We start from the raw sequence: 57,671 nt of genomic DNA, 5'->3' as shown, positions 1-57,671 counted from the left end.
GCATTGCTGGCGGGCCTTTCCTTTAATTGCAAGGACGTTAAAAAGGAAGCACAAAAAGCAGGGAATGAAGTAGAACAGACAATGGAAGAATTACAGCTAGAGGTTGAAGAAAAGACCTTAGAAATTAACTTAGAACCAAAAAGTGATAGCCATGTTAAGGGAGTTGCTAGTTTTACGGAAACGAACGGCAGTGTAAGAATGGTGGCTACACTTAGCGGTCTAACACCTGGAGAGCATGCCATCCATATCCATGAAAAGGCCGATTGTTCAGCTGCCGATGGAACATCTGCAGGGGGGCATTGGAACCCTACCCATTCCCAACACGGTAAATGGGGAGCCGCCGAAGGCTATCACAGAGGGGATATTGGAAATTTTACAGCAGATGACGAAGGTAATGCCACTATAACCTTTTCTACAGATGAGTGGTGTATAGGGTGTGAAGACCCTAACAAAGATCTTATGGGAAAAAGCGTTATAGTACACCAAGGAACAGATGATTTTGTTTCCCAGCCCAGTGGAAATGCAGGGAAAAGAATAAGTTGCGCAGGTATTATTGAGTAATATACCTCAGCACACCTACTTAAAGGCTGCCATGGAGGCAGCTTTTTTTTTATTTTAAGCAGTTGTATATGAAGCGCATGGAAAACAACCAATCTAAATGGCCATAAAAGAACAAAGTATTTAATTTCCCATTGGTTTTCACCCCAAAGCAGCCATTAAATTTTCTAAAAAAAACAAAACCTATGAAATTTTAATAATAGTAAGTCACAAACATTTTAAGAACTTTGTCCACTTTAACACCCCAATATCGAGTATTATGAACAATTCCATGAATTACAAAGGGATCCTTGGATGCTTTATTATGTTATTCTGCTCATTGGCAACGGCACAGCATTCCAAGACCTACCCCGATGAAAGCTCCCAATTAGCTTCAAAAAGAATGGCATATTATGAGGAACTGCACAATATGGGCTTCAAGGACAGTGAAATTTTTCAAGATTTGGGCAATGCCAATTTTCTAGCGGGAAATTATGGTGAGGCCGTTTTTTGGTATCATAAGCTCATGGAATTACCTACAGATGAAAGTACTTCAAAAGGGTACACGGAACGTTACAACTATGCATTAAACAAAATTAAGGCTACCAACCTAGATGCTCCCTTTGAGCAAAAAGATTGGGTGGCCGAGGTTAAGGCCGATTATCAGCTAAAAAATGACCGGGAACAGCCAAGTTCCAGGCATGGAACCCAGCATAAATTCAAGGAACTGGACTTCCTACAAGAAGATAAGTCCAATACATCCCAAGCATTGACAATGGAAGACTTGGGACTGGAAGACAACTTGGGCACAGACCAACAAAAGAATTCAAAGTTTTCCTACAGTGCTCCTGTAGCAGTTACGGCAGATGGCAATACAGCCTATTTCAGTAAGGCCACCTACACTAAGCCCGTATACGGACTTTTTTCCAAAAAGCAAATAGTCCACAAAATTTTCAAGGCCAAAAAGGTAAATGGAAAATGGCATAACGTAGAAGAGGTTGCCTTGGCGCCAAACAACTCCTCCACTATTCACCCTACTATTTCGCCAGATGGTAAACGCTTATTTTTTGCTTCTGACATGCCAGGAACTTTTGGTAAATACGATATATATGTAGCAGATATAAAAAGTGACGGTTCCTTTGGAGTAGCAAAGAACTTAGGACAAAAAGTTAACACGGAGGACAATGACCTTTACCCCAAGTTTGGAGGAGGATCTTCCTTATTTTTCGCTTCCGAAGGTCGCGATGGTTTTGGTGGCTTGGACGTATATATGGTACAGGTAGACAAGAAAAAAGTAAGTCCATCTGTAAACCTGGGTAGCCCTATAAATAGCCATAAAGATGATTTCTCCATTTCCTTAATGGCAAATAGTGGTATAGCATATGTAATGTCTAACCGCGGAGACGGTACAAATAAACCCCAACAGCTAGCTTTTTCCTATTCCAATGACAGAAATAAGCGCAACTTGGACAAAAAGGACTTTAACAGCTTAGAGGCAATTCAGGAAAACTCCAATATAGACTATTCCACCTCGGTTTTTGAGGAGTAAAAAATAAGAACACTTAGGTATAAATCCACATATTTTTTAATAAAGCAAAAAACTATGATAAAATAACAGTAAGAATACACCTACATATCATTAATTTAGTGCCCTCAAAAATAATGGTCTATTTTAAGACACTTTCCTAAAGTTCTTAGGAGGTAGCTATTCAGTACATCATAGTACGACCCTACACTGTACACCTTGTATGTGTAGACATACAACCATTGCTTTATGAGATAATACTAAATCCGTTGGATGAACTGCAGTGTTGCCATATTAAAAAAGGTATTCTTCCTATCCTTGTTTTGCTGTTTATTTGGCAAAGGAGCTGCCTATGGCCAGGAGGCTAGTTCAGAATTCAACTCCAATACCTCTTACCACAACCAATTGGTATTCAACAGGTTTTTAATACACCCGGCCTATTCGTTGTTACGGGAAAATAAGAGCTATATCAATATCCTGCACAGGAACCAATATGCCACCTTTGCGGATAATGATCAGAATTACTATCTAGGCTTCAGTAACAGGTTAAATGATAGAGCAGCATTTGGTATAGGGGTCTATACCCATTGGGAAGGTGTTGTCCAGGAGTTTGGGCTAAACGCCAATTACGCCACCGCTATTCAACTCAGCGAAAACAATACATTGACATTTGGGACCAATATTACCTATTTGAATGAGGGACTGGACAAAAATCGAATAATCGCTTCGGAAAACGACCCTGAAATTCTTGACGCCCGAAAAGAAACCAAGCTATCATTGCAACCGGGCATTGCCCTTTCAATAGGCGCGTTGGATTTTGGGCTATATGCCGAAAACTTACTCAGTTATAACCAAACAACAAATAGTGTACTCACAGAATTTAGCGACAAGACCGTTAAGGCCTCCCTGCAGTACACCCATGATTTAAATGGTCGCAGAGGCATATTTTCCAATGGAAGAATTATGCCACTATTAGAGGTCCGTAGAAATGAGGACTCTGAATTCTCCCTTGCCGGATCATTTTTATTGGACCTCCCGGAATATGGCTGGCTACAATCTACTTTTGATGACAAATACGGCCTGTCCTTAGGCTTAGGGTTTAATCTAAGTAAAAGAATGTCTATAGGATATGTCTTTGAAAAGAACTTCATGGAATATGGTGCTAGTCTGGGGTGGAACCATGAGCTTTCCTTGGCCTACACTTTTCGCAACAATAACAATAATAATAACTCCCAAACGTATAAGCCCAACCCCCCCAAAACAAAATTTACAAGAGCGGTTAGGAACAAACGCAAAAAAGAGGAAGACAATAAAATTGACAGAATCACCAGAAATTATGAGGAACAGATCTTAAAACTTACACAAGAGCTAAAAAGTAGGGATGATTCCTCAAAAAATGCCGTTGTACAAAGTAACCTGCAACTATACCAAGACAAGCCTAAAACGGGCTCTGGCGGTGAAATGTTTAGGCTAAAAGAGGAAGAAAACGAAAACTGTGAATGTCAAAACTCCCTGGCCTACGAAAATAGAAAACTACTTAATGGGTTGGTACGCACACAGAAGACCAATGAACAAACGGTTAGGGTAATAATAGACCACAACAGCAATGATGCAGTGGTAAAATCCCATGTTGATCAAAATGATTGTCAAACCATCGCCTATCAAAACCGCTTAATATTGGACGAATTGATCTTAAGGCAAGACTCTGTGGAAACTGCCCAAAACAAAGAGTTTGACAAACGATTTAATATGCTTGTTGGCATTATAAAAAGCGAGATCAAGCAAAACCTTAAATCACATTTCCAAGATTCAAACGATGCGGATTTTGAAACTGCCCTTGCCGCGGTAGAAAAGAAAACCATCTATAGCATAAACAATGCCCGGACAGTAAAATACGAAAAGTTACCCATAAAAATGGAACAACAATCGGACCTGATTGGTGTAAAATCAGGTTACTATATAATTGCCAATGTCTACAAGAACAAAGAAAATGTAGACTCGTTTATAGATGAATTAAAACAACAGGGATTAGAGGCCCATCAATTCTATAATAAGATCAACGGGCTGTATTACGTTTATTTGGCAGACTACAACAAAAAAAATGATGCCGAAATGGCCTATTCTTCCAATTTGGAAGGCAAATACCAAAAAGACAAGTGGATCATGAAAGTGTACCGATCCTCTGCTACCGCCGATAATCTATACGAAGACGGGGACGAATTTTAGAATACTTCTAAGTAATTTGTTTCGCATATCACAATCCAAAAAAGCTAGAAGCCCTAGGGCTTAATTGGACTCTTTTACCTATAATTTCAATACCCCCCCTTATTGGCCAAAACGTAACAAAACACCCAAAATAAACAAATTAGCCCCAAAATCTTGCAACCAAGAATAGCATCAAAATTACCAATAGTCAACTGATAATTAAATATTTATATTAAAAAATCGACAAATTCCCAATAATAAAATTTTGTAGGAAAATACATCGAAAAAATATTTGTTTTAGAAATATATTATTTATATTTACACTTTTGTTAACATAATTTTAAGTTTTTATAAAGCGGTTTAAATCTCAAGGGTTGCCCAATATAAAATTATGTTCATAGTAAAAACAATTTAATATTAACTAAAATTCATACCCTTTGAAAAATTAATTATTAGTTCACCCCAAATTCCCAAATCATGAAACCTACACCCTTAAAAATTATTGTAATAGACCATGACCTGACTTTTCATGAAGCCTACAAGAATTATTTTGAAACCTATAGGGACTACTCCCTAATGGGTATTTACGGCTCTATACAGGAAGCCTTAAAAGATTACGACAAAACCCAGCCAGACATTATTGTATCCGAAGTATCCATGCCAGATGGCTGTGGCATTGAGGGCATTAGTCTTTTTAGAAAAAAAGATGCCCAGGTAAAAATCATTATGCTAAGTGCCCAAAGTGATTTGGATATCGTAAAAAAGGCTTTTAAGAATATGGCCGATGGCTACCTTACCAAACCGGTAAACAAAAATAGTTTGTTTCACGCCTTAAATTCAATAAAATATGAAGGCGCAACGATTAGCAATGATATCGCCAAGAAAATAATATCCCTGTTCCAACCCAAAAGCTATGCTTCTTTTTCGGAAAGGGAGAATCAGATAATTGAATATTTGAGTCAAGGCGCAACCTATAAGACTATTGCCAACAACCTATTTGTAACCCCTAGTACGGTAAATTTTCATATTCAGAATATATATCTGAAATTGAATGTGAATTCCAAATCGGAGGCCCTTAAAAAATTAAGGGAAATGGAACAGTCGGTTGCAGTTGCATAAGCCCTATATACCTGTTCCTGCAACCTTTATTGGAAACCCGCTATATTCCTACCGGAATACAAAGTGGTTGCTTTACAGTATTACTTGGTCCATGCTTTTCTTCAAAACAGTCTAGCGTAATGATGGATAGATAATTCTCTGTACTATATTCCTTCACGGGAGCGGTGCGCTATATTGCAAAAAAAGGTGCCCTAGGGCACCTCTATACGATATAATTACGGGCTATTATGAATTCATAGCCGATATAATAAATTCCTTAAATTCTTTGGAAATAGGAATCAAGGTATTGTTTATTAGAATATCCTTGGAATTAATAGCATCAATGTGATCTACATTCACAATGTAAGACTTGTGGGCCCTATAGAATTTCTGTTGGGGCAATTTCTCTAAATAATCTTTGAGCGGAGAACGTACCAAAAACTTTTTGTCTACGGTGTTTACTTCCAAGTAAACATTATCTGCCTTTATAAATTGTATATCCCCAAATTGGATTCTGTAGTACAGATGTTGTTTTTTAACAAATATAGAGTCTTTCAAGACCTTGTTGGACATTAATTTGTCGTCTTCAGCTTCCTGACTTTCTGCAGCTGCGTTATTCTTTATGGCCGTAAAATTGGATAAGGCAATTTCTATAGAGGTATAAAGATCCTGCTGTTCAAAAGGCTTTACCAAATAGCCATTTGGCTTTACGGTCTTAGCATTTTCCACAGTTGCCCGATCCGAGTTGGAGGTAACAAATATAAAGGGGATGTTATAATTTTCCCGTATATGCTTGCCTAGGTCTATACCCGTTTTATCCGAAGCTAAAATAATATCGATCAACACTAGGTCAACCTCCTTATTTTTTAATACTTCCACTGCCTGTTCGTAGACAATTACATTGTCTACAATCTCGTAGCCGATTTCTTCCAACATCGATTGCATGTCATCTGCAATAATAACGTTGTCCTCGACAATAAGAATTCTAATTGGTTGTTCCAAAGTTGTGTTATTTGAGAGGTTATAACCTCAAAATTACAAAAAATTATTATAACTAAAATAAAAGAGAATTGCCATCAAAAAGGTACTTAGGGCCAATTTTTTTAATTGGGGATCCAAGAGAACCGTGTTTTTTTGGTTCATGGTGGCATTTAGATGCATAAAAATAGGTACAAATGCCAATAAATGTAGGGTGTTTATCCAATTGTTAAAATGCAGAAGGGTAAAGGACAGCATACATAAACAACTCAACAGAATAAGAATTATGTGATACTTTTTACCATTGTTGACCCCCATTTTAACAATCAGGGTATTTTTATTGGAAAGTTTATCGGATTCAAAATCCCTTAAATTATTTAAATTTAAAACAGCTGTACTCAGTAGGCCAATAGCAGTGGCAGGTAAGAAAGCATAGGGGAACAGTTCTTTCGTATATAGGAACATTGAGCCCATTACCCCTACCAAACCAAAGAACAGGAATACAAATACATCACCTAGCCCTCTATACCCGTATGCAGACGACCCCACGGTGTATCGTATAGCCGCCCAAATACTTAGTATTCCCAAACCTCCAAAAATTAAGGTAAACAGCAAATACTCTGTCCCAAAAGAGCGGTACAATAGCCAAATGACCAACAAAGCAGCGATAAGGATACAAATGATGATTCCGTTTTTAAGCTCTTTCCCACTAAGTAGTCCGCTTTGGTAGGCACGTTGGGGCCCTACCCTATTGTTATTGTCGGTTCCCTTTACCCCATCGCCATAGTCATTGGCGAAATTGGAAGTAACCTGAAAGACTATGGTAGTAAGAAGTGCCAATATAAAAATATCCCATTGAAACATACCGTACATACCTGCCAAGGCAGTACCAACTATAATTCCGGACAATGATAAGGGAAGCGTCCTTAAACGGGCCGCATTGATCCAAGCTTTAATTTTAGGCAAACTAGTAAGGGTCTTCTATTTCTATGCGTTTTCCTTCTTTGTATGAGGCTACAAAGGCATCCTCAAATCCCATTTTCACCAATTGATACCTGAAGGACCTAGCTTCTTCCAAGGTTTCAAAATTACCCAACGAATAAGAGTAGAATGGGTTGGTCTTCGCAAAAATAGTATTACTTAAGGATTCGGATGCTAGGGTTATATTATTATCCACAAAGGACTTTACCTGTACGGAATATATTTTTTCCTTGTCCAAGAACTTTTTAGCCAAATAGAATTCCTTTACCAAGCTAAGCTCTTCGTTTTGTTCTTTAAGGTTATCTATTCTAGCTTTTATTACCTCCAAACTATCAATGGACACTAATAGATTGTTTCTGTTTTCGTAATTGGAGGACCTTATGAATCCGGCATTATAGGAAAAAACTGCCAAAGTACCTATTAAAAAAAGTACCGTTACAATACCAAAAAGGTTACGTTGTATCTTACTGCGTTTTAATTCCTTATTCTTATACTTTATCTGATCTAATAGACGCTCATTTATAATTTGAGCCTTGTCTATATCCTTATGCAATTCCAATAAATCACTTTCTTCTATGAACGGCATAGTAATACTGGTTTTAGGGGTGAATTTTTAAATTTAACGAAAAAACAATGACCAGCTCGCTTTTTCATTCCACTTGTTGTAAAAGTAATGGATTTTGTTGCAAAACAACAAATATTTTGAGAATAAGATTCACAATCAACTGATTTCCCCGTTCTTATCGGTCATCAATTAAACCAGACAATGACTAAACCAATCGAATTCCATCGGTTCCAATTTCTATTTTACGTTCCCGATATAAGGTGCCAATTCCTTTCTTGAACATTTTTTTACTCATCTGCAACATGGCTTTAATATCCTCTGGGTCCGACTTATCATGTAGGGGCAAGCTCCCTCCGTTGGAAACCAACTTCTGATAAATAAGACTGGCGGTGGGTTCCAGACTATCGGTTCCTATTGGCTGTAGACTAATATCTATCTTATTGTCGGGTCTGATACTTTTAACATAACCAGTTAGCATATCGCCTATGGCCACTTTCCTAAATACTTGGTTGGAGTAGACCAGTCCTTTGTGTTTATTGTTAATGACCACTTCCCAGCCCAAATCGGTCAGTCTTGTCACTACTAGGTCTACCTTGTCCAGTTCCCCTATTGTTAGCGTATCATTGGACAAAAATTTATCCAATTTATTGGACGCCACCAACCTATCTGTTTTTTCATCCAGGTAGCAGTACACCACATACCATTGTCCCTCCTGCATTTTATTGCGTTGTTCGCGAAAAGGCACCAACAAGTGTTTTTCCAGGCCCCAGTCCATAAACGCACCGTATTCGTTAACTTCGGCCACTTGTAGTAACCTAAACTGATCTACCATAACATAGGGCTCTAAAGTGGTGGCCACTACACGCTCCTCATGGTCCAAATAGCAGAAAACATCAATAAAATCCCCAATTTCAAATTCCTCTGGGACATACTTATTGGGCAATAATACATCATTGCCTTCTTCATCACCCAAAAAGAGACCCACGCTGGTGTCTCGCAATATTTCTAAATTATTGTATTTTCCTAGTGCTATCATGGGGCAAAAATACACTTAAAAAGAATCCCAATAAAAAAAAGCCGCTCTTTTTAAAGAGCGGCAGTATATATTGAGTAATGCAGATTCTATTTGTTATAGACCGATTCTTTATTAAAGTGCTTGGCCAACATATAATATACTACCGCCCTGTGCTTACTTTTTACAGAGCTTCCGTATTTATCGGCTACACTTTTTATGGCTTCCATTAATTCTGGGCCGTCACTTAAACCTAATTTCTTGATCAGGAAGTTCTTTTTTACCGTTTCCAGTTCCTTGTCGTCCGAACCAGAGACTTTTGATGCATCCATATTGTAAATTGATGGTCCCAAACCAACTGTTACCTTGGTCAATAAATCCATATCGGGGGTCTCCCCAAATTTCTCCTTTATGTCTGCTGCATACTTTTCAATTAATTCGTCTCTTTTACTCATAATTTTTATTGTTCTTAATGATTAGATTTATTTCCCTAAGATATAAAATCAAAATAACTAAGCAAAATTTTATCATTCATTAACCTAGGAGTTTTGACCTCTAGGATTTTAGGTCTTTCGGAGGCTTTATAAAATTGCAGTAATGTGTCTTCCAGTTCATCTTTTTCTGCAACCTCTTCAAAATCGAAACCGTATAATTCTGCCAATGATTTCAAATTTAAACTATGGGTGGTTTCAAAATAGGTATTAAAATTATGGGTTTCCTCTTTTCCAGGTAAAATCCTAAATATTCCTCCTCCGTCATTGTTTATAACGATAATCCTAAAATCGGGTCTTATGTAATTGTTCCACATGCCATTGCTATCATACAGAAAACTCAGATCTCCGGTTACCAATAAAGTAGGTGTCTTATAATAAACCGATGCACCGATGGCTGTTGACGTACTCCCATCTATACCACTGGTGCCACGGTTGCAAAAAACCCCTATAGAAGGATCTATATCAAAAAGTTGGGCATATCGCACCGTTGAACTATTTCCCAGCTGCAATTGGAAATTTTTAGGAATGCTCTTCAATATGTGTCCCAACGCCCATAGATCTGTAAAAGGTATCTCCCCCAGATAACGTTCTCTCTGCAATCTATAATGCTCTCTTTTAGCGGCCCAAAAAGCCTTATAACCACTCTCAACAACAGTAGTCCTATCCAAAAACTCTTTGAAAAAATCGTTGGGATCGGACTTAAAATGTTTACTAAGGCAAAAAAAGGTGTCATACGCCCTTCTTTTGTCAACATGCCAATGCGCCACGGGAGCGTATGCCCGTAAAAAGGCCTTGATCTTTTTAGATACAACAAGCCCCCCAAAGGTCAAGACCACCTCTGGTTGCAACAACCCAAACAACTCCTCCCTATTCCCTGCTTTTTCAATAGGAGCCAGTATACTGTCTATATTAGGAAAAAAATTAGTATTGGATAAGTTAGAAGTGCATTCTGTAAATACTACAATTGAAGGGTCTGCCGCTAAAATATCCAGAAATTCCCTTTCTATTGTATTGGGCGGAAGAACCCCCACCAAGATCATTTTCCGCTTGGCTTGTTTCCAGATATTTTTATACTCCTCCCAGGCCGATGGCGCTGGCTTATCCCTCTCTTCCAAAAAATGGATTTGCGGTACAACACTTGGCTCATCCGCTGTTTGATAAAGAGGTTCCTCAAAAGGAATATTAATATGTACGGGGCAATTATCCATAAAGGCCATGTTTAAGGCCTTGTCCAATACTGCATCATTGAATTGTTGCACTTGTGCCTGTGCTTGCCCCACACTAAGTCCAGCCAATTGATCTGGATCATAGCGCATTAAACTTTCTGTTGCATGAACCACATCCTGCTTCAGATTTGCAGAATAGCCAATATGCTTTTCAAACACATTCTCCTGTCTAATAGTCTGTCCGTCTCCAATATCCACTTTATAGCATGGTCTATCCGCTGAAATAACAACTAGTGGCAGGTCACTATAAAAAGCCTCTGAAATGGCAGGGTAATAGTTTAACAAAGCACTGCCCGAAGTACACAAAACAGCAGTAGGCTTCCTAAGTTGCTGAGCCATTCCCAAGGCAAAAAAGGCTGCGCAACGCTCATCTACAATACTGTAGCAATTAAAAAACGGATCTTCGGAAAACCCTATGGTCAACGGGGCGTTTCTTGAACCCGGAGAAATAATTATATTGCTTATACCTCTGGCTTTACAATGGTCAACAACAGACTGTGCGGCGGGAATACTTGAATATTTCATTGGAACAAAAATACAACTACGCCAATTCTAAATCCAAAACAATTCTCCATTAGTTTACCTACAAAGTATATTTAACATAGTCCTACTCTTGGCCTTGGTCTCCTCCCATTCGTTCTCTGGGACAGACCTACTGGTGATTCCCCCTCCTACGTAGATTTTAGCCCGCTCATCCACCAATTGCATACATCTTAAATTCACATACAACGACGTTTTCTTCTTTATGGTCCTATATGCCCTGTTTTCCTGGTTCCTTCTCGTTGTAGGTCTTTGCACCTCTTCCTTAAAATTTAATTCTCCCAAAAACCCGGTATAAAATTGCCGATCATAACCCTCATGGTTTAAAATAAACTCTTTTGCTCCTTCTTTGGGCACTCCACATACCGCAGGTGTTGGATGCAGGGCATTTATAATATCGGCTAAACCGAATTTTCCCATATTTCCGGTAACGGTAGATTTAATATGCCAGAGGTTTCCCGCCTTAGTGGATTTGGCCTCTGAAACCTCCATTGACGCCACTTTGCCCGATAGTGATTCACGGATAAATTTGGTTACCATCTCCTGTTCCTCCAGCTCCTTTATTTCCCACTTAGGGGCTACTCCATCCCTATAAAGCTGGGTACCGGCCAAAGACATGGTCCTAAAACGATGGTTTTCCATTTCTAGAAAAATTTCAGGAGTTGCCCCCAACCATAGTCCAACTTTAGGATGAAACCAAATATAACAAAAGGCAGTTGGGTATAGACTTAGCAATTCCTTGAACAAAGCAAGGGGTTTCTTTGGGGCTTCCACTTCCAAAACACGGGACAGGACCACTTTTTCCAATTTCCCCGAGGCTATGTCCGTTATTCCCTTATTTATAGCAGCTAGGTAATTCTCCCTTTCCAATCCCTTATCCCCACCATTGGGAACAACTGGAGTTAAACTTATAGATCCCTCATCTAAATCACTTTGAAAAATCTCATGACTTTTTATCAGGACAGCCGGATCCCTAGAGTCAAAAGGGGCAAAAACAAACCCACTTTCCAAATAATCTTCCACATAATGCAAATCGGAATTATTCTGCAAAACCACCCGAACCGCCTTTTCATTGGGTTTCCGATAAGCCACTACCGGTAGACTATTGGACAACTGCCGGTCTACCCGGTCCAAAATACTTACAGACATACTATTTTCTAGGTAAGGATATGGTAGTTAGTTTACAAATAGATATTAGGTTGGCATCGGAATCGGTCACCTTAATATCCCATAGCTGGGTAGTTCTACCCTTATGGACTATTTCTGCCCTTGCAAATACCTCTCCCTCACGAACACTTTTGACATGATTGGCCGAGATTTCCAATCCACGAACAAAAAACTTCTTTGAATCCAAAAATATATACGAAGCAGCGCTTCCCACACTTTCTGCCAATGCTACCGTTGCCCCACCGTGCAAAACACCATCAGGCTGATAAACCTGGGGAGCAACAGGCATTTTTCCCACCAAATAATTCTCGCCAACATCCACATATTCTATTCCCAAGGTCTCCATGAGCGTTCCTTTATTGGCTTCATTGCAAATTCTCAGTATTTTTTCTTTGTATTCGTTCATCAAATATTTTTTTGTAAAATTAAGCATTCAAAATACAACTATTGCCTTACTTTATATCCAAACAGTTCTTATGGCCACCAAAGAAAAGCAAATTTCATACAGCAGCACCAATACCTACCTATGCTTAAATTCAGTAAATGAAAAAACCGAATATGTTTGGATAGTCCTGCACGGAATAGGGTATTTGAGCAGATATTTTTTAAAATATTTTAACCAGCTTCCCAAAGAAAAACATTATGTTATTGCACCACAAGCCCCATCCAAATACTATTTGGACAACAAGTTTAAACACGTAGGTGCAAGTTGGCTTACCAAGGAAAAGAGAGAAATGGAAACAAAAAACGTATTGAGTTACCTAAACAGGATCTATACGGAAGAAAACATTCCCGATCATTGCCAGCTCATTGTCCTTGGATTCTCCCAAGGGGTATCTATTGCCACCAGATGGGTGGCCAAAAACAAAATACCCTGCCACCAGCTGGTACTTTATGCCGGCGGCATTCCCGAGGAACTTACCCCTGGCGATTTTAATTTTAAGGCCTTCCAACATTCCCAAGTTAAAATTATAGTAGGCGATCAGGACAATTTCCTTACCACAGAAAAGCTAGAACATGAACTATCCAAAGCCGATTTGCTATTCAAGGGCAAGGCCAAGCTTATAAAATTTCAAGGAGGCCATGAAGTAAAAAAAGCAATTATAAACAGACTTGCTCCTTAAACAGCCTACCCCCCATTATTTTATAACATAACCATCTTTAATCCCCGTCCCTTAGTTAAAGGCTCTCTAGCAATTAAGGCGTTGCATTGAACGGGGGCTTAACAAGTTCACGGTTGGACTTTTAGTCGCTTGTTTCCACCAACTACTAAAAAAGACACTACTTTTTTGACGATCGGTCTTTTTTTGGTATCTTTCCCAATACGCATCCGGTAATAATAGCTGTGATGTTCTTGATTATGGTTGAAACCTTTAGCTTTCCCAAAAACAAAGCCTTTACTATCAACAAATCATTGCCCCTTTGTTAATTACTTTAACACTTAAGGGTTTCATCTTTTTACAACACTTCCTATATTAGCAACACTTTGAAAAAAGCCCTATATCATGTCAGATAACACCCAATATACAGAAGACAACATACGCTCATTAGACTGGAAGGAGCATATTAGAATGCGCCCGGGAATGTACATTGGCAAGCTGGGTGATGGTTCTTCTGCAGATGACGGTATTTATATACTTTTAAAAGAGGTTATAGACAACTGCATTGATGAGTTTGTTATGGGTGCTGGAAAAACTATTGAAATTGTCATAAGGGACAACACCGTTAATGTTAGGGATTACGGTCGGGGAATTCCTTTGGGAAAAGTGGTCGATGTAGTTTCCAAAATGAATACGGGGGGCAAATATGATTCCCGTGCGTTTAAAAAATCTGTAGGGCTTAATGGTGTTGGTACCAAGGCCGTCAACGCCCTGTCCAGTTTTTTTAAGGTAGAATCCTCCCGTGAAAGCAAACTAAAAATAGCAGAATTTCATCAAGGTAATCTGGTGGCGGAAACTGGCCCCGAGGATACCTCCAAGAGAAAAGGGACCAAAGTATCCTTCACCCCTGATGAAATCATATTTAAAAATTACAAATACAGGAATGAGTATGTAGAACGTATGCTCAAAAACTACGTTTACCTCAATCCAGGCCTAACAATTGTCTACAACGGTGAAAAATTTCACTCCGCCAATGGCCTCAAAGACCTACTGGAAGACAACAACAGTATGGAGGATATGGCCTACCCCATAATCCATTTAAAGGGAGACGATATTGAAATTGCCCTCACCCATAGCAAGACACAATACAGCGAAGAATACCATTCCTTTGTAAACGGACAGAATACTACTCAGGGCGGTACGCACCAATCTGCCTTCAGGGAGGCCATTGTAAGGACCGTACGAGATTTTTATGGAAAGAATTACGATCCCTCGGATATTAGAAAATCTATCATATCCGCAATTGCCATAAAGGTCATGGAACCCGTCTTTGAAAGTCAGACCAAAACCAAACTGGGGTCCACGGATATGGGTGGCGATTTACCTACCGTAAGGACCTACGTAAATGATTTTGTAGGCAAACATCTGGACAATTACCTACATAAAAACCCAGAAACCGCAGAAAAGCTACAGCGGAAAATAATGCAGGCCGAACGGGAGCGCAAAGAGCTTTCGGGAATTAGAAAACTAGCCAAGGACAGAGCAAAAAAGGCGAGTCTCCACAATAAAAAACTAAGGGATTGTAGAGTACACTTGGCTGATTCCAAGAACTCCAGATGCCTAGAAAGCACCTTGTTTATCACGGAGGGTGATTCGGCATCCGGATCCATAACCAAATCCAGGGATGTAAACACCCAGGCCGTTTTCAGCTTAAGGGGAAAACCCCTTAACTCCTACGGGATGTCCAAAAAAATTGTTTATGAAAATGAGGAATTCAACCTATTACAGGCCGCTTTAAACATAGAGGACTCTATGGAAGACCTAAGGTACAACAAAATCGTAATAGCCACTGATGCCGATGTGGACGGTATGCACATACGCTTGCTGTTGATTACGTTTTTCCTGCAATTCTTCCCTGAGTTAATAAAAGAAAACCACCTCTACATTCTGCAGACCCCACTGTTCCGGGTCCGTAACAAAAAGGAGACTATTTATTGTTACAGTCCGGAAGAAAAGGCACAGGCCATAGATAAATTAAGTGGAAAACCAGAAATAACCCGATTTAAAGGACTTGGAGAAATTTCCCCAGATGAGTTTAAACATTTTATTGGTGAAGACATTAGATTAGAGCCGGTAATGCTGGACAAAGCAATGTCCATTGAAAACCTGCTTGAATTTTACATGGGCAAAAACACCCCCAACAGGCAAGAATTCATTATTAATAACCTTAAAGTAGAGGTTGACCTAGTTGAAGAAAACCAAATATAAATCAGCCCGCTCGCAGGCAGGCCAAACTAACACGATTCTTTCTTTATGGAAGAGAACGAAGAACTGAACGAAGTACCCCAAGACAAGCAAGAAGCTTCCCAAAATACCCTTACCAAGGTTACGGGAATGTATAAAGATTGGTTTTTAGACTATGCTTCCTATGTTATATTGGAACGCGCCGTACCGGCCATTGAAGATGGTTTTAAGCCGGTTCAACGCAGAATAATGCATGCCCTTAAGGAACTGGACGACGGCCGATACAATAAGGTGGCCAATGTTGTTGGACATACAATGCAGTATCACCCCCACGGAGATGCCAGTATAGCGGACGCCATGGTTCAAATTGGGCAAAAAGACCTACTTATAGATACCCAGGGGAACTGGGGCAACATTTTGACAGGGGACAGCGCAGCTGCATCCCGATATATTGAGGCCAGACTAACCAAATTTGCACTGGAAGTAGTCTATAGCCCAAAAATTACGGAATGGCAACTTTCTTACGACGGTAGAAAAAAAGAACCGGTAAACCTCCCCGTTAAATTCCCCTTACTATTGGCCCAAGGGGCGGAGGGAATCGCAGTAGGATTATCCACAAAAGTATTGCCGCACAATTTCAACGAACTGATAGATGCCTCCATAAAACACCTGAAGGGCAAAAAATTCACCATTTTCCCCGACTTCCCAACATCAGGGGTCATAGACGTAAGCAATTACAATGACGGAATGAGAGGTGGAAAGATCAGGGTCAGGGCCAAGATCCAACAATTGGACAAAAACACCTTGGTAATCAAAGAAATACCCTATGGGACCAACACCTCTTCTTTAATAGACTCCATTCTAAAAGCAAATGACAAAGGGAAGATAAAAATTAAAAAGATAGAGGACAATACCGCTGCAGAAGTAGAAATTTTGGTTCACCTACCCTCGGGCCTGTCGCCGGACAAAACCATTGATGCCCTTTATGCCTTTACCTCCTGCGAATCCTCCATATCACCATTGGGCTGTATTATCGAAGACAACAAACCTCTTTTTATAGGGGTTACGGAGATGCTAAGGCGATCTACGGACTACACCGTGGAGCTTTTAAAATCGGAACTGGAAATACAGCTAGGGGAACTGGAAGAACAATGGCATTTTGCCTCCCTTGAGCGTATCTTTATCGAAAATAGAATATATAGGGACATTGAAGAGGAAGAAACCTGGGAAGGAGTTATTGCAGCCATCGACAAGGGTCTTGCCCCTCACACAAAACACCTAAAAAGAAAGGTGACCGAAGAAGACATTGTTCGACTTACTGAAATTAGAATTAAGAGAATTTCCAAGTTTGACCTGGACAAGGCGCAGCAACACCTGGATAGTCTGGAAGAAAAAATAGCTGAAGTAAAACATCACTTAGCCAATCTTATTGAATTCGCTATCAACTACTTTAAGTCTCTAAAAGAAAAGTACGGTAAAGGTAGGGAACGAAAATCGGAGATTCGTATTTTTGACGACATCGAAGCCACAAAAGTAGTAATCAGAAACACCAAACTGTACGTAAACAAGGAAGAAGGTTTTGTGGGCACCTCCCTAAGACGGGACGAATATGTAACCGACTGTAGTGATATAGACGATATTATTGTATTTACCCGCGACGGAAAAATGATGGTTGCCAAGGTGGACTCCAAAATTTTTGTAGGTAAAAATATTATCCACGTTGCCGTGTTTAAAAAGAAAGACAAGCGCACCACCTACAATATGATCTATAAAGACGGTAAGGGAGGCGCTAGCTACATAAAGAGATTCAACGTAACCAGTGTAACCAGGGACAAACTTTACGACCTTACCACCGGAAAGCCCCAATCCGAAGTACTTTACTTCACTGCCAACCCCAATGGAGAAGCAGAAGTGATCACCGTGCACCTTAGACAGGTAGGCAGTGTTAAAAAATTAAAATGGGATATTGATTTTGCCGATGTCCTAATAAAAGGTAGGGGCTCCAAAGGCAACATCGTTACCAAATACTCCGTAAAGCGGATTGAACTGAAAGAAAAAGGCGTCTCCACATTAAAACCCAGAAAAATATGGTTTGACGAGGTGGTTCGAAGACTAAATGTAGACGGCCGAGGGGAGCTGTTAGGGGAGTTCAAAGGAGAGGACATGCTCTTGGTGGTCACCCAAAAAGGAGTTGCCAAAACCTTTACCCCAAACCTATCCACACATTTTGATGAGGACATGATAGTACTGGAAAAATGGAACCCCAACAAACCGTTGTCCGCCGTATATTACGAAGGAGAAAAAGAGCGCTACTACGTGAAGCGATTCTTGATAGAGAACGAAAACAAGGAGGATCTGTTTATTTCCGAGCACCCCAAATCTTTCTTGGAGCTCATTTCCACCGACTGGAAACCGGTTATAGAAATAGAATTTGTTAAACCCAGGGGCAAAGACGCCAAGCCCAATCAAACCGTTGAACTGGAGGAATTTATAGCAATAAAGGGAATAAAGGCTTTAGGCAATCAATTAACTGCAGACAAGGTTAAGAATATCAACGCCTTGGATCCACTACCCTATGAGGAGCCAGAAAAAAGCAACCCTACCGATATGGAAGTGGTAGACGAGGAAAATGTGGGGGGCGACAAAAATTCGGCAGCGGACAATTCCAACTCTAGCAACGCTGGGGGACAACAAAAAAAAGAATCAAAAGAGGATGACGACTCACAACCACGGCTTTTTTAATTTAGCGTTTATTGTGAATTATTGAAAGTCGCTTATATACAATCCTTTTAATTTAAGATTAATTGGGATTATTTACTTGAAGATTAAGTCAATATTGTTATATATTTGCGAAAATTGATTTTTCTATGGATTTTACCAACCCCTTGGTATACGGTGTTCCCTGTTTTATTGCATTCATATTATTAGAGCTAACGTATAGCAAAACGCATGGTGACGATCATTTATATGATTGGAAGGATTTGGCGGCCAGTGGCTTTATGGGAGTTGGATCCGCAATTATAGCCCCTTTGATCAAGGTTGTATCGGCTATTGTAATATTCGAATTTACGTACAATTTTTTCAATCCTGTCACCGATGGGGTAAGAACCAATATTTTGGGCTATGAGTCTTTTGGTTATGCATGGTATGTATGGCTCTTATGTCAGTTAGCGGACGATTTCACCTATTATTGGTTCCATAGAGCCAATCACGAGATCCGTATTTTATGGGCTGCACATATTGTTCACCATTCTTCGGACAACTTTAACCTTGGAACTGCGGTTCGCAACGGTTGGTTTACCATTCTTTACAAACCATTGTTCTACATGTGGATGCCAGCAATTGGCTTCCCTCCAGAAATGGTGGTTGTATGCCTGGGAATAGAAGCATTATGGCAGTTTCAACTGCATACGGTTTATGTGCCAAAAATGGGCTTCTTGGAAAAAATATTCAACACCCACACCATGCACCAGGTACACCACGCCCAAAATGTAGAATACTTGGACAAAAACCACGGTGGATTTTTGAATATATTCGACAAAATGTTTGGCACCTGGAAAGAACTTGATGACGATATTGATGTGAAGTACGGCGTTATCCACGCACCAAACAGCCACAATCCGGTTGTTATCCTTACCCATGAATTTAAAGATATATACAATGATGTAAAGAAAGCCAAAAAGCTTTCTCACGCCTTTATGTATATTTTTGGCCCTCCAGGATGGAGTCCGGACGGCAGCACCTTAACAGTTAAACAGCAACAGCGGTTATTTAAGAAACAAAAAGACAGCAACCCCAAGGTTGCCTTCAGCAGACCAAATTAACGCTTTAAAAGCGGCTAATTTAACCACAGTGCGATTTATTTAATCAAACACCTTACAAGCTTTTCTTAGGGCATGGACCAAAAATAGTCCTGGCATTAGACCAACCTTTACTATTCTGTAATGATATTCCTTAGTGGATTGTTTTTTAAGTACACTACCCTCAACAAGAATAAGTATTAACCCAAAACTACCCGGCATTGGTTAATACATCGGCCATTTCCCCAATGGACACAATGAAAAATGATTAAAACCAATTTGGACAATACCCAAAAAGTATTTGGGCACCAACAACTCCCCAGTCCATTTTTAGAAAGACAATGGTTTACCCCATCTATCATCAAAACAAAAAAATAGCCAACTTAGAGAACTAAGTTGGCTATTGTATTGCATTACCTTTTTCTATCACTACTCTCCCATAGCAGCAGCTACAGCGGCAGATAGTCTTTTGTATGTTCCATTTTGCAAACGCTCCCGAATAACAGAAAAAGCTTCCAAGGTCTCTGAAACATCTTGTAGGGTATGGGTAGCCGTTGGAATCATCCTCAAAAGGATTAATCCTTTAGGTATTACCGGATACACTACAATAGAACAGAATATCCCAAAGTTTTCCCTAAGATCTTTAACTAAGGCCATTGCTTCCGGAATACTACCATTTAAATACACTGGGGTTACACAGCTGGTGGTAGTCCCTATATCAAAACCTCTTTCCTTAAGCCCGTTCTGCAAAGCGTTTACGTTCTCCCAAAGTTTCGCCTTAAGCTCTGGCTGGGTGCGCAACATTTCCAGTCTTTTCAAGGCCCCTTTTACATAAATCATTGGCAATGATTTAGCAAACATCTGGGAGCGCAAATTGTACTTAAGATAATCTATTATCTCTTCGTCCGCGGCCAAAAAAGCCCCGATACCTGCCATAGATTTTGCAAAAGTTGCAAAATAAACATCAATTTCATCCTGAATCCCCTGCTCTTCTCCTGTTCCGGCTCCTGTTTTTCCAAGAGTTCCAAAACCGTGGGCATCGTCCACGAACAATCTAAATTTATACTTCTTTTTCAGGGCAACAATCTCCTTCAACTTACCTTGCTCCCCGCGCATTCCAAAAACACCTTCGGAGATAACCAATATACCACCTCCGGTCTGCTCGGCCAATTTCACGGCACGATCAAGGTTTTTCTCCAGACTACCAATATCATTGTGTTTAAAGGTAAAACGCTTACCCATATGCAGTCGAACCCCATCAATAATACAAGCATGGGAATCAACATCATATACTATAATATCATCCTTGGAAACAAGGGCATCAATGGCCGAAACCATACCCTGATAACCAAAATTCAATAAATATGCAGATTCTTTTTGCACAAAAGCTGCAAGCTCCTGCTCCAATTGCTCATGGAATTCTGTATGTCCACTCATCATCCTGGCCCCCATAGGGAAGGCTGCTCCATATTCCAACGCTGCCTCACCATCTACTTTTTTAACTTCTGGCAGATTGGCAAGTCCTAGGTAGTCGTTAATACTCCAGGTAATTACTTCCTTTCCCTGAAATTTCATCCTATTGGATATAGGCCCCTCCAATTTAGGGAATACAAAATACCCTTCTGCTTGGGACGCCCATTTTCCTAATGGACCTTTATTTTCGATAATTCTGTCAAATAAATCTCTCATCTATCCTACGTTGATTAATTTTGCAAAAGTATATATTTTTAATAAGCATACACAACTATTTTAAGACATAAAAAGCAACGACTTACTTACCGTTGCTTCCCATATTGTTAAAAACATATACTTTTCACTTTACTATTTTACGAATTCTATTTTCTGTGGTTCTTCTACATTTTTACTGTCAAAGAAACCTTGATCGTTCATCCACTGATCGCTGTATATTTTACTCATATATCGGGAACCGTGGTCGGGAAAAATCATGATAACATTACTATTTTCCTTAAACTCCCCCATTTCATTCAACTGCCTTACCGCTTGCATTACCGCTCCACTGGTATAACCTGCAAAAATGCCTTCGGTTTTGGAAATTTCCCTTGCTGTATGGGCACTCTCTTCGTCGGTTACCTTAATAAATTCGTCTATGACCTTAAAATTGGTAGCCGTAGGAATCAAATTTTTACCAAGTCCCTCTATACGATAAGGATATATTTCCTTGGTATCCAATTCCCCTGTTTCATGATATTTTTTTAAAACGGAACCATATGCATCCACTCCAATAACACGTATATCGGGATTTTGTTCCTTTAGATATTTAGCTGTTCCGGAAATAGTCCCTCCGGTTCCGCTACAAGCAACCAAGTGGGTAATATGTCCATTGGTCTGTTTCCATATTTCCGGCCCTGTACTGTGGTAATGGGCCTCAGCATTCAATTGGTTAAAATATTGATTTATATAAATGGAGCCTTCGGTTTCTTCATGTAGTCTCTTGGCCACCTCGTAATAGGATCTTGGGTCATCCGGACTCACATGGGCAGGACACACATAGACCTTGGCACCCATAGACCTTAGCATATCTATTTTGTCCTTGGAAGATTTTGAACTTACTGCCAGTATGCAGTCGTACCCCTTTATAATACTGATCATGGCAATGCTAAATCCCGTATTTCCCGAAGTAGTCTCTATTATAGTGCTTCCTTCTTTTAGTAGCCCCGTTCGCTCTGCCTCTTCTATTATATAAAGGGCAATACGGTCTTTGGAAGAATGTCCTGGATTAAAGCCTTCTACCTTGGCGTAAAAGTTACCTTTTAGGGAGTCGGCTATTTTATTTAGTTTGATTAATGGAGTGTTTCCTACAAGCTCAAGGAGATTGTTATAAGCATTGATCTTATGTTCCATAAACAGTTTCTAGGTTTAGACCTTATTGATACGCTAAAATTACACCAATAAGATCAGGACAAAATTAGTCTTTTTTTTTGATTATCGAATTTTATGCTCCAAATCTAATAAAAATGCGTATTCTTTGGCTACTTCCCGAAGGGCCTCAAAACGCCCTGAGGCACCGCCATGGCCTGCATCCATATTGATGTTAAAAAGCAATAAATTTTCATCTTTTTTATACTCCCTAAGTTTCGCTACCCATTTGGCAGGCTCAAAATATTGTACCTGGGAATCATGCAAACCGGTAATAACCAATATATTGGGATATTTTTTAGCTGTTACATTATCATAGGGTGAATATGACTTCATATAATCATAATACTCCTTTTCATTGGGATTGCCCCATTCATCGTATTCCCCCGTGGTCAATGGAATGGTATCATCCAACATAGTGGTTAGCACATCTACAAATGGCACCGCTGCTATAACGCCGTTGTAGATTTCGGGAGACAGATTTATAACGGCCCCCATCAATAACCCCCCGGCAGACCCTCCAGAAGCGTATAAATGCTCCGCTGCGGTATATTCTTTTTCAATTAAAAATTTAGAACAATCAATAAAATCGGTGAACGTATTTTTTTTGTAAAGCAATCTTCCTTCCTCATACCATTTTCTACCAAGGTATTCCCCTCCCCTAACGTGGGCTATGGCATAAATAAAGCCTCGGTCCAATAAACTTAGTCGCACAGATGAGAAATAAGAATCTATAGTATGCCCGTAAGAACCGTAGGCATATTGCAGCAGGGGACTGCTGCCGTCCAATTGGGTATCCTTGTGGTAAACTAGGGAAATTGGTATTTTTTTACCGTCCCGGGCTGTGGCCCAGACTCTTTCCGAAATGTAGTTTTCCTTATGAAAGTTGCCTCCCAAAACCTCTTGTTCCTTTTTCACTTCCTTCACCTTGGTCCGCATATTAAAATCTATTACAGAACTGGGAGTAGTGAGTGAATTATAGCCATACCTTAAAATTTCAGTATCAAAATCCGGATTGGTACCAACATAGGCCGTATACGTCTCGTTATCAAAAGGAAGGTAGTAACCCTCTCCGGTATCCCAACGGACAATTTTTAGTTTATTTAGACCGTTTTCCCGCTCGGATAGCACATAATAATCATGGAACATCTCTATATCTTCCAACAATACCTCTTCCCTATGGGGTATAAAATCTACCCAGTTCCCCGATTCGGTCCTGTCTTCGGGCGTTGTCATCAACTTAAAATTGGTAGCCCCATCCCTATTGGTGAGTATATAAAAATTGTCATTGTAATGAGCTATGGAATATTCCAAACCACGCTCACGTTTGGAGAAAATCTGAAACTGACCATTGGGCTCATCTGCCCTTAAAATCTGATATTCGGAGGTCAAGGTACTGGAAGAACCAATTACAATAAACTCCCTGGATTTGGTTTTATACACAAAAGTGGTAAAGGTCTCGTCCTCTTCATGAAAGACCAACTGGTCCTGCTCTGGCGGAGTTCCCAGTATATGCTTATAAATATTATTGGAACGAAGGGTTACCGGATCTTTTTTAGTATAAAAAAGAGTTTTGTTGTCGTTGGCCCATACGGCACTCCCCGTAGTATTTTCTATTTTATCCGTATACACTTCCCCACTGCGTAAATTCTTAATCTGCAGGGTATATTGTCTTCTGGAAACCGTATCTACTGAAAATGCTGCCAATTCATTATTGGGACTTACCGCAAGCCCTCCCAAACTGAAGTAATCAAAGCCCTCTGCCATGATATTACAGTTGAACATGATCTCCTCTACCGCATCTTCCTTTCCAAATCGTCTGGTAAATATGGGGTATTCTTTCCCCAACTCATAACGTGTAGCATACCAATACCCGTTATATTTGTATGGCACAGAGGTATCATCTTCCTTTATCCTAGACCTCATTTCCCGGAATAGGCTTTCCTTTAAATCATTGGTATGGGCGGTCAGTGCCTCGTAATATTCGTTTTCCTCCTGCAAATAGGCAATAACCTCCGGATCTTCTCTTTGGTTCAACCAGTAATAATCATCTGTCCTAACATCCCCGTGCTTTATTAATTGCTTTGCTATTTTTTTTGCACTTGGTGTTTTTACTTCCCGCTGCATGAGTAACTATTAATTAGTAAGAATGCGCAAAAATAATATTTAATTAAGACTCAGCTACCTAAATGCAATCTTTAACAACAAATTAAAACAGTTGCCGCAACCAAAAATTTTACATCCGCTCCTTTCCATCTGTTAGATATATGCGCTAACCCCCTATCTATACTATTATTTTGGAATCCTGCTACTATTGTTTTACATAAACCAACTCAATTTATTAATTTTACCACAAAACGATTAATTGCAATACTATGTTTGGAGATATGATGGGTATGTTGGGAAAACTTAAGGAAACCCAAGAAAAAGTAAAAGCCACCAAAGAACGTTTAAATACCGTTATTGTTGACGAACAATCACCGGACAACTTGTTGAAGGTTAGCATTACCGCAAATAGAACCATTAAATCCATTGAGTTGGACGATAGTCTATTGGAGGACAAGGAACAATTAGAGGACTACTTGATCCTAACCCTGAACAAAGCCATAGAAAAGGCGACCACAATAAACGAAAACGAATTGGCCGCTGTTGCGAAGGAAGGTATGCCCAATATTCCTGGAATGGATTCCTTTTTAAAGTAAATTACTTGGGGGCAAGCCAGTCTGACGGACAAAGGCAGGGCCTCGAGGCATGGAAAGGACCCTTGTTTTGGATTTCGACGCAGGATTCGGATCACCAACCTGCGGCAGACAGTTTTAAATCTCGATTATCGAGTAAAATGATTAAGTTAATACCAATCATTTAAAAAAAATCCCATAATGAAGTATTTGTTACTATTGGCCTTCTTACCTATATTGGTCTGCGCACAGCAGAAAAGTACCACAGCTTCGGAGGTAGATTGGCTGACCGATTACGACAACGCTCGTGAAATAGCAAAAAAGAACAATACCAACATCCTAATGTACTTTACAGGAAGTGATTGGTGTTCCCCTTGCAAAGCCCTAAAAAAGGACTTGTTGGAAACAGATCAGTTTAAGGAAGTGGCCAAGGACTATGTTTTGTTGTATGTTGATCTTCCCAGAAAAAAAGAACGCCTCAGCCCGGAAGAATTTACCCAGAACAAGGAATTATTGAAACAATGGAACAAAAAAGGGGTCTTCCCTTTTATCAGCTTGGTTGGCAGCAATGAAAAAGAAATAGCTTCCCTCTCTGGTTATGGGTCCAAATCGGATGTGGACAGATATATGGATTTTCTCAGGGAAAATAGAAAACTGTAACACACCCGTTTTAGCTAACTGTAACCTAAATCACAAATCGGCATTTTAAAACTGGGCAACACTTGCCACATCTAATTCTGGCCAAGTTCCTGACCCTTTTAAACCCGTTTTGACAAAAAAAAAAAAAAGATCCTCTTTTAAAAATCGGCCAGTGCGGCATGGGGCATCCATTAAATATTGGTAGGTCTTGTTATACTGCCCTCAGCAATAAAAAGGAACAAAACCCAACCAATAATTTAGTATAATTGTAAGGGCTATTTTTCAGTGCCCTATTTTTTTTAAAACCAAAACAAATACATAACATTTATTATGACCGAGAATTATTTTAAAAAGTACCCAGACCAGAATGGTTTTTTTAATGAATATGGAGGTGCCTTTATCCCCCCAGTGCTAGAGGCGGAAATGAAAAAAATAACCGATGCTTATTTCTCCATAAGCAAATCGCATAATTTTATATCCGAGCTTAGAAGTATACGCAAGCACTACCAAGGGCGACCCACCCCTGTTTATTACTGCAATAGGCTATCCGAAAAATACGGCGGAAGGATATACCTAAAACGGGAAGACCTAAACCATACCGGAGCGCATAAACTAAACCACTGTATGGGAGAGGCCCTTCTGGCAAAACACCTCGGAAAAAAGAAATTGATAGCCGAAACGGGCGCGGGACAACACGGGGTTGCTTTGGCCACAGCAGCCGCTTATTTTGGATTGGAATGTGAAATCCATATGGGTGAGGTAGACATTGCCAAAGAACATCCCAATGTAGTTAGAATGAAAATATTGGGTGCCAAGGTGGTTCCGGTTTCCCATGGTTTAAAAACATTGAAAGAAGCAGTAGACTCGGCCTTTGAAGCTTATTTAAAAGACCCTGTCAACACCATATATTGTATCGGATCGGTCGTAGGTCCACATCCCTTTCCAATGATGGTACGCGATTTTCAACGGGTTGTAGGCATTGAAGCCAAGGATCAATTTGTTGAAATGACCGGAGAATTGCCAGATCAGGTAGTTGCCTGCGTAGGAGGCGGGAGTAATGCCATGGGCATCTTCTCTGCTTTTATGGACGATTCCGAATGTACCTTGTACGGTGTAGAACCAGGCGGTAGGTCTATGGATTATGGGGAGCACGCCGCCACCATGACCCTGGGCAGCCCCGGTGTGATACATGGTTTTAAATGCTATATGTTAAAAGATGACAAGGGTGAACCTGGAGCCGTTCATTCGGTAGCCAGCGGATTGGACTACCCTGGGGTAGGTCCAGAACACAGTATGCTGAAGGATATGGGCAAGGTTACCTATGACGTGGTCTCTGACCAGGAAACTGTTGACGCCTTTTATGAACTTAGTAGACTAGAAGGTATTATCCCCGCCTTAGAAAGTGCACACGCCGTAGCCTATGCCATTAAACTGGCACAGCAGAACCCTCAATCATCCATTTTGGTTAACTTAAGTGGTAGGGGCGATAAGGACATAGATTATGTGGTAGACACTTTTGGTCTGCCAAAAATAGACGAATAATCAAACTTTTCCGACAAGGGAGGGCACAGCAAGGTATTGTTTTAAGATACTTTTCTGCGCCCTTTTTTTTTGGTATTGGACAAGTAGAAAAGCCTACCTGTCCCGGTTTTTTATGCAAAATATCCTCCCACAGATTAATTAGATTTTAAAAACTGTTATCGCACAATAGGCAAGGTCATATTCACCATAGCAGAACCTAAGCACGCTGCTGGTTTACGCAATAAAATCAACCCGAATAATAGAACATATTAAACTATTATTAATTTACCACTTCCAAATTACAGTTTCATATATTTTGTGTAACTTTAAAAAAAGTTGCCATCGGACATGCTAAAAATTAATCAGGAATCGGATAGCTTATTCACCTTTAGTCTGCAATCGGAAAGCGGACAGACCATTCTGAACAGTGTAGTATACTCCAGTAGGACCGCAATGGACCATACCATCTCCAATCTTAAAAATCTTATTTCCCAATCCACAGTTTTTGAACGCAAAACCAATTATGATGGGAAATTCCTTTTCATTTTAAAGGACAAGGATGGTAATATCATAGGAACTTCCCAATTATACAGCTCTGAAGCGGGCATGGAAAACGGCATTAAGAACCTAAAGACAAGCATCTCCCTATTGCCCGATGCCATTGGACTATAAAGACCCCAAAATATCCAATAATCTCTGGTGCATCGCTTCCGTATAATCCATATGGGTAACCATACGCAATTTCCCCTGCCCCATGCCAATGATCTGAATATTCTTTTCCTCCAGCTTTTTAATGAAAATGTCCGTCGAAATTTGTGATTGATCTATTTCAAAAATTACAATATTAGTCTCTATGGGCGCTACTTTTTTTACATAGGTCAATGCCTGTAGGGCCTGGCCTATCTCCTTTGCCCTGTTGTGGTCCTCTTCCAACCTTTGCAGCTGATTGTCCAATGCATAGATACCTGCTGCCGCAAGATACCCTGCCTGTCGCATACCTCCTCCAAAAACCTTTCTTACCCGCACTGCCTTCTGAATTGTTTCTCTGTCCCCTATTAGCACAGATCCTATAGGGCAACCCAAACCTTTACTTAGGCATACACTAATGGTATGGAACAAATCGCCATATTGCTTTGGGGACTCCTTTTTGGCCACTAGGGCATTCCACAAACGGGCACCATCCAAATGATACTTTAGATGGTGTTGGTGACATACCGCTTTTATCCGCTCCAACTCCTCCATATCCCAACAGGCACCCCCTCCTTTATTGGTAGTATTCTCTACACACACCAAGGATGTAAGGGGACTATGGTAAAAATCGGGCGGGTTTATGGCCTCCTCTACCTGGGCCGCTGTCATCATTCCCCTATGTCCATCAACCAGCCTACAGGATACCCCACTGTTAAAACTAATTCCGCCCCCTTCATAATTGTAAACGTGCGCATATTTATCACAAATTAATTGCTCACCAGGCTGGGTATGCAGCTTAATGGCTGTTTGGTTGGCCATGGTACCACTAGGGAAGAAAAGAGCGGCTTCCCTACCAAATAATAGAGCTACTTTTTCTTCCAACTTATTTACAGTAGGGTCATTTTTAAAAACATCATCACCCACTTCCGCTGTCATCATAGCCTCCAACATTCCTGGAGAGGGTTTGGTTACCGTATCACTAATTAGGTTTATCTGCATATCGTATAGAATTATATTGAAAAATATGCCCTAAGCGGGCAACACCCTTCAACTAAGGGCGCTAAAATAATACATAATGAAATTAGTATTTGGCAACTCCCTTTTTTTTTCCGCTCCCTATAATGAATTTAATAATAATAGAACCCTATTTTTTTGTTATGGAAAATTCATTGGGCATAAAAAGTAATTTCTCCCAAAACGGCTATGGATTTCAGACCTTGCGGATCAATACCGCAAAGACCTTTGAAAAAATTGATTTCACAGCCACCTTTAAAATAAAAAAGCTACCTAGCAACCCTTTTGAAAAAACCCCCGTCTTTGATCTTCAAGATAACTACGACCTTATTCATAGCCTAGACTTTAAAGTGGATTTTGAGCCATTTCTACGAAAAACCAAATTCACTACCCTTCCCGAGAGTTCAGGTAATCTTTATGTTTTTGATCCTGCCCTAAGCATATTTGAGAATCTTCAAAAATTGAACCGTTGGGTCTATTATTTCATTCACTTTACTACAGGGGTTACCCATGTACATACCGTATTGCAAGAAATCATAGAGACCCCCAATGGTGTATGTCAGGATTTCACCCACTTATTTTGCGCTTTGGCCCGGGCCAATAATATTCCCTCCCATTATGTTTCCCGATACCTTCACCAGGGCCATGGTTACTTTGGAGACTCACAAATGCACGCTTGGGCAGAAGCTTATGTGCCCCAAGTGGGCTGGATGGGCTTTGACCCTACCAACCTTCTTTTGGTCAAAGAAGACCACATAAAGGTTGCACACGGAAAAGATTATCACGATTGCTCCCCTTTAAAGGGTATTGTATACTCCCATGGCAGTAATGACACCAAACATTCTGTAGAAGTACTGGCCCAACAATAAATAACATTCCAATTTTAATCTATTATCAAAAAAAAGAATCCTATTTTTGGATGAAAATTATTGATTATGATAACCACGGACCACTACAAGAGTCTTATTGATCGCCTTGGTGCGTTAAGGAGGTATCTTTGACATTGATGCCAAACTTATAGAAATAGAAAACGAAGAAGAAAAAACATTGGCGCCCGACTTTTGGGACAATCCACAGCAGGCCCAGGCACAAATGAAACTGATCCAATCCAAAAAGCAATGGGTCGATGATTTCAACGCGGCCAAGGGTTTGGTAGCCGATCTGGAGATTTTTCTGGAATTTCAGAAAGAGGGAGAGATGAGCGAAGGGGAGGTGGAAAATCATCATGGGAAGACCATTGATGCCATTGAAAAATTGGAATTCAAGAATATGCTCTCGGCCGAGGGTGACGAACTAACGGCCATATTACAGATAACAGCCGGTGCCGGTGGTACAGAAAGCTGCGATTGGGCCTCCATGTTGATGCGTATGTATATGATGTGGAGCGAAAAAAATGGCTACAAGGTAAAAGAACTCAACTATCAGGAGGGCGATGTGGCCGGTATAAAGACGGTGACCCTGGAAATTGAAGGTGACTATAGTTTTGGTTGGCTCAAAGGGGAGAACGGTGTGCATAGACTGGTGCGTATTTCTCCTTTCGATAGCAATGCAAAACGGCATACCTCCTTTGCCTCTGTTTACGTATATCCCTTGGTTGATGATAGTATTGAGATCGATATTAACCCTGCCGATGTGGAAATCACCACCGCACGATCCAGTGGTGCAGGGGGACAAAATGTGAACAAGGTAGAAACAAAAGTACAGCTTACGCATAAACCAAGTGGAATTCAAATTTCCTGCTCAGATTCCAGATCCCAGCACGACAATAGGGCTACGGCCTTAAAGATGCTGAAGTCCCAATTGTACGAAATAGAATTGAGAAAGAAAATGGAAGCCCGTCAGGAAATAGAATCCTCCAAAATGAAAATTGAATGGGGATCCCAAATTAGAAACTACGTTATGCACCCATATAAATTGGTGAAAGACGTACGTACCGGTGAAGAAACAGGAAACGTAGAGGCTGTAATGGACGGTTCCATAGATCAATTTTTAAAGGCCTACCTAATGATGATGGGCCAAAAAGAAGAAATTTAAACCCTAGTAGGCACTAAAATAATATCAATATCTGGACTTAAAACTAAGGGTAAGACATTCATAGTCTAAGAATTAAGCGCATACCTTAAAAGCAGCTATTGATATCAAAAACTCCCTACTAAATAAAAACAATAGGAATATGATTAAAATATATCACAACCCAAGATGCAGAAAATCCAGGGAAGGCTTGGCCATTTTGGAAAAATCGGGAAAAGATTTTGAGGTCATTAAATACCTTGAAGAGGTCCCTAGCCATGAAGAATTAAAGTCTATACTAAAAATCTTGGCTATTCCCCCTATGGAGTTGGTAAGAACAAACGAGGCCATCTGGAAAGAAAATTACAAAGGAAAGTCTATGACCGATGAGGAGGTAATAACTGCAATGGTAAACCACCCAAAGTTAATTGAACGACCTATTGTTATTAGCAATAATAAGGGCGTTATTGGGCGGCCACCCCAAAACATAGATAGTTTATTGGGCCAATAGAGAACTTAGGTTTTAGTAAATGGACCGGGTGCAAGACTACAACCCCTCCCCGTCCTACCTAAAATACCGGGAGTACAGTCCAAAATAGGTACGATTCTTGAGGTATTTGGAATTAACAAACATTTAACTGTTGATGGTTAAACCATCGATTATTTTTGGAATCCCACTAATTGCTTATCATCATGAGGACAAAGAGAAGATTATTTATAAGTATTGTATTGGTCGTATTGTCATTCCCCTTTTTAAATGCCCAATACGGCTATGGTAATGGATACGGATATGGATACGGTGGATATAATGGTTACGGGTATGGCAGGCAGCGAAATACCATTCCACAGGTACAGGAGACGCCCAAGGAACCTGAAAAATTGACGGCGGCCCAAATTGTAGATGCCGAGATGCCGGCAATTACAGAAAAATTGGGTCTTAATGCCTTTGAGGAAGCCATTCTAAGTACCACATTAAAAAAGTACTTACAGGAGCGTATAGAATTGCAGATATTGGAATTGCCCGCCGATAAAATGAGGGAAGGGTATGAAAAAATTACCAAGAAACAGGATGAAGAACTCAAAGCTGGGCTTCCGGCCGATAAATATGAAGCCTTTGTAGAACTTCAAAAAAACAACTTTAAAAAAGTTAAGGACAAAAAGAAGAAAAGAAAAAAGAAAAAATCTAAACCATAACATGAAAAAACTAATCCCAGTTGTATTATTATTAACTTCATTAGTAAATTTTGCACAAGGTCCCAAGGGGCCACAACAACCCATTAAAATAACTGGGACAGTTATAGATCAGGAGACCAATGTGCCTTTGGAATACGCCACTTTGGTCTTACAAAGTGTTAGAAACCCTGATAAGGTTACCGGGGGCATAACCGATGCCACTGGTAAGTTTACGGTAGAAACCCCTCCAGGAAACTACAATATCAGTATTGAGTATATCTCGTACAAATCCTATACTCTGAACAATCAGAATTTAAGATCGTTCACAGACCTAGGTACCATACCACTATCCTTGGATGTTGCCCAGCTGGCCGAGGTGGAAGTGATAGGTGAACGAACAACCGTTGAGTTACGATTGGACAAGAAAGTGTACAATGTGGGCTCTGACCTAACCGTTAAAGGGGGGTCCGTTACCGATGTACTGGGCAATGTCCCTTCTGTTACCGTGGATGTGGAAGGCAATATAAGTTTGCGGGGCAATGAAAGTGTCCGGATCCTGATCAATGGAAAACCATCCGCCTTATCCGGCTTAAGTCCGGATGCACTGCAACAGTTACCCTCAGACGCTATTGAAAAGGTAGAGGTTATTACCAATCCATCGGCAAGGTATGATGCCGAGGGAACAGCGGGTATTTTAAATATTGTTTTAAAGCAAAGCAAAACAGCCGGACTCAATGGATCTGTTAACGTATATACCGGCTATCCCGAGAGCTATGGGGGCGCGGTAAGCCTAAACTTGAGACGGGACAATTTCAATATTTTCACCAATACCACTTATCGCTACCGAAGCGGTCCCGGGAATGCACTTTTTGAACAGGAAAACTTTGATGAAAACGGAAATACGCTAAGTTTCCAGGACGAAATAAGGGACTACCAAAGAAAGGACAAAAGCTTCAACACCAATGTAGGGTTTGAGCTCTTTTTGGACGAGAGCAGTAGTATTACCAATTCCTTTGTCTTTGGGAAATCCAATGGCGACAATTCGGTAGATGTTGATTTCTTTAATTTTGATGCCAATATGGATCCTACCATTCAAAGAAACCGTTCCACCATGGAAGACGAATTTGAAGAAGAGGTACAATACTCCCTAAATTACCAAAAGAAATTTGATGAGGACGGACACACCCTAACCTTCGACTACCAATATTCCAAAGGCATAGATGATGAAAATTCTATAATTAGCGAGGTTATTTTGGGTGATAATATTGACCTGGACACAGAAAGGACGATTGATAACCAAACTCAAAAATCCCAATTGCTACAAATGGATTACGTACTGCCTTTTGGAAAGGACAACCAATCGCAATTTGAGATGGGCTATAGAGGTACCTTCAACGACAACAATACCGATTTTGATTTTGGAGTGTTACAGCAGGACGGTAGTTTTAACAGCGACCCTAATTTTAGCAATGAATTAAACTACAGGGAATATATTAATGCGGCCTACACACAGTTGGGTACCAAGATTGATAAATTTAGTATCCTAGGTGGATTGCGAATGGAAGCTTCGGATATTGGTATTGAACTGCTCAACACCAACGAAGTAACCAATAAGAATTATGTAAATTGGTTTCCTTCCATCTTTTTAGGTTATGAATTTTCAGAAGAGGAGCAGGTTACCATCAGTTACAGTAAAAGGCTGAGAAGACCACGTTCCAGATATATCAACCCCTTCCCGGTCCAGTAATACCAATCTTTTCCAAGGAAATGCAGATCTGGACCCTACTTTTACCGATGCCTATGACCTGGGGTATTTGAGAAGATGGGACAAGATGAGCTTTACTACCTCCGGTTATTTTAATAGATCTACGGGGGTATTCCAGTTTGTTACCAGGGAAACAGGCGATTTTGTAACCATAGAAAACCCGGACGACCTACAAAATCCAATTGTGGTACCGGTACAGGTACGTAGCCCAATAAACTTGGCAACAGAGGAACGCTACGGGATGGAATTTACCACCACCTTTACCCCTAAACGAAATTGGAGATTAAGCTGGAACCTAAATGCGTACCAAAGAAATTTAAAAGGGGACTACACCTATGTAAACAGTCAGGATGAAGAAGTAGTACAAAATTTTGATGCCAATAACTTTTCTTGGTTCACCCGTTTTAGCGCAAAATTGCCGCTGCCTGGAAAAATAGATTTTCAGACCAATTTCTTTTACAGAGGTCCTTCCCAGGATGCACAAAGCAAGAGCAAAGGTATGCTAAGTTCAGATTTGGCCCTGAGCAAGGATGTCTTAAATGACAATGCCTCTATTTCATTAAATGTCAGCGATATTTTTAATACACGAAAACGAATGACCGAAACCCGAACGGAAAACGTTTTTACCTATAGCGAATTTCAGTGGCGGCAACGACAGATTACCCTATCCTTTCAATACCGATTCAACCAGCCCCAGAACCAAAGGGACGGAAATAGGGACGGCCGCAATGGCGGTGGCGATGATATGGAATTTGAGGGATAGTTCCAGATCTAAGAGCATAAAAAAAGGGAACCAAATGGCTCCCTTTTTTTTATTTTATATCGTATCCCTATTGGTCACGCTTTGCTTTCTTAGCTTCGCGCTTTTCCTTCCATATTTCAAGAAGGGAACCTCCTATCCAATAAGGAATTACAAATGTCAAAAGAAAAATCATTAACCAAAAACCGATGGTTAAAATGGTCAAAAATGCTAAAAACCCTAGATATTGGTCAAAATCGAACATGTTTGCTTAGTTTTTTTAAATAACGGTACAAAGATATCAAAATCTAGCTTATTATACCAAGAGCAGATAAAAATAATTATCACTATTTCAACACTGCCCCATTGTCCACAATCCAGTGAGCCCTATGGTACATTAATGCGTATGCTCCCAAACGTAATTATGCCTCTGAACTACCCTTTATTTTTATGCTATGATACATGAAGTCACCCTCTCCCATACCGCTTTGGTTTTACAAGTATCCAATTAATAGCAAAGGCTGAGTATATGTTTGTGTGGATTAGCAGCTTAAAAATATACCTTTTATTCTGGTTGTGATTATTTTTGGCATCTCCAAAAAAAAAATTTCAGGCTTCTCAATAATGGTAAGCAGGGCAGGTAATTACTTTTCTACCTTATAGTGGTCGCTCCATTCCTTTATTTTGGGCTCGCCCAATTTATCTACCGATTTTGCGACCATCATGGAAACGGCTGCATCCCCGGTTACATTTACCACCGTCCTACACATGTCCAAAGGGCGGTCAACGGCAAAAATTAGAGCAAGGCCTGCTTCCGGTATTCCGGCTTGGGCCAGAACAATAACCAACATTACCATTCCTGCACCTGGTACGGCAGCACTACCAATAGAGGCAAGGGTAGCCGTAACAATGATACCCAATTGGGTACCAAAACTAAGGTCCATTCCAAAGGCTTGGGCAATGAATACAGCGGCCACGGCCTGATACAGGCTTGTACCATCCATATTTATGGTAGCTCCAATGGGAAGGACAAAACTGGCCACTTCTTCCTCAACCCCCATATGTTCCTCTACACGCTCCATAGTTACCGGTAAGGTTGCCGCACTGGAACTAGTGGAGAATGCCAATAATTGTGCAGGGGAAATGCCCTTAGCAAAAAAAGAGGGACTGCGTTTGGTAAAGATCCAAACGAACAATATGTACACACATATCATTAATGCCAAACCTAAAACCACGCAGACCGCATACCAGGCCAAGGCCTTAAAAAGATCCACACTGGGCGACTCTACAACCAAAGCTGCCAATAAGGCAAACACCCCATATGGTGCTGCCAACATAATTAGATCTATAAGCTTTAGGATTACCTCGTTAAATCCGTCGAAAAATTTCTTAACGGGAGAAGCCTTTTCCTCAGGGATCAGAATTAATCCCACCCCAAAGAATATGGCAAAAAAGATGACCTGCAACATATTCCCATTGTCACTTGCGGCACTAAAAATATTATCAGGAACCAACTCTTCCAATGCCCTTAAAGGGCCAGATTCCTTTTGTTCGTTTGCCTGGGCAATTTTGGAGTCGGCATCACCCTTATAGTTTTCCACCAATTCGTTCCTGGTATCCTCACTTATAGAGGCTCCCGGTTTAACAACGTTTACTATGGTCAACCCAATACTTACGGCGATTATAGTGGTCACTATGTAGATCCCAATGGTCCTACCCCCCATTTTGGAAAGCTTGGAAATATCCTTCAGATCGGACACCCCTTTGATCAAAGAGGCTAGAATTAACGGAACGGCGATCAATTTAAGGGAATTTATAAAAATATTCCCAAAAGGTTTAATCCAGTCAGATACTAGCTTGGGGCCCCAATCAAACTGTACCATTGCCAAGGCAAAAAGTACCCCTGCTACCATACCCAATAATATCTGCCAATGCAGTTCCAATTTCTTCATAAAAAAAAGATTTAGACCGGTAAGATACTATATACTACCCCAAAGCACCAAAAATAGACTTCTATAATTTAATGGTTCTATTCAGCAAGGTATAGTCTGCCATAACCAGGGCCGCCATAGCTTCTACTATAGGTACCGCACGAGGTACTACGCATGGGTCATGCCTACCCTTTCCTTGTGTGGTTACCTTGTTCCCTTCCTTATCTATGGTATCATAGGCCTGAATAACGGTTGCTACAGGCTTAAAGGCGATGTTAAAATAAATATCCATACCATTGCTAATACCACCTTGTATACCACCACTATTGTTGGTTTTGGTTGTACCATCAGGATTAAATTGATCATTGTGGGCACTTCCCTTCATTTTTACCCCTTCAAAACCGCTGCCGTACTCAAACCCCTTTACGGCATTGATAGAGAGCATAGCCTTGCCAAGTTCGGCGTGTAGTTTATCAAAGACAGGCTCTCCCAACCCTACTGGAACATTTTGGATAACACAACTAATTACCCCTCCTATGGTATCGCCTTCTTTTTTTATTTTTTTGATATACTCTTCCATTTTGGTAGCCGTATCGGTATCTGGACAGCGTACCGGATTGGATTCTATAAGGGACATATCCAATTCTTGATAGCTTTTGTCCAAGCTCAATTCCCCTACCTGGGAAACATAGGCGTTAATTTTCATCCCGCCCAAAAATTGCTTGGCAATGGCCCCGGCCACTACCCTACTGGCTGTTTCACGGGCAGAACTCCTTCCTCCACCACGATAATCCCTAAAACCATACTTCTGATCGTAAACATAATCGGCATGCGATGGGCGGTACGAATCTTTTATATGGGAATAGTCACGGGATTTCTGATTGGTATTGTGAATGGCAAAACCTATTGGTGTCCCAGTTGTCTTCCCCTCAAAAATACCTGAATAGAATTCTACGGTATCCGGTTCCTTTCGTTGGGTTACTATGGCCGATTGCCCCGGTTTACGCCTATTCAACTCTTCTTGTATGGCTTCAAGATCCAAAGTAATGCCAGCTGGGCAGCCATCCAATACCCCACCAATGGCAACTCCATGTGATTCACCATAGGTAGTTAGTTTAAAAAGGTTTCCAAAAGTATTTCCTGCCATGATCGTATGTAAAAAGTTGTGGTTTATGTATTGGTTTTCAACCTAACCAACACTCAAAGCTCCAAAGGTAAATCTTAAAAAAGAGATACGAAAATTGAACTGTTTTATATTGCAAATAAAAACAGATTTAAAGCCACTTAATATAAACTTAACTATTTCCTTATTCTAATTTCATCTTGTCTTCACCTTTTAATTAACTAGGATTGCTTAATTTGAGAAAACACTTAATCATTGAAAAAGAGACAATTAGACTTAGCTGTTATTTCCGATATCCATCTGGGCACCCTTAGCTGCCATGCCGATGAATTACTGTCCTACCTAAATAGCATAAAACCAAAAACACTCATATTGAACGGCGATATCATTGATATTGGGCAATTTAGCAAAAGGTATTTTCCGGCAACCCACTTAAAAGTGCTTAGAAAAATAATGGGAATGGCCACTAGCGGCACAGAGGTATACTATATTACCGGCAACCATGATGATATGATACGCAGGTTTAGCGGCACCTCCTTGGGCAATATCCATGTAGTGGATAAACTAAGCTTGGAGTTGAACGGTAAAAGGGCCTGGTTCTTTCACGGGGATGTCTTTGATATAACTATTAAAAATGCCAAATGGGTAGCCAAATTGGGAGCCTATAGCTATGACCTTTTATTACTGTTCAATAAAATTACCAATTTGGTCTTGCTAAAACTGGGACGCGAAAAATATTCCCTCGCAAAAAAAATTAAGCACAATGTAAGCGGTGCCCGAAATTTTATTAAAAATTTTGAGCATGCTGCCAAGGAACTGGCTATTGAAAATAATTATGATTATGTTATTTGTGGTCATATTCATCAGCCAAACAAAGAGATATATGAAAACGAACTTGGGAAATGCACCTATCTCAATTCCGGGGATTGGGTAGAAAACCTTACAGCCTTGGAATACACCTTTAAACGTTGGAAAATTTATCGCTACAGTTCAGACAAGCTCTCTGCTTTTTACGTTGATGAGGAACTTAAAAACATGAATCTGCAGGATTTAATGGCTGCGGCATCCATACATATGGCTACCCAAACAAAATCGACAAAAAAAGAAAAAATATAAGCTTAGCCCAAGGGGGCTAAATGCAGTTTTATTTACTTTTTCAAACAGAGCACATAAAAACACCCCTTTGCGCAAAACCTATTTATTCCAAATACGTATTGTGCAAAAAGGTGCTTAGATAGTATTGGCATTTCCTTTAACGAACACTTTTGGTCACAGCAAGGCTTCTTTCAGTACAGTGATCGGGTGAAGGGCTTTTCTCTTGGTTCCGTCATAAATCTGATGCCTACAACTGGTCCCATTGGCTGCGATGATTACATCAGCTGCTGCCTTTCTCACCGCTGGAAATAATTTTAACTCCCCTACTTGCATGCTCACTTCATAATGCTCCTTTTCATATCCAAAGGACCCGGCCATACCACAGCATCCTGAACTAATGATGGAAACACTATAGTTTTGTGGCAAATTAAGTACGTCAAAGGTTACCTTTTGGTTGGATATGGATTTTTGGTGGCAATGGGTATGTATCTTTACCGTTTTGGCTTCTGTGGTAAATTGGTCTGCTGTTATATGCCCCAACTGTATTTCCTTGGCCAAAAACTCTTCTATTAAAAAAGAATTGGCCGCTACGGCCTCCATCTTGCCATTATCCAGTCCAAAACGCTTGTATTCATCCCTAAAACTTAAAATGGCAGAGGGCTCCAACCCCACAATAGGGAGGCCTTTATCCGTAAAGACACTAAGTTGCTCCAAGTTCTTAGTCGCCAGTTTCTTGGCCTGCTTTAAAAAGCCTTTGGAGATATAGGTCCTTCCGCTTTCACCATAAAATAGCTCCACTTCATACCCCAATCTTGTTAATACCTCAATGGCATCCCTGCCCAATTCCACATCCAAATAATTGGTAAACTCATCTATATACAATACCAATTTAGATTTGGTTTTAGTAGCCTGACTCTTAGCCTTTATCAACTCTTTATCAAAATCTACCTTAAACACTTTAGGCAGGCTTCTTTCTGTTGCCACCCCGGCGGTTCTTTTGAGCAATCCTCCTAAAAATTTGGAATCGTATACTGCATTGGTAATTCCGGCCACCTTACTTCCAAGACGGTTCAAACTAGTATTATAAGCAAATAGTTTACCTCTTAACGGATAACCGTTTTCTTCTTGGTATTGGTACAGGAATTCGGCTTTTAAGGTAGCCACATCCACGTTACTGGGACATTCACTGGAACAGGCCTTGCAACTTAAACACAGGTCAAATACCTCTTTTAGCTCTTTATTATTGAACTTATTGGGTTCTTCCGAATTGGTCAAGAATTCGCGTAAGGTATTGGCACGTCCACGTGTGGTATCCTTTTCATTTTTTGTAGCGTGGTAGCTGGGACACATAGCCCCCGAAACCTTGTGGGTTTTTCTACAGTCGCCACTACCGTTGCATTTTTCGGCTGCCTTTAATATACCTTGACTATCCGAAAAATCCATCATAGTAGCTATCTCTGGCTCTTCCCTGTCTACTTCATAGCGCAGGGATTCATCCATGGGATAGGCATCCACAATTTTCCCGGGATTAAAAATATTATGCGGGTCAAAATAAGTTTTTATACGTTTTAGGAGCTCATAGTTTTTATCCCCTATCATTAAAGGAATAAATTCTGCCCTTACAATTCCATCCCCATGCTCCCCACTAAAGGATCCGTTGTATTTTTTGGTAAGTTTGGCTACGTCCGTGGTTATATCCCTGAACAAACCAACATCGGCCGACTTTTTAAGATTTAGTATGGGCCTTAGATGCAGCTCCCCAGCTCCTGCATGGGCATAATACACCGCATCCTGACCGTACCCCTTCATGATTTGTGTAAATTCGCCTATAAAGTCCTTTAAATCCTCCAAGGCTACCGCGGTATCCTCTATACAGGCCACCGCTTTTCTGTCGCCTACAATATTACCCAAAAGTCCCAACCCGGCCTTTCGTAGTTCTATGGCTTTATTTACATCCCCGTCCTTTAAAATAGGGCTGGCATAGCTAAGGCCCGAAGCCTTAACAGTCTGTAGCAATTTTTCCAACTGGCGCGCCAGGTCTTCTTCGGTATCCGACTTTACCTCCAACATCAACAGGGCTTCGGGATCGCCCTCCACAAAAAACCTATTGGCCAATTGGGTGCGGTTGTTCTTGGTACAATCCAATATTACCTTGTCCATCATCTCACAGGTGTGCAGGCTATTGGCCATTAATGGCGCAACATCCATCAAACAGTCTTCCAAGGTCTTGTAATGGGTCACCACCATAGCGGAACGCTTGGGGGGCACCTGGGTCAATTGGAGCACTATTTCGGTGGTAAAAGCCAAGGTTCCTTCACTACCGCTCAATAATTTACATAGGTTAATACCTTGTTCCCCATCGCCAAAAACGCTGTTGTTCAACAACTCATCCACAGCGTAACCGGTATTACGCCTATGAATTTGGGGCTTTGGAAATTCTTTGATAATCTCCTGTTGTATCTCCTTGTTGCTTAACTCTTTATGAATATTACTATAAATCTCCCCTTCAAAACTATCCAGGGCCATTTTTCCTAGATACTCGTTCAAGGACAGGGTTTTAAATTCCACCTTGTTACCGTCAGAGAGAAAGGTTTTTAGGGAAACCACTGTATCCCTTGTTACCCCGTATTGTATAGAAGTGGTCCCTGAAGAATTGTTCCCAACCATGCCACCTATCATACAACGGTTAGAGGTAGAGGTGTTGGGACCAAAAAACAAACCATAAGGCTCAAGGAATTGGTTTAATTCGTCCCGTATTACTCCAGGCTGAACAGTAACTTGTTTCTTTTCTTCATCAACAGACAAAATCTTGGTAAAGTTTTTGGAGACATCTACCACAATACCATCCCCCACACATTGTCCTGCAAGGGAGGTCCCTGCCGTACGAGGGATTAATCCAACTTTGTTGTCCCTAGCAAAAAGAATCAATTTCTGAATGTCCGATTCCGTCTTGGGATAGGCTACCGCCAGGGGCATTTTTCTATACACTGATGCATCTGTTGCATATAGGGTTGTCATTAATTTGTCTGTAAACAATTCCCCTTCTAAATCCTGCTTTAATTTATTTAGCATATTTTTATCCACCTCAAAACAATTTTGGGCACTAAATTAAGTTTTATTGTTTCAGATTAATAATGAATTTATATTTTTTACTTTAATTAAATTTAGAACCCTTATGAAAATTTTTAAATTATTTGCATTGTTGCTGTGTTGTTCTTGGTTCTCTGTGAGCGCTCAAGAAATCTCCGATCATGCCCTAGGGCTACGGTTAGGGGACAGTGATGGATTTGGAGCTGAAATCTCCTATCAGAAAGCCTTGGATCGGGACAACCGATTGGAAGCCAACCTTGGATGGCGTGACAGTAGGTATTTTGACGCCTTTAAATTAACGGCCTCATACCAATGGGTCTTGCCTTTGGACGGCAATTTTAATTGGTATTACGGTGCCGGTGCCGGTATTGGAAGTGTGGACTTTGCTTCCCGACCAGACAGCCAGAACCAGTCCTACACCCCGGATGGCGGTCTCTTTGTTTTGGCGGCCGGGGATATAGGTATAGAATACAATTTTGATATCCCTCTTCTTATTTCTCTGGATTTTAGGCCGGAAATAGGCGTTGTAGGCTACAAAAATTTCTCGGATAATTTCGATTTTGACATTGCCCTGGGGATACGCTACCAATTTTAAAACCTACCCCATATAACTTTTAATAAAGGTCATGAATGTTCCCGTAGCATTTATGACTTTTTTTATTACCTATATATAAGTACATTTGCGCCAATTAAAAGAAAACAAACAATGAAGAAAATTCTATTATCCCTTACCGTGATTGCGGGTCTATTATCCTGCAACAGTAAACCCGAAGGATACGTATTAAATGGATCTTTGACGGGCGATGTGGAAAACGGTACCCAAATATTTATCAGAAAGATCGATGAGAACAATCAGCCTGTAGATATAGATACTACCACTGTTGAAAACGGAAAATTTACCGTGAGCGGAGCTGTAGATGCACCAGAACTGATATATGTGTTTATAGACAAAGTTCAAGGCTATACCCCGGTAGTAGCGGAGAAGGGTGAGATTGAACTTACAGCCCAAAAGGACAGTCTACATTTTGCCAAGGTAAAAGGAACCCAACAGAACGATATCTTTTTTAAGTATCTGGACCAATCCAGAGAACTATCAGATCAGGCAGTTTCCATTCAAAAAGATATGCAACAGGCTACCATGGGCGGCGATGAAGCTACTATTAATTCCTTGCGTGACGAGTTTGCCGAGCTACAGGAAGAATACAAGAATTTTGAATTGGATTTTATTAAGAACAATCCAAACGGACTTATCTCTGCGCTATTGATAGAAAAAGCTTTAAATGCCGGAGTACTGCCAAGTGGGGAGGCCAAAGAAATGTACGATGGTCTGTCTGAGGAAATCAAAGAAACCCAACCGGCCAAAAATATCGTAAAAGGTTTGGAAGCGGCCAAAGCAAAGGAAGAGAAAAATAAGAGTACGGCAATAGGCGCCACTGCTCCCAATTTCTCGGGACCTACTCCTGAAGGAAAAGAATTGTCCCTTAAGGATGCCATGGGAAAAGTAACTATTATTGATTTCTGGGCGGCATGGTGCAAGCCCTGCAGGGTAGAAAACCCCAACGTAGTGAAGATTTATAATAAGTACCACTCCAAAGGTTTAAACATCATTGGCGTGTCTTTGGACCGTAAGGCGGAAGATTGGAAAAAAGCAATAGAAGATGATAATCTTGCCTGGAACCATATTTCCAACTTGGACTATTTTAATGATGCCGTGGCCAAATTATACAATATAGAAGCCATTCCCGCCACCTTTATCTTGGATGAAAATGGGGTAATTGTTGCCAAAAACCTTAGAGGTCCTGAATTGGAATCTAAAATTGCCGAGCTTTTACAGTAAAGAGGTTTAAAATACCATATATAAAAAATCCCGTAATGTTCTTACGGGATTTTTTATATCATATTATTGGCTCCTAAATCTTCCCCAGTTTACCAAGAACAAAAAGGAGCAGGATTGGCAAAGCCAATAACAATACCATTAAGGTATCTGTATAAAGCAGGTCTGGCTTAAAAAATATGGTTACCAAATACCCACCTATGGCTCCGCCAAAGTGGGCCGTATGGCCAATATTGCCCAATCTTGTTTTCATACCGTATATGGAATAGAACAAATATATGATTCCCAAAACATAGGCTGGTAGCGGAATAGGGATAAACATGATCCCCAATCGCATTTGCGGCTCCAGTAATATGGCGGCATACAAAATACCGGTTACCGCTCCACTGGCACCCACGGCACTGTAATAGGGTTCCCGCTTGTGAAAATAGAGCGCAAGTAGACTGCCCGCCACCAAACTTATAAAATACAGCATTACAAATTTACTGGGGCCAAACCAGCTGATTACCACATCGGCGAAAAAATATAAGGTAAACATATTAAAAAATAGATGGGACAGGTCTACATGTAAAAATCCGGAAGTCACCATTCTATCTTTTTGCCCTGCTTGGATGGCGCCAACGCCAAATTTATATCGTTCAAAGAATGAAGTGTCGTTAAAACCTTTTAAGGATGCCAAAACATTGGCCGCCATTATCACTATGGTGGCAATATGAATATTATTCATAAAAAAACTATTAATTTTGGGTCCAAATATAGCTATATTTGTAGAGAATTCTTTCTGCATGCAATTTCTCGTTTATATTACTACTTACCCCTTTTTGTGGCTCATTTCCAAACTGCCCTATAGGTTGTTCTATATGTTTTCAGATTTCGTATTTGTAATCGTCTACCATGTGGTGGGTTACCGCAAAAAAGTGGTCTTGAATAATCTTATGCTTGTTTTTCCGAAGAAGGACAAGGATGAATTAAAGCGACTCCGAAAGGATTTCTATCGCCATATGTGCGATATGTTCCTGGAAATGGTAAAAACTCTGGATCTTACCAAAGAAGCGGTCAAAGAACGGTACAAGGTCACCAATATTGAAGTGTTGCGAAATATCACCAAAGATAGAAGCGTCCTGATCGTGTGTTCGCACTATGCCAATTGGGAATGGAACGTAAGTATCAATAACTATGTTGACGCCAAGGGATATGCAGTATATCAAAAAATAGGGAATCGTTACTTTGATGGCCTAATAAGAAAAATAAGGGCCAAATGGAACACCACCTTAATTACCCAGCAAGAAACGGTTAAAACCGTTTATAAAAACGTACAAAACCAGGTTATTGCGGGCTACGGAATGGTTAGCGACCAATCTCCACAAGTAAAAAGAGCGCAATATTGGAGCGAATTTATGGGAGTTAAAGTTCCTATATTCAATGGCCCCGAAAGTATGGCCAGAAAATTGGATCTTGACGTAGTTTTCCTAAAGGTTTCCAAGGTAAAGAGAGGCTACTACCAGGCAGAATTCATACCCATTGCCATTGAGGGAAAACAAACGGAAAAGAATGAGATTACAGATAGGTTTCTCCGACTTACCGAACAACAGATCATGGAAAAACCAGAACATTACCTCTGGACCCATAAACGATGGAAACACCGGAACAAAGTTCCCAAAAAATTCCAATAAGCATTGCTACTGCTTCTAAAAATCTACAGCAAGCATTGATCCTCTTTTCTAGGAAAACATACCAAAACACTGGGTGTTCCACATCAAATATGTCCTAAAAACTAAATATTTTGGTTTTTTCTGCGTTATACAACAAAATTATTTGGTATCTATGGCGGGTTCTTTAAACCGAAGTGAAGGTCTTGTAAACCTTATTATACTTATTTTTCTACTTGTTTGCATACCGGCACACAGTTGTACACACTCCTGTCCCATGGCTATGTCCAAGGTTAATCAAAGCTCCCGTTTATACACCTCCCAAGAAGCGGGAACAACCTTTCTCCCTGGAACTGTAACGGTAACAACACCGCCTGGCCCACATAGTGCATCTACAGACATGAGAGATAAGGTTGCCCCCCCAACAACTAAAAATACGCAGCAGCAATTTTGCGCCATGGAGCACCCTACCTTGGAATCAATACAGGTAAATGAACCCCATATTGTTTGGTACAATACTCCTGTCAACGGCAAGCAATTGCCTATTGAAACCAGCTTACTAAACAATACCACCTATTATGCCGCCCAACTAAAGGATGGCAAAGAAAGTAGTGATCGGCTGGCTATAAGAGTTTCCCTATTATCCCTTTTGGCCCCTACCACTAACAACCCGGTTCAGGTCTTTTTTACCGAAGACGCCCCTACCATTGGAGATCTACAAGTATTGGAATCCAATATTGTTTGGTATGACCAAGCAGTAGCAGGATCACTGCTGGACTTTGATACGCCATTGTCCCACGGCAAGAGCTACTACGCCGCCCTTATTAACAATAGTTGCGAAAGTACAGAAAGACTATGGGTGAGCGTAGAAATCAAGGAAACCTCAGATTTAAAAATTAACAAGACAGTAAGCAAACAACAGCCAATGATTGGCGAAAAAATAATGTTGACCATTAGCGTCGAGAACAATGGCTCCTCCAATTTTAAGGAGGTCATTATAGGCGAGGAACTGGAAAGTGGTTTTAAATACCTTTCCAAAAACCTTACCCATGGCAATTATGATCCCAGAAACAATAAATGGACCATTGACACCTTGGCCCCCATGGAAAAAGCAGTTCTTAGCCTTGAGCTGGAAACCATGGCAAACGGCCAATACGGCAGTACTTCTTTTATAGAGAGTTCCGTTCCAAGGGACATGGATCCCCAGAACAACAGTGCCCAAATTAATCTGGAACCTTCCTGTATAACCATATATAATGAGTTTACCCCAAATGATGATGGGGACAATGACTATTTTAAAATAGAATGTATTGAAAACTTTCCAGACTCCAATCTGCAGATCTTTAACCGCTACGGTGCCTTGGTCTACCAAAAAAAGGCCTACCAAAACAACTGGCGCGGGCTGGCCAATGTTAACGGAGTAGTAGGCAAGGGAGAACCTTTGCCCACAGGAACCTACTTCTATATACTAAACCTGGACAATACAAGCGAAAATACTACAGGCTGGTTATTTTTAAGAAAAGACTAATACGTATTACACTGGAAAAAATATAATGAAAATCCACATTAAGTATCCTTTAGCGGTAATCCTCACGTTTTGTGCCTTCATCCTTAAGGCGCAACAACTGCCACAGTACACCCAATATATGTACAATACCTCCACTATAAACCCTGCTTACCTAAATGAGAATAACAGAATGGATGCTACCCTAACTTATAGGGCGCAATGGATAGGCATAGAAGGGGCTCCCGAAACCAAAACCCTTACCGTTTCCGGTATCATAAATCACAAAATAGGTTTGGGCATCCATATCTTTAAGGATAACATAGGGCCTTCTACCGAATTTAGTTCCTCGGCCATGTTCTCCTACTACCTCAACCTAAACAAAAAAGTAAAGATGTCCCTGGGCATAAATGCCGGGGCCGATTTTTATGAGGTAGATTATTCCAAGGGAAATTATTATGATGCCGATGATGCCTTACTCAGCTATGACAACTACTACAACACACTGCCATTAATTGGGGCAGGGGTATATATATTTAGTGAAAATTGGTATGGAGGTTTCTCCATTCCCAATTTTCTATTGAACAAATCCAATGTGGTAAGTGATAAAAACCTGATCTTAAAGGACAGTCATTTTTATTTTATAGGGGGTTACGTACTAGATGTTGCGGCCGACCTAAAACTAAAACCATCGGTTCTTTTAAAATTTACCGAAAATGCCCCCACCACTATTGATGCCTCTTTAAATGTCCTCTTTCTACAAAAATTTACCTTGGGTGCGTCGCACAGGTTGCAGGACAGTTACAGTGCCATGGCAGGTTTTCAGGCGAGCAGGAATTTTTTTATTGGATATTCCTATGACTATAGTATCTCGGATTTAGGAAATTATAATCAAGGTTCACATGAACTAATACTAAAATATATAATGCCCAGATGGGGACCAAATACCCGATCACCTAGATTCTTTTAAGATAAAGCGGATGAAAACCCTTCTTTCCATATTTACGTTATTCCTGTTTAGCACCGGTCTGTCCCAGCATACCAGGGAAGAAGCCAATGCGCATTTCCAAAACCTCAACTTTATGGAAGCCATTGATAGTTATCAGCAATTATTATCCAAAAAGAAAAAGAAAAAACCTCTATTTGTTGAACGATTGGCCGAAAGTTATTTTAACATAAGCGATTACAGCAATGCCAGGATATGGTATGATACCCTATATACCTTAAAAGATAAAAGAATAGATGAAAATACATTGATAAAATATGTGCAAAGCCTAAAGGCCTGTAAGGAGTATATTACTGCAAACCGCTTACTAAAAAAACACTATCGCCACAATTCCCAAAAGTTGGAAACCCTATTGGCACAAGAAGCATATTTGGATAGCCTAATGGCAGAAATGCCAAGGTTCAGCCTTCGCAATTCCGAAATTAACTCCCCCCTATCAGACTTTGCCCCCATGTACTATAAGGATCGCATTATATTTTCGTCCAACCGGAAAGCCGCCACCGGAAAGGGTAATAATTATTCATGGAACAATCAGCCCTATCTAGCTATTTTAACCGCCAATAAAGACAGTATAACAGGAACACTTAGCAAGGCAAAGCCATTCCACAACAATATTCAATCTGCCTATCACGAAGGAACCCTTAGCTATTCCAAGGATTACAAAACCATTTATTACACCCAGAACTATTTAAAAAATAACGACCTACTGCTAAACCCCAAAGGGTTTTCAAATATGCAGATCATGAAAGGGGAATTGGTCCAGGACTCCATTGTAAATGTTGTTTCCTTAAAATTTAACAACCCTAAATATTCCTTTGGCCACCCTTTTCTAACCGAGGATGGAAAACGGCTGTACTTTGTTTCCAATATGTTTGGCGGATTTGGAGAAACCGATATTTATTATGTTGAAATCCAAGAAAATGGAAAAATAGGATCTCCCATCAACCTAGGACCAACAATTAATACCCCTGGACGGGAAATGTTCCCCTTTGTTACCGGCAACAATCTCTATTTTGCCTCGGACGCCCATTTTGGACTAGGTGGTCTGGATATTTTTAAATCCGAAATAAAAACAAATAATGACTTTGGCATGCCCAAAAATTTAGGCCGCCCCATCAATAGCAATAAGGATGATTTTGCCCTGATCATCAACCAAATTGAAAACCGTGGCTACCTGTCTTCCAACAGGGACAATGGTAAAGGAGACGATGATATCTATTCATTTAAGGGACTATCAAAAACCTTGAACTACAAAGGGGTGGTTAAGGACAACAGTACCAACACCCCAATTCACCAAGTGGTTGTAAAGGCCTATAACGAAGAAAACCAATTGGTAGCAGAAACCACTTCCAACAATGAAGGTTTTTTTGAGATGTCCTTGCCCCCTGATTCCAACTACACACTCGCCTTTTTTAAATTGGAATACAAACAGGAGATCAAGAAGCTAAACCAAGCGGACAAGCCTTTTCTTTTTAAGGAAACCGATACCATCCCCATGACCTCCTTCTCCAATTTCGTAATAGAAGAGGATGGCGTTGAAAAAATTAATGTAAACCCTATATTCTTTAACCTTAACCGCTACAATATTACCTATAAGGCTGCCAAGGAACTGGACAAGATTGTAAGCTTTATGAAGAGCTTCCCTAATGTTAAAATTAAAATAGAAGCCCACACAGATTCCAGGGCTTCGGATACATTTAATCTTGAACTCTCTGGCAACAGGGCCAGGTCTACCTATAATTATCTGGTGCAAATGGGTATAGCCCCAGAAAGAATTACCAGTGTTATTGGCTATGGGGAGTCGCGTTTGCTCAACGAATGCTCCAATGGCGTTCCCTGCAGCAATGCACAACACTTGGCCAATAGGCGTTGCGATTTTATCATTATAAGAAAATAAAACCTGCCCCATCAACAAATTAATGGCATCTATATTAAACAGACCATATATTTGCTGTATACTTACCTTGGTTTGTTCAAAAAGGTCGTTGGTCTTAATATTTGGTACCAACCTATAAAAATCCGTATATTTTACCACTAATTTAATAATGAGCTGTTAAATATGGATATCTTAGGTACTCTATACAATGAAGTCATTGGTTTCTTGGGAATTAGTAAGGCTTTGGAATTATTACAGGCAGGGGACTATAGTATTTTCTCTACCTATGACGGGGTTGTAGCCTTGATCTACCCTATTATTCCCCTATTGCTGATTCTGGAATTTATACTGGGCCTGGTCTATAAAAAACCCGACACCAAGGTGTATAAGGTTAATTTCCTAATATATGTATTTAATAGGTTTATTGGCAGGTTCATAGCCATTGCCATGGTAACACTTATAATAGGGTGGTTGCAGCCCTATGCCCTGTTCCAGACCAAAATGACCTGGTATTGGTTTATTTACGGTTACATTGTCTGGGAATTTGGTCATTTTCTGTATCACTATTGGGGGCATAAAGTGCGACTCTTTTGGTGTTTGCATTCTACCCACCATGCCCCGGAGCAAATGAACCTCTCCGTTACCCATGCCCATTTCTTTCTTGAGGCACCCTATGCCGATGCTATTAGAACCACCGTGTGTATCCTACTTGGGGTAGAACCGGTTATGCTTTTCGCCATAATGTTTATAGATGGCACCTATGGGGCCTTTATACATGTAGGTGAAAATATGATGAAAGATGGTAGAATGGGCTTCTTGAACAGACTCATATTAACGCCTTCCCACCACAGGGTACACCACGCCAAAAATCCGCTTTACATGGATACCAATTTCTGTAACCTGTTAAATATTTGGGACAAGGTTTTTGGTACCTTCCAAAATGAAGAGCGGGATATAAAAATAGAATATGGTATCACTAGGGAAATGGACTCCGGGAATTTTTGGGATGTATATTTTGGGGAATTCGTGGCCCTTTTCAAGGACGTCGCCAGGGCACCGGGTATAAAGAACAAATTACTTTATATTGTAATGCCTCCAGGCTGGAGCCACACAGGGGAACATCAAACGGCCAAATTGGTACGTGGGGAATTCCTAAAACAACATTCGGTCAAGGTAAATAAACCAGTGTCGCCATAACAATACAATGATCACTGGCATAATTTTCACATAGCACCTCATAATCCAATACCTGCCATTTTTGTGGTGTATTAAAGAGTATATGATCAATACATATTGTGGGCCCTGTTGCTGGCCAGGTTCCCTGCCATGCCGTCTTGTGTGGGGTCTTGGTAAATTTTTCTGTCAGGATATTCAAGGTTTCACTATCGGGCTCGGCATTTAAATCGCCCACTAGCAAGGTGGGATATTCGGTATCCCCCAGAGCTTTTACTATAGCCTTTGCCTGCATAATTCTATCGGTCTCCTCCTTTTGGTGGTCCAGATGCGTAGCCACAAACCGTATGGTGTTGCCATTTTTGGTCTTTACCCTAGTGATTAATGCTGCCCGGGGTTCGGATGCTGGCAAATGGGGCAGGGCTATATTTTCACTTGCCACAAAACTGTAGCGTGACAGCACCGCCTCACCATATTCCCCATCATCATAATACATGGCGCGCGCAAAAAGGGAGGCCATTTTTGTGCGTATACCCAATTCTGTTGGCAGATCGTATTTTTTGGCCCTATTGGTCTTAAAGTCTACCTCTTGCAAGGCTACCAAATGGGGTTTATAATGGTTTATAACCCCCGCCAGAGTATCTAAATTAAAATCGTTTTGGGTAGTAGCCCCGTGAAGAATATTAAAACTCATCACCCTAAGGGTATCGGCCTGTGCCTGTGTCTTAAAAATTGTAATTCCAAAAAAAATAATACACAGTATTCGCAATCTGCTCATCTCAAAAATAATTATTAGCTATAAAAAAAGGGTCGTACGTAAACTACTTCGGGGCAAGCCTGTCTTAGCCAACAAAGGCAGGCAAGCGTCGGAGCACCTGCCTTCGGTAGTCAGGTTCAAAACTCGATTATCGAGTAAATAAACTCCGACCCTTGTTACCCTTAATTAAATCCCGGCTACCGCCTTGATCTCCCCTATGATTCTATCCGCAAGGTTGTCCGCTTCGTCCTGACTCTTGGCTTCGGTATAGATCCTAATAATAGGCTCCGTATTGGATTTACGCAAATGCACCCAATTTTCGGGAAAATCTATCTTTACCCCATCAATGGTCGAGATTTCCTCATTTTCGTATTTCTTGGCCATTGCCACCAATATGCCATCTACATCCAGGCCTGGAGTAAGTTCTATTTTCTTTTTGCTCATAAAATAGCTGGGGTAACTGGCCCTAAGCTCACTTACCGTTCCACCTTTCTCTGCCATTAACATTAAAAATAGCGCCGTTCCCACCAAGGAATCCCTGCCATAGTGACTTTCTGGATAAATAATCCCTCCATTGCCCTCTCCTCCAATGATGGCATTATTGGCCTTCATTTTGGTCACTACATTTACTTCTCCCACAGCTGAGGCTTCGTAGTTGCCTCCCTGCTTTTCTGTAATGTCCCTTAAAGCACGGGAAGAGGATAAATTGGAAACGGTACTGCCCTTGGTTTTTCCCAACACATAGTCGGCACAGGCCACCAAGGTATATTCTTCCCCAAACATTTCCCCTTCATTGGTAATAAAGGCAAGTCGGTCTACATCCGGATCTACCACAATTCCAAAGTCGGCCTTTTCCTTTACAACCAGTTCGCAGATATCGGCCAAATGTTCCTTAAGCGGCTCCGGATTATGGGGAAAATGCCCAGTAGGGTCGCAATATAACTCCACTACCTCTACCCCTAATTCCTTTAACAGTTTTGGAATGGCTATGCCTCCTGTAGAATTTACACCGTCTACCACTACCTTAAACTTGGCAGCCCTTATCACATCGGCATCTACCAAGGAAAGATCCAATACTTCATCTATATGAATGTCTATATAGGAGTCATTCCTGGAAATTGTTCCCAAATGATCTACTTTTGAGAAATTAAAGGCCTCTTTTTCGGCAATCGCCAGAATTTTGGCTCCCTGCTCCGCATCCAAGAATTCCCCTTTTTCATTCAATAACTTAAGGGCGTTCCATTGTTTTGGGTTATGGCTTGCCGTAAGGATAATACCCCCGTCGGCCTTTTCCAAAGGAACAGCTATTTCTACCGTTGGGGTCGTGGATAGATTTAAATCTATCACATCTATTCCCAGACCTACCAGTGTGGATACTACCAAATTTTGGATCATTTCCCCTGATAGGCGTGCATCGCGACCAATGACTACCTTTAATTTTTCCTTTTTGGAATATTCTTTTAACCAAACACCATAAGCGGCAGCGAATTTCACTGCATCGATGGGGGTAAGATTATTCCCAGGTTTTCCTCCAATGGTACCTCGTATTCCCGAAATAGATTTTATTAAAGTCATATTTTCTATTAAATTTTGTCAAATATAAAAGTTTAGGTTTAAATCCTACCTTGCTAAGTTGTAAATTCGACTTTAATAAATTTCAAGCGAGGTCCATGAATTTTTTAGCACACATCTACCTATCCTTTGAAGACGACGAGATCACGATCGGAAATTTTATTGCAGACAGTATCCGAGGTAATAAATACAAACACCTGCCCCAAAATATCCAAAAGGGAATCATCCTACACCGGGCCATAGATACGTATACGGACAAGCATCCCGTTGTACGGCAGAGTACCAAACGTCTGCATAAAAACTACAGCCATTACAGTGGGGTAATCGTAGATATTTTCTATGACCATTTCCTTGCCAAGAATTGGGCCGACTACACCACTACCCCACTACCCCATTTTGTGGACAATTTCTACGACCTACTGGAAAACAATTACGACATTCTGCCCCCCGGGGTAAAACGGATGATGCCCTATATGATAGCTGATAACTGGATTTTGAACTACGCAAAAATGGAAGGCATCTCCAGGGTCTTGAACGGCCTCAACAGACGTACCCAAAACAAGTCCAAAATGAATTATGCCATATTGGACCTTGAGGAGTATTACAGCGAGTTTGAAGGGGAGTTCACCACTTTTTTCGAGGAATTAATAGAGTTCTCCAAACAAAAATATTTATCATTACGCTAAAAAGCACACAATTAAAACGAAAATAACTAAATATCAACCAACTAAGATCGTGTAACACACACCTAATTTTAAAGATCCTTGGTTGACAAATGCGCTAGAATTATGGGCAAAAACCTTCAACTAAAAAGAATTAAAAAACTACTACTTCTTCTTATTATTGGCACTGTATTCTTGGCCTGTAGACAGGCTGCCCCTTCTCCTACCGGATTGGTAACGGAAAAGGCCATGGTAGTTTCTGCCCGGGTTGAAGCCTCTAGAATAGGGTCTTCCATAATGGAAAGGGGCGGCAATGCCTTTGATGCCATGGTGGCCACCGAACTGGCCCTTGCCGTAGCCTATCCCTTTGCGGGCAATATAGGAGGTGGTGGATTTATGGTCTATAGGCAAGCCGATGGGAATACCGGTGGACTGGATTACAGGGAAAAGGCTCCCTTGTTGGCACATAAGGATATGTACCTGGATTCCTTGGGAAATGTAATCCCTGGCAAAAGCACCTTGGGCGCCACCGCTGTAGGGGTGCCGGGCACGGTTGCCGGAGTGATGGCCGTACATGAAAAATTTGGGTCCCTTCCCATTCAGGAAATAATGGCCCCTGTAATACAGTTGGCAGAAAAAGGAGTGGTGGTCACCAAGAAGCAGGAAGAGCGATTGGATCATTATAGGGAGCTCTTTATACAGGTGAATAGTGACAGTACATTTTTTGCCAAAATTTTCAAGGAAGGGGATACCATAAAATACCCGGCTTTGGCCAAAACCCTGCAAAAGATATCTGAACAGGGAAAAGACGGATTTTACAAAGGGGAGGTTGCTCAGAAATTGGCCCAGTTTATACAATCCAAAGGCGGATTTGTAAGTGTGGAAGACCTAGCTAGGTATGAAGCCAAATGGCGGTCGCCCATAGTTTTTAATTACAAGGACCTTACTTTAATTTCCATGAGTCCACCCAGTAGCGGTGGCTTCACTATCAATCAGATCTTTAAAATGATAGAACCTTATAAGATGTCTGATTACGAGCATAATTCCACTAAGGCCATTCAGTTGTTTACCGAGGCCGCCCGTAGGGCTTATGCCGATAGGAACTACTTTTTGGGAGATCCCGATTTTGTTGAAATTCCATTGGACCAACTTTTGAACGAAGAATATCTAACGGAAAGAATGCAAAATTTCAGCTTTGATAAGGCTACCCCTTCCGATGCCATATCGCACGGGGAGGTGTTAATTACGGAAAGTGATGAAACCACCCATTATTCTATTGTGGATTCCTTCGGAAATGCCGTTTCGGCCACCACTACCATCAACGGCGGTTATGGATCCAAGCTATATTCCGATGAACTTGGTTTTTTTCTTAATAATGAAATGGACGATTTTAGTGCCAAGCCGGGAGTGCCCAATATGTTTGGACTTATTGGAGCCGAAGCCAATAGCATTGCCGCAGAAAAACGGATGCTGAGCAGTATGACCCCTACCATTGTAGAAAAAGACGGAAAGCTTTGGATGGTAGTAGGCTCCCCAGGAGGCTCCACCATTATAACCGCAGTGGCCCAGACCATTCTTAATTGCTATGAATTTAATATGAGTATGCAAGAAGCCGTCAATGCCCCAAGATTTCATCACCAATGGCTACCGGACGCCATTATTTTTGAACCGGACGGATTTCCTGCAAGTCTAGTAAACGACCTAAAGAAGAAGGGGTATAACATCAACGAAGAAAACACCCCGGTAATTGGAAAGGTAGACGCCATAAAGGTACTTCCCAACGGAAGGTTGGAAGGAGGAGCAGACAAACGCGGGGATGATACCGCCTTTGGTTTTTAATATATAAATAAGCACTATATGCTAAAAAAACTTGGTAAAATACTCTTGGGGCTCTTGCTGCTTGTATTAATAAGCGCCGGTATCCTGTATGCCCTATACCATGAGCCCCTGCCCCAAGGAGTGGCAGGCAAAGAAGCCGATGCCCTGGCCACAAAGATGTTAACCGCACTAAATCATGAGGCCTACAAGGAGGCCCGCTACTTGGAATGGTCCTTTGTAAACGGAAAACACCATTACAAATGGGACAAGGTATCAGATACCGTATTGGTAAGCTGGAAAGATTACCAAGTGTCCCTAGACTTAAAAAACAGTACCAAGAGCACTGCCAAGAAGGGGAATAAACGGGTCACATCGGATAAGGAGAAGCAGCTCATTAAAAAAGCAACCTCCTATTTTAACAACGACTCCTTTTGGTTGGTGGCTCCTTATAAGGTTTTTGACAAGGGCACCATCAGAAGCATAGTGCATTTGGAAAATGGCGAAAAGGGGCTAATGGTCACCTACACCAGCGGTGGGGATACCCCCGGGGATTCCTATGTTTGGTTGTTGCAGCCCAATGGTTTTCCCATCAGTTTCAGGATGTGGGTAAATATAATCCCCATTGGCGGACTGGAAGCCGGCTGGGACACTTGGCAGGTCACTGAGAGCGGTGCATTTTTACCGGTAGAGCACCAATTGGGCCCTGTGACCTTGGAAATGGGATCGGTTAGGGCCTATCGTTGATATACTGGAAGGTTTCAGTGAACAGTGAACAGTTGTAAGTGGTCAGAATCAGTTCACAATAAACAATTAGCAATAAACAATGATCAGGTTTCAGTAATGTACAGTTTCAGTAAACAGGTTTCAGTTTTCAGTGAACAGTAATCAGTGAGCAGTGGTCAGTTACAAGCGTCATTGCGAGTTTATCTACCGATAGGTAGGCAAGTCTACCGTCACTTCGAGCCTGCCTACCGCAGGCAGGTGGTTTTATGTAGCGCAGCGGAATAAAATTGTATCGAGAAGCGAAAGGTAGGCGAAGCGCGGCAATCTGCTTATTTATTGTGAGATTGCTTCTTCGCAAAAGCTCATCGCAATGACGTAGCCCCTTAAACAAATATCAATTAGCAATTAACAATGTGGAGTGAACAGTAATCAGTCACTAGTCATTAGGCATAAGCCATTAGGCAATAGGCAAAAAGCCTCTTAGAAAGCTTAACGGCCTATTTTTATATGCGTAGTAAATCAAGGGATTTTCACAGCTGGAAAGGGAGGCCTGCCTCCCAGTAGGCAGGCGCCCAAAGAGCATATCACTTTAGTGAAAGCGGCCTGGGCTCCGTGGACGTGGAAATCCCGTAGATTTCAAGTATAAAAAAATCAGCCTATCCTTGGCTTCTGCTGGCTCCTCTAAATCAAGGTACACCGTACCTTTATTTTTCGGCCCTGGTTCGTTTTTTTATCAATGAAAAAAATGAACATTCCCAATAGCGAGGTGGAAGCTTCTAATATTTATTGGCAACCGACCTCGGGAAACTTAAACATAAAATCATTGTATCGAGAAGCGGAAGGTAGGCGTAGCACGGCAATCTGTCTCTTGTATGATGAGATTGCTTCTTCGCAAATGCTCATCGCAATGACGTAGCCCCTTAACCCCATAACATCATAACCTCCAACAAAATAAGTGAGACCTCTCGTCGACCTGAAAAAGGTCTCTGTCGAGGTGACATGGAACAATGGGAAGTGGCCAGTGAACAGTAGTCAGAAGGCAAAAACTCAATGAGCTAAGAAAAAAGAGAATAGAAGCTGGAGTGAAGAGTAATCAGTAAACAGTTGTAAGTGAACAGTAATCAGTTGCTCAAACCTTAATAAATGCCGACATTGCGGGCAAGCCTACCGTCACTTCGAGCCTGCCTACCGCAGGCAGGTGGTTTTATGTAGCGCAGCGGAATAAAATTGTATCGAGAAGCGAAAGGTAGGCGTAGCACGGCAATCTGTCTCTTGTATGA

46 protein-coding genes and 1 pseudogene (1 of these 47 running past the window's edge) are annotated in these 57,671 nt (G+C 40.8%); 28 read left to right on the top strand and 19 right to left on the bottom strand.

Going from position 1 to position 57,671, the window contains the following annotated elements:
* The 4 genes from EHW67_RS16390 to EHW67_RS16375 form a co-directional block, all read left to right on the top strand.
* Positions 1–561: the 3' portion of a superoxide dismutase family protein gene (locus EHW67_RS16390; protein ID WP_126163474.1), read on the top strand. The gene continues 27 nt to the left of window position 1, outside the view; the window shows 561 of its 588 coding nt (coding positions 28–588); the start codon falls outside the window, past its left edge; it ends in the stop codon at positions 559–561.
* Between the two features lie 256 nt (positions 562–817).
* A complete protein-coding gene (locus EHW67_RS16385) occupies positions 818–2,086 on the top strand; it encodes a TolB family protein (RefSeq protein WP_126163473.1) in 1,269 nt (422 codons plus the stop codon).
* A gap of 249 nt (positions 2,087–2,335) precedes the next feature.
* Positions 2,336–4,288 (top strand): PorP/SprF family type IX secretion system membrane protein, encoded by a 1,953-nt coding sequence (locus EHW67_RS16380; protein WP_126163472.1) that lies wholly within the window; start codon positions 2,336–2,338, stop codon positions 4,286–4,288.
* 456 nt (positions 4,289–4,744) lie between these two features.
* Positions 4,745–5,386: a response regulator transcription factor gene (locus EHW67_RS16375; RefSeq protein ID WP_126163471.1), complete on the top strand. Its 642-nt coding sequence runs from the start codon at positions 4,745–4,747 to the stop codon at positions 5,384–5,386.
* Between the two features lie 225 nt (positions 5,387–5,611).
* Here EHW67_RS16375 and EHW67_RS16370 read toward each other — a convergent pair whose 3' ends face one another.
* From EHW67_RS16370 to EHW67_RS16335, 8 genes are all read right to left on the bottom strand, one after another.
* Positions 5,612–6,367 (bottom strand): LytR/AlgR family response regulator transcription factor, encoded by a 756-nt coding sequence (locus tag EHW67_RS16370; protein WP_126163470.1) that lies wholly within the window; start codon positions 6,365–6,367, stop codon positions 5,612–5,614.
* A 33-nt stretch (positions 6,368–6,400) separates the two neighbouring features.
* A complete protein-coding gene (gene menA, locus EHW67_RS16365) occupies positions 6,401–7,309 on the bottom strand; it encodes a 1,4-dihydroxy-2-naphthoate octaprenyltransferase (protein WP_126163469.1) in 909 nt (302 codons plus the stop codon).
* A 1-nt stretch (position 7,310) separates the two neighbouring features.
* Positions 7,311–7,910 (bottom strand): SPOR domain-containing protein, encoded by a 600-nt coding sequence (locus EHW67_RS16360; protein ID WP_126163468.1) that lies wholly within the window; start codon positions 7,908–7,910, stop codon positions 7,311–7,313.
* Between the two features lie 184 nt (positions 7,911–8,094).
* Positions 8,095–8,925, bottom strand: coding sequence for a CvfB family protein (locus tag EHW67_RS16355; RefSeq protein ID WP_126163467.1), 831 nt, complete (start codon positions 8,923–8,925; stop codon positions 8,095–8,097).
* Positions 8,926–9,011: 86 nt separating this feature from the next.
* Entirely contained in the window at positions 9,012–9,356 is a 345-nt protein-coding gene (locus tag EHW67_RS16350; protein ID WP_126163466.1) for a DUF2853 family protein, read from the bottom strand.
* A 35-nt stretch (positions 9,357–9,391) separates the two neighbouring features.
* Complete coding sequence (gene menD / locus EHW67_RS16345; RefSeq protein ID WP_126163465.1) at positions 9,392–11,146, bottom strand: 2-succinyl-5-enolpyruvyl-6-hydroxy-3-cyclohexene-1-carboxylic-acid synthase; 1,755 nt, start codon at positions 11,144–11,146, stop codon at positions 9,392–9,394.
* Positions 11,147–11,200: 54 nt separating this feature from the next.
* Positions 11,201–12,310, bottom strand: coding sequence for a chorismate-binding protein (locus EHW67_RS16340; RefSeq protein ID WP_126163464.1), 1,110 nt, complete (start codon positions 12,308–12,310; stop codon positions 11,201–11,203).
* A 1-nt stretch (position 12,311) separates the two neighbouring features.
* Positions 12,312–12,734: a PaaI family thioesterase gene (locus EHW67_RS16335; RefSeq protein ID WP_126163463.1), complete on the bottom strand. Its 423-nt coding sequence runs from the start codon at positions 12,732–12,734 to the stop codon at positions 12,312–12,314.
* Positions 12,735–12,804: 70 nt separating this feature from the next.
* Here EHW67_RS16335 and EHW67_RS16330 point away from each other — a divergent pair, with 70 nt between their 5' ends.
* The 4 genes from EHW67_RS16330 to EHW67_RS16315 all read left to right on the top strand — a co-directional run bounded on the left by EHW67_RS16330 (position 12,805) and on the right by EHW67_RS16315 (position 19,496).
* Positions 12,805–13,452: an alpha/beta hydrolase gene (locus EHW67_RS16330; RefSeq protein WP_126163462.1), complete on the top strand. Its 648-nt coding sequence runs from the start codon at positions 12,805–12,807 to the stop codon at positions 13,450–13,452.
* A gap of 381 nt (positions 13,453–13,833) precedes the next feature.
* Entirely contained in the window at positions 13,834–15,696 is a 1,863-nt protein-coding gene (locus EHW67_RS16325) for a DNA topoisomerase IV subunit B (RefSeq protein ID WP_126163461.1), read from the top strand.
* A gap of 45 nt (positions 15,697–15,741) precedes the next feature.
* On the top strand, positions 15,742–18,414 hold the full coding sequence (locus EHW67_RS16320) for a DNA gyrase/topoisomerase IV subunit A (protein WP_126163460.1): 2,673 nt from the start codon (positions 15,742–15,744) through the stop codon (positions 18,412–18,414).
* 125 nt (positions 18,415–18,539) lie between these two features.
* Positions 18,540–19,496, top strand: a complete 957-nt coding sequence (locus EHW67_RS16315) for a sterol desaturase family protein (RefSeq protein ID WP_126163459.1) — start codon at positions 18,540–18,542, stop codon at positions 19,494–19,496.
* Between the two features lie 405 nt (positions 19,497–19,901).
* On the opposite strand, the gene EHW67_RS16310 is transcribed toward EHW67_RS16315, so the two are convergent.
* The 3 genes from EHW67_RS16310 to EHW67_RS16300 form a co-directional block, all read right to left on the bottom strand.
* Positions 19,902–21,161, bottom strand: a complete 1,260-nt coding sequence (locus tag EHW67_RS16310; RefSeq protein ID WP_126163458.1) for an aminotransferase class I/II-fold pyridoxal phosphate-dependent enzyme — start codon at positions 21,159–21,161, stop codon at positions 19,902–19,904.
* A 132-nt stretch (positions 21,162–21,293) separates the two neighbouring features.
* On the bottom strand, positions 21,294–22,334 hold the full coding sequence (locus tag EHW67_RS16305) for a PLP-dependent cysteine synthase family protein (protein ID WP_126163457.1): 1,041 nt from the start codon (positions 22,332–22,334) through the stop codon (positions 21,294–21,296).
* Positions 22,335–22,415: 81 nt separating this feature from the next.
* Positions 22,416–24,476, bottom strand: coding sequence for a S9 family peptidase (locus EHW67_RS16300; protein ID WP_126163456.1), 2,061 nt, complete (start codon positions 24,474–24,476; stop codon positions 22,416–22,418).
* Between the two features lie 248 nt (positions 24,477–24,724).
* On the opposite strand from EHW67_RS16300, the gene EHW67_RS16295 reads away from it, so the two are divergent.
* The 4 genes from EHW67_RS16295 (at position 24,725) to EHW67_RS16280 (ending at position 27,859) form a co-directional block, all read left to right on the top strand.
* The gene (locus tag EHW67_RS16295; RefSeq protein ID WP_126163455.1) at positions 24,725–25,051 is read left to right on the top strand and encodes a YbaB/EbfC family nucleoid-associated protein; all 327 of its coding nucleotides are present in this window, start codon (positions 24,725–24,727) and stop codon (positions 25,049–25,051) included.
* Between the two features lie 177 nt (positions 25,052–25,228).
* Positions 25,229–25,687 (top strand): thioredoxin family protein, encoded by a 459-nt coding sequence (locus EHW67_RS16290; protein ID WP_126163454.1) that lies wholly within the window; start codon positions 25,229–25,231, stop codon positions 25,685–25,687.
* A gap of 309 nt (positions 25,688–25,996) precedes the next feature.
* A complete protein-coding gene (gene trpB / locus EHW67_RS16285) occupies positions 25,997–27,208 on the top strand; it encodes a tryptophan synthase subunit beta (RefSeq protein WP_126163453.1) in 1,212 nt (403 codons plus the stop codon).
* 327 nt (positions 27,209–27,535) lie between these two features.
* Positions 27,536–27,859: a YegP family protein gene (locus EHW67_RS16280; RefSeq protein ID WP_126163452.1), complete on the top strand. Its 324-nt coding sequence runs from the start codon at positions 27,536–27,538 to the stop codon at positions 27,857–27,859.
* Here the strand turns inward: EHW67_RS16280 and EHW67_RS16275 are convergent.
* Entirely contained in the window at positions 27,854–28,876 is a 1,023-nt protein-coding gene (locus EHW67_RS16275) for a threonine aldolase family protein (protein ID WP_126163451.1), read from the bottom strand. The two genes, EHW67_RS16280 and EHW67_RS16275, sit on opposite strands and share 6 nt — an antisense overlap.
* 158 nt (positions 28,877–29,034) lie before the next feature.
* Between EHW67_RS16275 and EHW67_RS16270 the strand changes: the two genes are divergently transcribed.
* From EHW67_RS16270 to EHW67_RS16250, 5 genes and pseudogenes are all read left to right on the top strand, one after another.
* The gene (locus tag EHW67_RS16270) at positions 29,035–29,760 is read left to right on the top strand and encodes a transglutaminase-like domain-containing protein (RefSeq protein WP_158285140.1); all 726 of its coding nucleotides are present in this window, start codon (positions 29,035–29,037) and stop codon (positions 29,758–29,760) included.
* 66 nt (positions 29,761–29,826) lie between these two features.
* Positions 29,827–30,925, top strand: a protein-coding gene (gene prfB, locus EHW67_RS16265) for a peptide chain release factor 2 (RefSeq protein ID WP_126163449.1) whose coding sequence is annotated in 2 segments (ribosomal slippage) — positions 29,827–29,889 and positions 29,891–30,925 — 1,098 coding nt in all. Because the reading frame shifts where the segments join, the coding sequence is not laid out codon by codon here.
* A gap of 139 nt (positions 30,926–31,064) precedes the next feature.
* On the top strand, positions 31,065–31,412 hold the full coding sequence (gene arsC, locus EHW67_RS16260; RefSeq protein WP_126163448.1) for an arsenate reductase (glutaredoxin): 348 nt from the start codon (positions 31,065–31,067) through the stop codon (positions 31,410–31,412).
* 182 nt (positions 31,413–31,594) lie between these two features.
* Positions 31,595–32,095, top strand: a complete 501-nt coding sequence (locus EHW67_RS16255) for a hypothetical protein (protein WP_126163447.1) — start codon at positions 31,595–31,597, stop codon at positions 32,093–32,095.
* 1 nt (position 32,096) lies between these two features.
* Positions 32,097–34,602: pseudogene (locus EHW67_RS16250) on the top strand (TonB-dependent receptor domain-containing protein).
* Between the two features lie 67 nt (positions 34,603–34,669).
* Here the strand turns inward: EHW67_RS16250 and EHW67_RS20580 are convergent.
* The 3 genes from EHW67_RS20580 to aroC all read right to left on the bottom strand — a co-directional run bounded on the left by EHW67_RS20580 (position 34,670) and on the right by aroC (position 37,656).
* Positions 34,670–34,843, bottom strand: a complete 174-nt coding sequence (locus tag EHW67_RS20580; RefSeq protein WP_202911999.1) for a hypothetical protein — start codon at positions 34,841–34,843, stop codon at positions 34,670–34,672.
* Positions 34,844–35,222: 379 nt separating this feature from the next.
* Positions 35,223–36,530 (bottom strand): dicarboxylate/amino acid:cation symporter, encoded by a 1,308-nt coding sequence (locus EHW67_RS16245; protein WP_126163446.1) that lies wholly within the window; start codon positions 36,528–36,530, stop codon positions 35,223–35,225.
* A 61-nt stretch (positions 36,531–36,591) separates the two neighbouring features.
* Positions 36,592–37,656 (bottom strand): chorismate synthase, encoded by a 1,065-nt coding sequence (gene aroC / locus EHW67_RS16240; protein WP_126163445.1) that lies wholly within the window; start codon positions 37,654–37,656, stop codon positions 36,592–36,594.
* Between the two features lie 231 nt (positions 37,657–37,887).
* Here aroC and EHW67_RS16235 point away from each other — a divergent pair, with 231 nt between their 5' ends.
* Positions 37,888–38,748, top strand: a complete 861-nt coding sequence (locus EHW67_RS16235) for a UDP-2,3-diacylglucosamine diphosphatase (RefSeq protein WP_126163444.1) — start codon at positions 37,888–37,890, stop codon at positions 38,746–38,748.
* A 153-nt stretch (positions 38,749–38,901) separates the two neighbouring features.
* On the opposite strand, the gene EHW67_RS16230 is transcribed toward EHW67_RS16235, so the two are convergent.
* Positions 38,902–41,799, bottom strand: a complete 2,898-nt coding sequence (locus EHW67_RS16230) for an FAD-binding and (Fe-S)-binding domain-containing protein (RefSeq protein WP_238389969.1) — start codon at positions 41,797–41,799, stop codon at positions 38,902–38,904.
* Positions 41,800–41,902: 103 nt separating this feature from the next.
* Between EHW67_RS16230 and EHW67_RS16225 the strand changes: the two genes are divergently transcribed.
* Both EHW67_RS16225 and EHW67_RS16220 read left to right on the top strand, forming a co-directional pair.
* On the top strand, positions 41,903–42,412 hold the full coding sequence (locus EHW67_RS16225) for a hypothetical protein (RefSeq protein ID WP_126163442.1): 510 nt from the start codon (positions 41,903–41,905) through the stop codon (positions 42,410–42,412).
* 111 nt (positions 42,413–42,523) lie between these two features.
* A complete protein-coding gene (locus EHW67_RS16220; RefSeq protein ID WP_126163441.1) occupies positions 42,524–43,654 on the top strand; it encodes a TlpA disulfide reductase family protein in 1,131 nt (376 codons plus the stop codon).
* A gap of 73 nt (positions 43,655–43,727) precedes the next feature.
* Here the strand turns inward: EHW67_RS16220 and EHW67_RS16215 are convergent, their stop codons facing one another.
* Entirely contained in the window at positions 43,728–44,378 is a 651-nt protein-coding gene (locus EHW67_RS16215; RefSeq protein WP_126163440.1) for a rhomboid family intramembrane serine protease, read from the bottom strand.
* Between the two features lie 58 nt (positions 44,379–44,436).
* Here EHW67_RS16215 and EHW67_RS16210 point away from each other — a divergent pair, with 58 nt between their 5' ends.
* The 5 genes from EHW67_RS16210 (at position 44,437) to EHW67_RS16190 (ending at position 50,883) form a co-directional block, all read left to right on the top strand.
* Positions 44,437–45,324 (top strand): lysophospholipid acyltransferase family protein, encoded by an 888-nt coding sequence (locus EHW67_RS16210; protein WP_126163439.1) that lies wholly within the window; start codon positions 44,437–44,439, stop codon positions 45,322–45,324.
* Positions 45,325–45,583: 259 nt separating this feature from the next.
* Positions 45,584–46,828 (top strand): T9SS type B sorting domain-containing protein, encoded by a 1,245-nt coding sequence (locus EHW67_RS16205; protein WP_158285139.1) that lies wholly within the window; start codon positions 45,584–45,586, stop codon positions 46,826–46,828.
* 25 nt (positions 46,829–46,853) lie between these two features.
* Positions 46,854–47,774, top strand: a complete 921-nt coding sequence (locus EHW67_RS16200; protein WP_126163437.1) for a PorP/SprF family type IX secretion system membrane protein — start codon at positions 46,854–46,856, stop codon at positions 47,772–47,774.
* Between the two features lie 10 nt (positions 47,775–47,784).
* Positions 47,785–49,707: an OmpA family protein gene (locus tag EHW67_RS16195; RefSeq protein WP_126163436.1), complete on the top strand. Its 1,923-nt coding sequence runs from the start codon at positions 47,785–47,787 to the stop codon at positions 49,705–49,707.
* Between the two features lie 162 nt (positions 49,708–49,869).
* Positions 49,870–50,883: a sterol desaturase family protein gene (locus tag EHW67_RS16190; protein ID WP_126163435.1), complete on the top strand. Its 1,014-nt coding sequence runs from the start codon at positions 49,870–49,872 to the stop codon at positions 50,881–50,883.
* Here EHW67_RS16190 and EHW67_RS16185 read toward each other — a convergent pair.
* Positions 50,855–51,637, bottom strand: a complete 783-nt coding sequence (locus EHW67_RS16185) for an endonuclease/exonuclease/phosphatase family protein (protein ID WP_126163434.1) — start codon at positions 51,635–51,637, stop codon at positions 50,855–50,857. The two genes, EHW67_RS16190 and EHW67_RS16185, sit on opposite strands and share 29 nt — an antisense overlap.
* Before the next feature lie 165 nt (positions 51,638–51,802).
* Positions 51,803–53,191: a phosphoglucosamine mutase gene (gene glmM / locus EHW67_RS16180; RefSeq protein ID WP_126163433.1), complete on the bottom strand. Its 1,389-nt coding sequence runs from the start codon at positions 53,189–53,191 to the stop codon at positions 51,803–51,805.
* A 95-nt stretch (positions 53,192–53,286) separates the two neighbouring features.
* Here glmM and EHW67_RS16175 point away from each other — a divergent pair, with 95 nt between their 5' ends.
* From EHW67_RS16175 to EHW67_RS16165, 3 genes are all read left to right on the top strand, one after another.
* Positions 53,287–53,874: an acyl carrier protein phosphodiesterase gene (locus EHW67_RS16175; RefSeq protein ID WP_126163432.1), complete on the top strand. Its 588-nt coding sequence runs from the start codon at positions 53,287–53,289 to the stop codon at positions 53,872–53,874.
* 102 nt (positions 53,875–53,976) lie between these two features.
* Positions 53,977–55,689, top strand: a complete 1,713-nt coding sequence (ggt, locus tag EHW67_RS16170) for a gamma-glutamyltransferase (protein WP_126163431.1) — start codon at positions 53,977–53,979, stop codon at positions 55,687–55,689.
* Between the two features lie 18 nt (positions 55,690–55,707).
* Positions 55,708–56,412, top strand: a complete 705-nt coding sequence (locus EHW67_RS16165) for a hypothetical protein (protein ID WP_126163430.1) — start codon at positions 55,708–55,710, stop codon at positions 56,410–56,412.
* Positions 56,413–57,671 lie beyond the last annotated feature (1,259 nt).

Origin of the sequence: Arenibacter aquaticus (assembly GCF_003957295.1) — a bacterium.
GTDB lineage: Bacteria > Bacteroidota > Bacteroidia > Flavobacteriales > Flavobacteriaceae > Arenibacter > Arenibacter aquaticus.
This window is presented reverse-complemented; position numbering and strand designations above follow the sequence as displayed.

Excerpts from the sequence above, each read along its gene's own strand:
- EHW67_RS16385 (WP_126163473.1), top strand. The coding sequence starts at position 818 with ATGAACAATTCCATGAATTACAAAGGGATCCTTGGATGCTTTATTATG.
- EHW67_RS16380 (WP_126163472.1), top strand. The coding sequence starts at position 2,336 with ATGAACTGCAGTGTTGCCATATTAAAAAAGGTATTCTTCCTATCCTTG.
- EHW67_RS16375 (WP_126163471.1), top strand. The coding sequence starts at position 4,745 with ATGAAACCTACACCCTTAAAAATTATTGTAATAGACCATGACCTGACT.
- EHW67_RS16360 (WP_126163468.1), bottom strand. The coding sequence starts at position 7,910 with ATGCCGTTCATAGAAGAAAGTGATTTATTGGAATTGCATAAGGATATA.
- EHW67_RS16355 (WP_126163467.1), bottom strand. The coding sequence starts at position 8,925 with ATGATAGCACTAGGAAAATACAATAATTTAGAAATATTGCGAGACACC.
- EHW67_RS16350 (WP_126163466.1), bottom strand. The coding sequence starts at position 9,356 with ATGAGTAAAAGAGACGAATTAATTGAAAAGTATGCAGCAGACATAAAG.
- menD (WP_126163465.1), bottom strand. The coding sequence starts at position 11,146 with ATGAAATATTCAAGTATTCCCGCCGCACAGTCTGTTGTTGACCATTGT.
- EHW67_RS16340 (WP_126163464.1), bottom strand. The coding sequence starts at position 12,310 with ATGTCTGTAAGTATTTTGGACCGGGTAGACCGGCAGTTGTCCAATAGT.
- EHW67_RS16335 (WP_126163463.1), bottom strand. The coding sequence starts at position 12,734 with ATGAACGAATACAAAGAAAAAATACTGAGAATTTGCAATGAAGCCAAT.
- EHW67_RS16330 (WP_126163462.1), top strand. The coding sequence starts at position 12,805 with ATGGCCACCAAAGAAAAGCAAATTTCATACAGCAGCACCAATACCTAC.
- EHW67_RS16325 (WP_126163461.1), top strand. The coding sequence starts at position 13,834 with ATGTCAGATAACACCCAATATACAGAAGACAACATACGCTCATTAGAC.
- EHW67_RS16320 (WP_126163460.1), top strand. The coding sequence starts at position 15,742 with ATGGAAGAGAACGAAGAACTGAACGAAGTACCCCAAGACAAGCAAGAA.
- EHW67_RS16315 (WP_126163459.1), top strand. The coding sequence starts at position 18,540 with ATGGATTTTACCAACCCCTTGGTATACGGTGTTCCCTGTTTTATTGCA.
- EHW67_RS16310 (WP_126163458.1), bottom strand. The coding sequence starts at position 21,161 with ATGAGAGATTTATTTGACAGAATTATCGAAAATAAAGGTCCATTAGGA.
- EHW67_RS16305 (WP_126163457.1), bottom strand. The coding sequence starts at position 22,334 with ATGGAACATAAGATCAATGCTTATAACAATCTCCTTGAGCTTGTAGGA.
- EHW67_RS16300 (WP_126163456.1), bottom strand. The coding sequence starts at position 24,476 with ATGCAGCGGGAAGTAAAAACACCAAGTGCAAAAAAAATAGCAAAGCAA.
- EHW67_RS16295 (WP_126163455.1), top strand. The coding sequence starts at position 24,725 with ATGTTTGGAGATATGATGGGTATGTTGGGAAAACTTAAGGAAACCCAA.
- EHW67_RS16290 (WP_126163454.1), top strand. The coding sequence starts at position 25,229 with ATGAAGTATTTGTTACTATTGGCCTTCTTACCTATATTGGTCTGCGCA.
- trpB (WP_126163453.1), top strand. The coding sequence starts at position 25,997 with ATGACCGAGAATTATTTTAAAAAGTACCCAGACCAGAATGGTTTTTTT.
- EHW67_RS16280 (WP_126163452.1), top strand. The coding sequence starts at position 27,536 with ATGCTAAAAATTAATCAGGAATCGGATAGCTTATTCACCTTTAGTCTG.
- EHW67_RS16275 (WP_126163451.1), bottom strand. The coding sequence starts at position 28,876 with ATGCAGATAAACCTAATTAGTGATACGGTAACCAAACCCTCTCCAGGA.
- EHW67_RS16270 (WP_158285140.1), top strand. The coding sequence starts at position 29,035 with ATGGAAAATTCATTGGGCATAAAAAGTAATTTCTCCCAAAACGGCTAT.
- arsC (WP_126163448.1), top strand. The coding sequence starts at position 31,065 with ATGATTAAAATATATCACAACCCAAGATGCAGAAAATCCAGGGAAGGC.
- EHW67_RS16255 (WP_126163447.1), top strand. The coding sequence starts at position 31,595 with ATGAGGACAAAGAGAAGATTATTTATAAGTATTGTATTGGTCGTATTG.
- EHW67_RS20580 (WP_202911999.1), bottom strand. The coding sequence starts at position 34,843 with ATGTTCGATTTTGACCAATATCTAGGGTTTTTAGCATTTTTGACCATT.
- EHW67_RS16245 (WP_126163446.1), bottom strand. The coding sequence starts at position 36,530 with ATGAAGAAATTGGAACTGCATTGGCAGATATTATTGGGTATGGTAGCA.
- aroC (WP_126163445.1), bottom strand. The coding sequence starts at position 37,656 with ATGGCAGGAAATACTTTTGGAAACCTTTTTAAACTAACTACCTATGGT.
- EHW67_RS16230 (WP_238389969.1), bottom strand. The coding sequence starts at position 41,799 with ATGCTAAATAAATTAAAGCAGGATTTAGAAGGGGAATTGTTTACAGAC.
- EHW67_RS16225 (WP_126163442.1), top strand. The coding sequence starts at position 41,903 with ATGAAAATTTTTAAATTATTTGCATTGTTGCTGTGTTGTTCTTGGTTC.
- EHW67_RS16220 (WP_126163441.1), top strand. The coding sequence starts at position 42,524 with ATGAAGAAAATTCTATTATCCCTTACCGTGATTGCGGGTCTATTATCC.
- EHW67_RS16215 (WP_126163440.1), bottom strand. The coding sequence starts at position 44,378 with ATGAATAATATTCATATTGCCACCATAGTGATAATGGCGGCCAATGTT.
- EHW67_RS16210 (WP_126163439.1), top strand. The coding sequence starts at position 44,437 with ATGCAATTTCTCGTTTATATTACTACTTACCCCTTTTTGTGGCTCATT.
- EHW67_RS16205 (WP_158285139.1), top strand. The coding sequence starts at position 45,584 with ATGTCCAAGGTTAATCAAAGCTCCCGTTTATACACCTCCCAAGAAGCG.
- EHW67_RS16200 (WP_126163437.1), top strand. The coding sequence starts at position 46,854 with ATGAAAATCCACATTAAGTATCCTTTAGCGGTAATCCTCACGTTTTGT.
- EHW67_RS16195 (WP_126163436.1), top strand. The coding sequence starts at position 47,785 with ATGAAAACCCTTCTTTCCATATTTACGTTATTCCTGTTTAGCACCGGT.
- EHW67_RS16190 (WP_126163435.1), top strand. The coding sequence starts at position 49,870 with ATGGATATCTTAGGTACTCTATACAATGAAGTCATTGGTTTCTTGGGA.
- EHW67_RS16185 (WP_126163434.1), bottom strand. The coding sequence starts at position 51,637 with ATGAGCAGATTGCGAATACTGTGTATTATTTTTTTTGGAATTACAATT.
- glmM (WP_126163433.1), bottom strand. The coding sequence starts at position 53,191 with ATGACTTTAATAAAATCTATTTCGGGAATACGAGGTACCATTGGAGGA.
- EHW67_RS16175 (WP_126163432.1), top strand. The coding sequence starts at position 53,287 with ATGAATTTTTTAGCACACATCTACCTATCCTTTGAAGACGACGAGATC.
- ggt (WP_126163431.1), top strand. The coding sequence starts at position 53,977 with ATGGGCAAAAACCTTCAACTAAAAAGAATTAAAAAACTACTACTTCTT.
- EHW67_RS16165 (WP_126163430.1), top strand. The coding sequence starts at position 55,708 with ATGCTAAAAAAACTTGGTAAAATACTCTTGGGGCTCTTGCTGCTTGTA.